The sequence below is a fragment of the Candidatus Phytoplasma oryzae genome (assembly GCF_003263355.1).
GTDB classification, from domain to species: Bacteria; Bacillota_I; Bacilli_A; order Acholeplasmatales; family Acholeplasmataceae; genus Phytoplasma; species Phytoplasma oryzae_B.
This window is the reverse complement of the sequence record NZ_JHUK01000003.1, coordinates 1-57,671: the sequence shown is the minus strand read 5'-3', so window position 1 is coordinate 57,671 and position 57,671 is coordinate 1. Positions and strand designations below refer to the sequence as shown.

Sequence of the window (57,671 nt, the reverse complement as noted above, 5' to 3'; positions counted from 1 at the left end):
ATGCTTATAAAAATAATATTGAAAAAGTAGAACAAAATATTCCTTTAAAAATTAATACAGCTGGCGTTTTACCAATAATTTTAGCTAATAGTGTTATTAATGTTATATATGTTATTAGTTCTTTTTTAAAAACAGATAGTTTTTTTCGAAAAATAGAAAATATTTTTTTTCAATCACGTTTTAATTATTTAGGATTAGGTTTTTTTATTTATCTTTTATTAATTATGTTTTTTTCTTTTTTTTCTGTTTTTATAACTGTTAATCCTAATGATATTGCTGAAAATTTATCTAGAAAAAATGCTTTTTTAGAAAATACTAAACCAGGAAAAGAAACTGTTGAAAAATTAACTAAAGAATTATTAAGAGTTGTTTTTATTGGAACTTTTTTCTTAACAATGTTAGCAGCTTTGCCAGATTTGATGGGTCATTTATTCGATATACAAAAATATATTAAATTAAGTGGTACAAGTTTTATTATTATTGTAGGTGTTTCTATAGAATATGTTGAAAATATAATGACTAAAACAGATATTAAAACTTTGTATAATGAATTATTTTAATATTAAGAAGGATTATTTATGATTATTTCTATTAAAAAAAAAGAAGAAATAGATTTAATGAGACAAGCAGGTAAAATTTTATCTTATATCAGGAAAGATTTACTAGTATATTTAAAACCTAATATTTCTACTTTCGAACTAGATATAGCTGCTTATAATTTGATGAAAAAATATGGTGTTATTTCAGCTTTTAAAGGATATAATAATTTTAATGGTTATACTTGTATTTCTGTTAATGAAGTTGTAGTACATGGAGTTCCTTCGAAAAAAAAAATTTTAAAATTGGGTGATATTATAACAATCGATATAGGTATTAAATTTAAAGGTTATTATGTTGATTCAGCTTGGACTTATTATTTAGGCGAAATAAATAATGAAAAAAAAGAATTGATAAAACATACTTGTAAAGCTTTATTTAAAGGTATTGAAAAAGTTAAACCAGGGAATCGTGTTTCTGATATTTCTATTGCTATTTCTAAAATTGGTAAATTATATAATTATGGTATTATAGAAATTTTTACAGGTCATGGTATAGGTACTAATTTGCATGAACCTCCTAATATTTTTAATTTTGATTTTACTCAAAAAAAAGATATTTGTGAAAAAGATTATTTTTTAGAAGAAGGGATGACCTTTTGTATTGAACCTATGTTTACTTTAGGTAGCAAAGATATTAAGATTATGTCTGATGCTTGGTCTGCTGCAACCGTAGATTCTAGTTTAAGTGCTCATTTTGAGCATACAGTTTTAGTTTCTAAAGATGGATATGAAATTTTAACATGATTAAAAAAAATATGAAAAAAATAAAGAAAATAAAAAATAAAATAAAAAATAAAGAAAATAAAAAAGCGAAAAAAGAAAATTATTATGATGCTATAGTATTATCTTTATTACCGAATACTAAATTTAAATTAATGTTGCTTTCTAATCAAAAAATTGTTATTGGTTATTTGGCTGGTAAATTATATAAAAATAATATTCGTATTTTAAAAGGGGATAAAGTTCAAATAGATCATAAAATTCGTATTATGTATCGTTATAAGGTTGATCAAACATGAATATTTATAAAATAAAAGGAGAATATAGAAAATGAAAGTAAGAGCTTCTGTGAAAAAACGTAGTGTTAATGATATTATTGTTCGTAGAAAAAAAAGAATTTATGTAATAAACAAACAAAAACGTCGTTATAATCAAAGACAAGGATAAAAAAATTTGAAAGGATAAATAATTTAGAAAAATGGCAAGAATAGCAGGAATCGATATTCCACGTGATAAACGAATTATTATTTCTTTAACTTATATTTATGGTATCGGTATTAAAACTTCTAAAAAAATTTTAGAAGATTTAAACATTAATGAGAATATTAAAGTACAAGAATTAACAAAGGAACAAATTACACAAATTAGGTCTGAAGTTAATAAATTAAATGTTGAAGGTTCTTTAAGAAGAGCAGTGACTATGAATATTAAAAGATTAATGGAGATAGGATGCGACAGAGGTATACATCATAGAAAAGGTTTACCAGTAAGAGGACAAAAAACAAGAAATAATGCTAAAACAGCTAAAAAAAATCGTAAAAGTATTTCTTTAATTCCTAAAAATCAAAAAAAAATAAAAAATATAAAATAAAAGGATTTTAATGATATGAGTCTTAAAAAAACAAAAACAAAACGTAATAAAAAGAATAAAAAAAATGTTCCTTATGGTATTGCCCATATTCACTCAACCTTTAATAATACTATTTTAAATATTACAGATTTAGAAGGTAATACAATTGCTTGCGTTAGTGCTGGTCATGTAGGTTTTAAAGGTAGTAAAAAATCTACTTCTTTTGCTGCTCAACAAGTTTCTAAAAAAGCAGCAGATTTAGCTAAAGAACAAGGTATGAAAAAGATTGAAGTTTTTATTAAAGGCGCTGGATCAGGAAGAGAAACCGCAATACGTTCTTTACAAGAATCTGGTTTAGAAATTACAGCTATTAAAGATGTGACTCCAATTCCGCATAATGGTTGTAGACCTCCCAAAAGACCTCGTAGTTAAAAATATACTATAAAAGGAGAAAGTAAAATTATAATGGTTAAATTAAAATTTATAAAACCTTTTATGATACATGAAGAAGAAAATTATGATTTATTTAATCAAAGGTTTGTAATTCAACGTTTAGAAAAAGGTTACGGGATAACAATTGGTAATTCTTTGAGAAGAGTTTTATTGTCTTCTTTACCAGGAGCATCTATTGTGAATGTTTATATTCAAGGGGTAGAACATGAATTTAGTGTTATTCAAGGTGTTTATGAAGATGTTATGTCTATTATTTTAAATTTAAAAAAAGTTGTTATTTTCGTTAATTCTCCGGAAGATGATTTTGAAACAAAAATGGAAATTGATGCTATTGGAGAACAAGTTATAACAGCAGCTAATTTTTCTCCTGTGGAAGGAGTTGAAATTATTAATAAAGATCAAGTTATTGCTCATTTATCATCTAGTAATGTTCATTTTAAAATGGAAATTACTGTAAGACGAGGTATTGGGTATGTTAGTTCAGAAGAAAATAAAATTTATAGCAAAAATAAATTTGGAGTTATTTCTATGGATTCTTTATATACACCTGTTTTAAGAGTTGCTTATAATGTAGAACAAAAATTAAACAATAAAGAAGAATTAATTTTAGAAATAGAAACTAATAAATCTATTACTTCTAAAGAAGCTTTAGCTACTGCTGCTAAAATTTTAGTAGATTATTTTTATTCTTTAGCTGAATTATCTGAGAAAGCTAAACAAATAGATTTTATTTATGAACCAGAAATAAAAAGTTATAATCATGCTTTGGATTTAAGAATTGATCAATTAGAAGTTTCAGTAAGATTATTTAATAGTTTAAAAAAATCAGGAATAACTACTGTTGAAGAATTAACAAGACGAAGTGAAAAATTTATTACTAAATTACATAGTTTAGGAAAAAAATCTTTAGAAGAATTAAAGAATAAAATGAAAGAATTTGGACTTTGTTTTAAACCAGATAATAAAGATGATGATAATGATTAATAATCTAAAATATAAAAAAATATTTATTTTGATTATAATATAGAAGAATATGATATATTTTATAAATAAAAGGAAAGGTAATAAATATTAAAAATGTATAGCAGATTAAGAAGAAATACTTCACAAAAAAAATCTTTAATGAAAAGTTTAGTATCTAGTTTAATAATTTATGAACGTATTTATACTACTGAATCAAAAGCTAAAGAATTGAAAAAAATATTTGATAAAGTGATTAATTTAAGTAAAAAAACGAATTTTAATACTAAAAGAAAAGTTTTACTTCTTTTTTTTAATCAAAAAATTAATGAAAAACAAACTATTTTACAAAAGTTATTTCAAGATCTGTCTAAAAGATATCCTAACAGAAATAGTGGATATACAAGGATTATTAAAAGTGAATATCGTAGAGGTGATTCTGCACCTATGGCTTTTATTTCTTTAGTATAATGATATTTTATCAAATTAAAAATAAATAAAATTTTTTATTTGATTAGGTTGATTATATTAAATATTAATATAATATGTTTTATAAAAAATAATTAGGTTATTAAAGACAAATGATAATTGTTAAAAATTTAAATTTTAGTTTCAATAAAATAAAAGTTTTGAAAAATTTGAATTTTCAAATTTCTGATAATAAATGGGTTTCTATAATTGGTCATAATGGTTCTGGTAAATCGACTTTAGCTCAAATTTTAATGGGTTTATTTCCATCTTCTTTTGAAGGTAAAATTTGGATTAATAATTTAGAGTTAAATGAAAATACAATTGTTGATTTACGTTCTTTAATGGGTATTATTTTTCAAAATCCTGATCATCAATTTATTGGATTTGATGTGAAAAGTGATATAGCTTTTGGTTTAGAAAATAAAAAAATCTCAAGAGAAAAAATTCATCAAATAATTTATAAATATGCTTCTATGTTAGGTATTTTAGATTTATTAGATAAAAAACCACAAGAACTATCTGGTGGTCAAAAACAAAAAGTTGCTATAGCTTCAGTTTTAGCTTTGGAACCTAAAATAGTTATTTTTGATGAACCTACCTCTTTTTTAGATCCTGAAGGGGTTAAAGAAATTAATAGTATTATTCATACACTTCATAAAAAAAATAAAATTATAATTACTATTACACATGATTTTTCTTTAGCGCTAAAAAGTGATGAGATAATAATATTAAATAATGGTTCTTTATGGAGACATGATCAATCTCGTAATTTTTTAAAAGATACTGTATTTTTAAAAAAATTTTTTTTTAATTTACCTTTATCGCTACAATTATATAGTGAATTTTGTAAAGAAAAATATATGAAAAAAATGAATCCTAATTATTTAATGAAACTAAAGGATAAACTATGGGAATACAGTTTACAAACGTAAGTTTTTCTTATAATAAAAAAGAAAAAAAATATGTTTTAAAAAATATTAATTTAAAAATAAATCCAAAGAATGAATTTATTGCTTTACTTGGTAAAGTAGGATCAGGCAAATCTACTTTAGTTCAATTAATGAATAATTTATTATTACCATCAAAAGGATATATAGATTTATTTGGTAAAAGAATAAATTATAAAACATCTAATAAGGAATTATTTTTATTAAAAAGAAAAATAGGTTTAGTTTTTCAATTTCCTGAATATCAACTATTCGAAACTACTGTTTTAAAAGATGTAATGTTCGCTCCTAAAAATTTTAATAAAAGTAATTTAGAATCTGAAAAAATTGCTATTGAATCTTTAATTAAAGTAGGAATTTCGAAAGAATTTTTTAATATTTCTCCTTTTAAATTATCCGGAGGTCAACAAAGAAAAGTAGCTATTGCTGGTGTTTTATCTATGGAGCCTTCTATTTTGATTTTAGATGAACCAACAAGAGGTTTAGATTCTAAATCACAAATAGAAATTATGAATATTTTAAAAAAACAAAATAAAAATGAAAAAAAAACTATTATCTTTATTACTCATAATATAGATTTAGTAGCTAAATATGCTAGTAAGGTTTTACTTTTAGATAAAGGAGAAATTATTTTTTATGGTAAAAAGGATTATTTTTTTATGCCCAAAATTATGAATCAATGTAATTTTTCATCAGAACCACAATCATTTAAAATTTTAAATTTTTTAAATAAAAAAATAGGAATTAAATTTGAATTAAAATATGATTTTAAACAATTATTAAATTATTTGATAGAAAATGAAAAAGGAAAAAAATAAAATATAATCATGATATTAATAAAAAAAAAATCTTTTTTATTTTCTATCAATCCTGCTTTAAAGATTATTTTAACTATTCTTTTATTTAAAATTATTTTTACTTTGAATTTTGATTTTTTATTTCAAGAAAAAAAAAAAATAAGTCTTTTATTATCTTTTTTACCTTTTTTTTTCGTTACTATAACTTTATTTTTATTGTTATTTTCTATTAATTTTTCTTTTATGGAGTTAATAAAAAAGTTTCTTCATCTAAAATTTTTTATTTTTTTTAGTTTTTTAATTTATTTTTCTTTTGATCAACCTTCAGAAAAATATTTTAAAATTTATTGTTTTAAACATACTTTTTTTTGGTTTTTTATTATTTTTTTATTATTTTGGTTTTTTTTTAAAAAAAAAATAAATAAAAATATTTATTGGTTAATCAATATGATTATTTTATTTATGATTCCTTTTATTCTTTTTATTAATGATATATATGTATATAATATACAAATTCTATTTTTTAAAACTAAAGATTTATTAAAAATAATTATAGTTTTTTTTCGTATTTTATTAATATTGATTCTAAATATTTTAATAAGTGAAACTACTTCTTTTATGGAAATTAATGATGGTTTAGAAATTATTTTCAAACCTTTGAAAAAAATTGGAATTCCTGTTGAAATTTTTACAATTATGTTATCATTAATTTTCATGTCTATTCCTTTTTTATTAAATGAAGTTCATAGAATTATTAAAGCACAAATATCTAGAGGTTTGAATTTTTATACTAATAATATTTTTAAAAAAATTTATTTTTTATTAGCTTTAATAATCCCTATTTTTATTTTAGTTTTTCAAAAATCTTTTGTTTTAGCTAATGCTATGGAAACGAGAGGTTTTATTTTAGGTAATTCACGTACTAAACTTTCTTTTTATAAAATGAGTATAAATGACTATTTGATATTATTTATTGTTTTATTTTTTTTTGTATATAGTTTTTTTTACTAGTTTTTTATTTTTTTAACAAAAATACATAAAAAAAGAGGTTTAATATAAATTGAATTATGACTACTTATAAATTAATTTTAAGTTACGATGGAACTGATTATTATGGTTATCAAAAACAACCTTTTTTAAAAACTATTCAATCTATGTTAGAAAAATCTTTATTTAAAATAACTAAAAAAAAAATTAATACATTTGCTTCTAGTAGAACAGACAAAGGGGTACATGCTTTAGGTCAAGTTGTACATTTTAAAACCAACTTTTTTATTTTTCCTAATATTTTTAAAAAAATTTTAAATATTGCTTTACCAAAAGATATAAGGGTTATAGATATAGAAAAAGTTCATAATTCTTTTCATGCTCGTTATAGCGCAAAATCTAAAATTTATAAATATGTTTTTTCTAAAACATCTTTAAATTCTTTTAATTGTCGTTTTCAAGTTTATTTTAAAAATTTAAATTTTATTTTGATCAATCAAGCTTTAACTTTATTAGAAGGTGAACAAAATTTTTTTTTGTTTACTAGTAACAAAAATAAAAATAAAAGTTCTATTCGGCATATTTTTAAAGTTTTTTCAAAAGAAACGGAATTAAAATATTGTTTATTTTTTCACGGAAAAAGTTTTTTAAAACAAATGATTTTGTTTTTAGTTGGTTTTTTGATTAAAATTGGTCAAAAACAAAAGAGTTTTTTAGATTTACAAAATATGTTTAATTTAAAAACTAAAAAAAAATTACCTTTTGTGGCACCACCTTGTGGTCTTTATTTAAAAAAAGTTTTTTATTAAATATACAAAAAAAAGGATAGTATTAAATATGTTTATTTCTTTTGAAGGATGCGAAGGAGCAGGCAAAACTACTTTAGCAAATTATTTATTTCATAAAATAAGTCAAAATTTTTCTGTTATTTTAACAAAAGAACCTGGAGGAAATGAAAATAATTCTAATAAATTTAATATTTTAATTAAAGAAATGTTATTGACATTTCAAGATAAGATAGATAATTATACAGAAGCTTTATTATTTGCAGCTGATAGAATAGAACATTTAAAAAAAATTATAATTCCAGCATTAAAAAAAAAAAAAATTGTAATTTGTGATCGTTATATAGATTCTTCTTTAGCTTATCAAGGATATGCTAGACAATTAGGAGAAAAATTTATTCATAATATTAATTTTTTTGCTTTTAAATATTTACCTGATATCACTTTTTATTTAGATTTAGAACCTAAAATAGGTTTAAAAAGATTAAAAAAAGAAAGAAAAAGTAAAATAGAGTATTTTGATTTAAAAAATATTAATTTTCATAAAAAAGTAAGATATGGTTATTTGAAATTATGTCAAAAGTATTCAAAAAGAATTCATAAAGTTGATGCTAATCGCTCTTTACCAGAAATAGAAAAAATAATTGAATCAAAAATAAATAGTTTTTTAAAAAAATAATTATGAATAATAAAAGACAATATTTATTAGAAAAATTTAAAACAATTATTAAAAATAAAAGGTTAATTCATCTTTATTTATTCGAAACTGTTAACAATAATGAAAATACTCTTTCTTTTATATTTGATTTAGCGTATGAATTTCTAAAAAATGATTGTTTTATACCTAATTTAAAATATTTAATTAAAAAATTTTCTTATCCTAATTTTTACTATTTATCATCTAGTAAAGATTTATTGATTAAAAAAGAGCAAATTTTAGAAATGAAAAGATATTTTTACCAAACTTCTTTATTACAAACTAAAAAAGTTTACGTTATTAATCAAATTGAAAATATTTCTTATGAAGCTGCTAATAGTTTATTGTATTTTTTAGAAAATCCTATTAATAATGATACTTTAGGGATTTTAATAACTAATAATCATAATTCAGTATTGTCAACTATAGTTTCAAGATCACAATTATTTTATTTAGATTTTTTTTTAATCACTGAAAATCGAAAAGACAAAACTTTTTTATTAAATAATAATTTAAAAGATAAATTAGATAATATTTTAAATTTTTTATTAGATGATAGATTTCTAAAAAATGATAATAAAGAAACAGAAAATAATTATTATATTACTTTTAAAAAATTTTTTTTGGTTTTTGTGAATAATCTTCAAAAAAATTTTTCTTTTATTCATTTTTTTTTAGATAATAAATCATTATTAGATGAAAAAAAATTTATTAATGATTTTTTATTTGTGATAACAAGATTTTTTTTAGATTTATACTTTTTTAAAAGAAAAATGAATTTTATTTTTCCCTTGAATTTATTAAATACACCTTTTTTTAATAAATTATCTCTTGAAGATGTTAATATTTTTTTAAATATTTTTCTTACAATAGAACAGAAAAGTTATGTTTTAGATTCTGAGTTATGTTTTATGTTTTTGTTTATTGAAATAGAAAAAATTCAAAAAAATTTTTTATTTGAAGAAAGAAATAAAAATTATTAAATATGACTATAATTATTCAAAAAACTTTTATGCAAAAAAAACAAACTTTATTTTTAGTTTCAACTCCTATCGGTAATATGTCTGATTTAAGTTTTAGAGCTTTAGCAACATTAAAAGAAGTTGATTATATTTTAGCCGAAGATACCAGAAAAGCACAAAAAATTTTAAAATATTATAATTTCAAAAATAAATTAATTTCTTTACATAAATATAACGAAAAAAAACGTTTACAAAAAATTTTATTTTTATTAAGATCTGGAAAAAATTTAGCTTTAATTAGTAATGCTGGCACTCCTATAATCAGTGATCCAGGTCTTTTTTTAGTTCAAGAAATTAAAAAAAGTGGTTTTTATGTAACTACTATTCCTGGACCTTCAGCTTTTTTATCTGCTTTTAGTATTTCTTCTTTTAAAACACCTTTTATATTTTTCGGATTTGTGCCTAAAAATAAAAAATTACAAGAAGATTTGTTTTTAAATTATTGTTTATTCGAAGGAACACTTATTTTTTATGAATCAGCTTTAAGAATTTATAAAACTTTATTACAAATTAAGAAATATTTTTATTATAGTAATATTTCTTTATCACGTGAATTAACTAAAAAATTCGAGACTATTATTAATGGTGATATTGAAACTATTTTAAAAGAAAAATTATCTTTAAAAGGTGAATATGTTTTATTAATTGAGAATAATAAAGAAATATATCCTTATTATAAAAACTTAAGCTTAGATGATCATATTATGTTTTTTTTAAAAAGAGGTTTTGATGAAAAAGAAGCTTTTCAAAAAGTAGCTAAAGAAAGAAAAATAAAAAAAAAAGATATTTATAATGAATACAAAGTTATAAAAAATATTTTTAAAAAGGAGAATTGAAATCAAAAATATGTTGATAAAAAAAAAGAAGTTTTATATTTCAACTTCTATTGTTTATTCTTCTTCTATACCTCATATTGGTAATATTTATGAGATGATTTTAGCTGATGTTATAACACGTTTCAAAAGATTAAAAGGTTATGATGTTTATTTTCAAACAGGAACAGATGAACATGGACAAAAAATAGAACAAAAAGCCAAAAAAGAAGGTTTTAGTAGTCAAAAATATGTTAATAATGTGAGTGATAAAATTAAAAAAATTTATGATTTAATGAACATTAAGTATGATTATTTTATTAGAACTACTCATGCACTTCATAAAAAAAATGTACAATATATTTTAGAAAAATTAATTGAAAAAAAAGATGTTTATTTAGGTAAATATGAAGGATGGTACTCTGTTTCAGAAGAAAGTTTTGTATCTGAAAAAGATTTAATTAATGGAAAAACAATAAATGGAGAAAAACCTATTTGGTCTTCTGAAGAAGTTTATTTTTTAAAATTACATCGTTATCAAAAAAAATTATTAAATTATTTACAAAGTGAAAAAAATTTAATTCTCCCTAAACAAAGAAAAAAAGAAATTTTCAATTTATTAGAAGAACCATTATCTGATTTATCCATTACACGTACTTCTTTTAAATGGGGTATACCTTTAACATTAGATAGTAAACATATAGTTTATGTTTGGATTGATGCTTTAAGTAATTATATTACTGGTTTTAATTGCCTTATGCAAGATAATTGCATTTTTACCAAAAATAAAAAGTTTAATTATTATTGGCCTTGCGATCTTCATGTTATAGGGAAAGATATTAGTCGTTTTCATCTTATTTATTGGCCTATTTTATTAATGGCTTTAGAATTACCTTTACCTAAACAATTTTTAATTCATCCTTGGATTTTATTTAATAATAAAAAAATGTCTAAATCTACTAATAATGTTCTTTATGTTGAAGATTTATTAAAATTTTTTCCAGTTGATGCTATTAGATATTTTGTGTTATCAGAAATTCCATATGTTTCGGATGGTATTATTACTTTTAATCTTTTATTTGAAAAATATAATACAGATTTAGTTAATACTTTAGGTAATTTATTAAATCGTACTTTAGGTATGATAGAAAAATATAAAAATAATCAATTAAAAAAAGTAGTTATGACAAATTTTTCACAAAATAATGAAATTAATTTATCTAAAGTTTCATTAGAAACTGTTAGATTAGTTTTTGGCTATATGAAGTTATATAAAATATCTGATGCTTTAAAACAAATTATTAAACTAGCTCGTTTATGTAATAAATATATTGATATTATAAAACCTTGGGATTTGTTTAAAAATTATCTTGATCACGATAAAATAGATTTGTGTCTCTATAATTTAGTCGAAACAATACGTTTTATAGGTATTTTGTTAAAACCTTTTTTACCTAATACTTCTTATAATATTTTAGATCAAATTAAAGCAGAACAAACTACTTTTGAAAGTTTAAAAGAATTTGGTATTACTCAAAATAAAAAATTATTTTTAGGAAATATACTTTTTAAACGTTTAGAAAAAAATAAAATTTAATTTTTTTTGATTTTATTTAATAAAAATTTAACAATTTCTACTATAATTAATGGTAATATAGATAACAAAAATATAATTATAATATCTATTCTCGATAAGTTAGATAATTGAAAATATTTTTGAAAAATAGGTATAAAACAAATCAATATTTGCAAACTAATACTTATTCCGAAAAAAAGTCTTAAGTATAAATTAGGTTTTAAAATAAAAATAGATTTATTTAAATTTCTTAAATTAAATGAATGTATTAATTGTGATAAAGATAATACCATAAAAGCAAAAGTTTGCCCATATTGATGACTATTATTATGATTTTTATAACCAATAAAAGCAGATACAAAGGTAATAAAACCTATTAATATTCCTTCTAATAAAATTTTTAAAACTAGTTTTTTATTTAATAATGAATTTTTAATTTTACGTGGTTTTTCTTTTATTAAATTATAATCTTTAGGTTCTAACCCTAAAGCAATTGCTACTAAAGAATCGGTAATTAAATTAATCCAAAGTATTTGAAGAGAATTTAATATATCAAAATTTGATAAAAAAATCAAATGACCAACGCAAGTATTGAATAAAATTACAAAAATTTCTCCTATATTACAACTTAGTAAAAATAATATACTTTTTTTTATGTTATTAAAAATATTTCTACCTTCTAAAATAGCTTTTTTCAAAGTTTCAAAATTATCATCTGTTAAAATAATATCTGCAGCTTGTTTTGTAATTTCTGTTCCTGTTATACCCATTGCAATACCTACATTGGCGATTTTTATACTAGGAGCATCATTAATTCCATCACCTATCATAGCAACTGTGCAACCTATTTTTTGGTAAGTTTGAATTATTTTAAACTTATGTTCTGGACTAACTCTAGCAAAAACTTTAATATTTGGTAATTTTTTAATAAACTCTTCTGTAGATAAATTTTCTAATATCTCTCCTGTAATAGCTAAATCATTTTTATTTTGTATAATTCCTGTTTTTGATGCTATATTTTTAGCTGTATTTAAATGATCTCCAGTAATCATAACAGGTTTTATAAAAGCTTTTTTGCAATCTTGAATAGTAATTTGTATTTTTTCTCTAATCGGGTCTTCAATAGCAACAGCTCCTAAAAAGATAATTTTTTTTTTTAAGAAAGATAGTATTTCATTTATTGAAATATTATTTTTTAAAAAATTTTTTAAAAAATCTGTTTTTTTTAATGGAGCATATGAAATAGTTAAAACTTTATAACCTTCTTCTGATAATAAACTTAATTTATTATCTATTATGTTTTGATAAAAGTTATTTTTTTCGAAAATATTATTTTTACTTTCAATATAATTTGATAATTTTAATAAAATTTCACATGCACCTTTAATAATTATAAAGAAATTATTATTTTTTTGATAAATAGCCATCATTAGTTTGTTTTGATTATCAAATGGAAATTCTTTTATTTTTATATTATTTTTTTTAATCATATTAATATCAAAATTATAATCATTAGCTAAATTTAAAAAAGATTGATCTACTGGATCTGATAAAATATTTTTATTTTGATTTCCTATATTAAAATCATTATTGCATAATATACCATAATTAATTAATTTAATGATATCTTCATTTTTTGTTTTATTAAAAGTTTGATATTCACTTAATTCTATATTTTTATTATATAAATATAGTTTTTTAATTTTCATTTGGTTTTTTGTTAAAGTACCTGTTTTATCAGTGCAAATAACATTAATAGCTCCTAATGTTTCTAAAGATTTTAAATTTTTTATAATAGTTTTTTTTTTAGCTATTCTTCTAATTCCTAAAGTTAGTATAATAGTAACGATTGCTGGTAATCCTTCAGGTATAACTGCTACAGCCAAAATAATGGAAGATAATAAAAATTTTTTAATTATAAAAAAATTAATTTTCTGATGATAGAAAAATTTATATTTTAATATATTTAAGATAAAATTAATACTTATAAGAATTAAAATAATAAAACTTAATATTTTTGTTAAATCATTAATATTTTTTTCTAATGGAGTTTTAATTTTTTTAGTTTTAGAAACTAATTTAGTAATTTGACCTATTTGTGTATTTAATCCTGTTTGGATAACTACTGTTTTAGCATATCCATGAATAATATTTGTATTCATAAATAATGCATTATTAATATCGAATAAATATGGTTTTAATTTTATATTTTTTATATTTATATTATTATTTTTTTCTACTATTAAATTTTCACCTGTTAAAATTGATTCGTTTATTTTTAAATTATTACTATTAATTATTCTCAAATCAGCTGGTACAATATCTCCTTGTTCTACTATTACAATATCTCCAGGAACTAATTTTTCTCTTAAAATTAATTTAAGTTCATTATTTCTTAAAACTTTAGTATAAGATTGAGTTTTTTTTTTAATTATTTTTAATGATTTTTCTTTTTTTTTTTCATAAAAAAAACCTAAAAATGCGTTACTGAAAATAATAATCAAAATTAAAATACTTTCGATTATTTCTTCTTTTTTGTTATTTAATAAACCAATAAATAATGTCGAAAAAGAAGCTATTAATAAAATATAAACAAAAAAACTATTAAATTGTTTTAAAAAAATTTTTAATGATGATATTTTATTATTTTTGATAATTTTATTTAAGCCATATTTTGATAATTTTTTTTTAACTTTTTTTTCAGTTAAACCAGTTTTTAAATTGGTTTTTATCTTTTTTTCTAAGACATCAATTTCTAATTGATAAAGGGAAATATTCATAATATTTTAAATCTCGTTGAAATTATTTTTCTTTCTAAAATATTTTTTTAATAAAAAAAGAAGTTTTATTTTGTTTTATCAAAATAACTTCTTTTTTTGGTAAAATAAACTTTTTTATTTTTGTTCTGTTGTTAATAATTGATTATCTATTTTAGTAATTTTAATTTTAGTTATTACAAGTTCATTATGTGCTAATCCATCAAATTGCCAATTTTTATAAACTATTTTTATTTTTTCATTACTTTCGGGAATTCTTTTTAATTGACCTAACATAAAACCACTTAAAGTATCATAATCATTTATAGGTAAATCAGCTTTTAAATGTTCTTCTATTTCGTACAAATGAGCTGTTCCTTCTGCTATATATTCTTTTTCCGAAATTTTAGCAATATCTATTTTTTGTTTATTATCATATTCATCTTTAATATCTCCTAAAATTTCTTCAATGACATCTTCTATAGTTACAATACCAGAAGTACCACCATATTCATCAATAACAATAGCTATATGATTTTGATTTAATTGCATTTCTTTAAATAATTCGCTTATGTTTTTAAATTCTAATACGTAATAAGCTTTTCTTATTAAATCTTTAATATTGAATTTTTTTTTAGAAATATTATCCTCTTTAAAAATATTTTTTTGATTTTTTATTCTTGATATTAAAATATCTTTTTCATTTCCGTTATTAATTTTTTTTAATAAACTTTTAAAGATATCTTTAACATGTACAATTCCGATAATTTTATCAATATTTTCCTCATAAACAGGAAATCTAGTATATTTTTCTTTAGAGATAAAATTAATTAATTCTTCTTGAGTTATATCTGATTTAATAGCAACTATTTCTTTTCTATGACGCATAATTTCAGACACAACAGTTTCATCAAAATCAAAAATATTTTGAATCATATTATTTTCGCTTCTATCGATAATACCTTTACGATATGATGAATGAAGCAAAAATCTTAATTCTTCTTCAGCGAAAGAATCATTTTTTTTATTTTTATCAATTCTGAATAAAAATAAAAAAATATTACTAATTTTATTTAAAAGTCCAACAATTGGTTTAGTTAAAAAACTTATAAAATAAAAAAAATTAAATAATAAATAAACAGTTTTTAAAGGAGAAATTAAAGAAATTCTTTTGGGTAAAATTTCTCCAAAAATAATAGACAAAGAAATTACGATTAACTGAATTAAACATTTTTTCCAAAATAAGTTATTTGATTGTATAATAAAGTTATTTAAAATTGCTCCTTGTATAAATGTAATTATATGGATCATTATTTGTATAACGGATAAAAAATTAGTGGGTTTTTCTTTTATTTTTTTGATTTTTGATGCTTTAATAATACCTTTTTTAATTTCTAAATTAATTCTATTTTCACTTAAAGAAACTAAAGCAATTTCAATAGCAGAAAAAAAAGCGTTAAGTAAAATTAAAAAAATAGTACTTAATATAATGACGGCCGGATTCACTTTTACATAACCTCTTTTTCAAAAACAAAAAAAATAAGTGAATATAAATTTTTTTTAATATGATATAAAAAAACTGAAATATTATTATACCTCATATCTATATTATAAAATTATTTTATTCTTTCTTTTTATTTTTCATTGATAATTTAAACTGAAACTAACAATAGTTTAACATATAAAAAAAAAAAAGTCAAAATGATTTTATTTTTTTGTAATTAATTTAATACGATCTGGCAAACAAAATAGTTTTATTCGCTTTTTTATTAGTAATAGGACAAATTTTTGTAATTAATTTTTCAGAAAGAATAACTCTCGCTGTAGCTCCCGTTTCTTTTTTTATTATCTTTTCTGCTTCTTGTTCATAAACACTCATTTTAACATAACCTTTTTTGTCTTTTAAAAAATATTTAAATTCTTCGTATGTATTAGCTTTATATATTTTTTGATTTAAATGAATTAAAGCTTTTTGAAACATTTTATCATTAATTTTTTTTAATAAAATTGGAAGAGTTTTATTTATATTTTGGTCTTTAACAACTATTTTTTTAAAATTATGTCTTATAAAAATTGTCACTTCTTCTTTGTTTAATTCTTCAGAACCTATCTCTATTCTTAAAGGTATACCTTTCATTTCATAATAACTAAATTTCCAACCAATATTTTTTTTTTGTTCATCTAAATGTATTTTATATTTTCTTTTTAATTGATTAAAAATTTTTCTTGATTTTTCTAAAATATTTTGATTTTTTAAATTTAAAGGGATTATGACTATTTGAATAGGAGCAACAAAAGGTGGCATTACTAATCCTTCATCATCTCCGTGAATCATAATTAAAGCTCCTATTAATCTTGTGGAAATACCCCAAGAAGTTTGATAAACAAATTTGTTTTTTAATTCATTATCTTGAAACTTAATTTGAAAAGGTTTTGAGAATTGATGACCTAAAAAATGAGAAGTTGCGGCTTGTAAAGATTGTCCATCATACATTAAAGCTTCTAAAGAATAAGTAATTTCAGCTCCTTTAAATTTTTCTGTTTGTGTTTTTTTACCAGAAACAAAAGGTATTGCTAATATTTTTTTACCTAATTTTTTGTATAAATTTAATATATATTTAGTTTCTTTTAAAGCTTCTTTTTTAGAAGAATGTGCTGTATGACCTTCTTGCCATAAGAATTCTTTGCTTCTTAAAAAAGGTTTATGAGTTTTTTCCCATCTTACAACATTGCACCATTGAAAGAATAATTTAGGTAAATCACGATGAGAATTTATTTTTTTTGCATAATATTGAGAAAATAATACTTCTGAAGTAGGTCTTAAAATTAATTTTTCTTGTATTTTTTTTTCTCCAATTTGATTAATTATTAATGATTCTGGTGTAAAACCTTCTATATGTTCTTGTTCTTTTTGAAATAATTTTTCAGAAAAAAATATAGGAAAATAAACTTGTTGATGTTGACTTTTTTTTAAGTGTTTATTTAAAAAAAATTGAATATTTTCCCATATTGCATAACCATAAGGTAAATAAATAAAAAAACCTTTAATGTCTGAATATTCAATTAATTCAGATTTAATACAAATATCTGTATACCATTGGCTAAAATCTATATTACGTGATTTTATTTCTTTAACTAATTTTTGACGATCCATTATTGAAAAATCCTTTTTAATATATTTTTATTTTATTAAAAGTAATTTAGAAAAAATAAATTTTTGATCAATTCTTTCCCAAGAAAACAAGTTATCTATTCTTCCGAAATGTCCTTCTCTAGAAGTAATAGCAAAAATAGGTTTTTTTAAATTTAATTTTTTAATAATTCCTTGAGGACTTAAATCAAAATGATTTTTAATAGTTTCAATTATTAAAGATTCTTTTACTTTATTAGTTTGAAAAGTATTAATATATAAGCTAATAGGTTTTTCTATTCCTATAGCATATGTAAGTTGAATTTCACATTTATTACAAATACCAGATGCTACGATATTTTTAGCTAAGTATCTAGCCATATAAGCTCCGCTGCGATCTACTTTTGTACCATCTTTTCCGCTAAAACAACCTCCACCATGCCTAATTTCATTACCATAAGAATCTTGAATAATTTTTCTACCTGTTAATCCAGTATCTACTGAAGGTCCTCCAAGTGTAAAACTTCCTGAAGGATTAATATAAAATTTAGTTTTTTTATTAATAAGATTTGGTTTTATTTTTTTTTTAATAATTTTATTAATAATTTCTTCTTCTAAATATTTTTTTTTAATATTTTTTTTATGTTGACAAGAAATAACGATAATCGAGATAGAATTATGACGTTTAACCGTACAAGACGGATTTATTATCATAAGCCTCTCACACCACCGGACAAGCAAGTTTCCAAGCATCCGGCGGTTAAGTTAATTGTTGTTCGTATAGGTTTCTTAATTCATTATTATTTAAAAATTAGTTTCTGGGTTAGATCTAACAAAGAAACTTTTTTTGATACTCTATTTTATTAAATCAACAAATTAAAATTTCCTCTTTCGCCTTGTAAAGGGCTTTTCCCTTTGCCTTGGAAGGTCAGTCCACTAGCGTATTCCAACGTTAGCTTTCAATTTCCTTCGACTACTCTGATTCTGCTTTTTCCTTGCCTCTATTTAAGAAGTTTAGGAAGATGAAAGTTACTCTAATATTTACCTTATGACTTTTAGGTGAGATGACCAATTTAATTAATTTTTAATATTATTTATTAATTAAAATAAATTAAAAATATTTATTAAAATGGTAAGTTCTAAGTTTTTTAAATTGATAATTCTTTAATCCAGAAACTAAAGATTAAAGATTCTTAGATTTAAATAAATTTGAATAAGTGATATTTATTTTCTTTTTTTCTCTTAGCCTCGTTGCAGAGGTTATCCTTGAGTCGGTTTCAATTAGCGGAACCTCTTAGATGAAACTAATACATCCGTTTTCCGCTTTGATTAGTTGCTGTAATTATTTCTTCTTTCGTTGAAATAACCACTAATCGATTGCCACAGATTATCCACTGTGTATGGTTGGTTAAACCACTTCATATTAAAGCCTCTTTTCCGCCCGTTTCTATGTAAAGAGGGTTGTTTTTTTTGTCATAAACTAAAGTTATTTGTGTTTTTCCATCTGGTTTTAAAAATGGTATTTTTTGATTTTCTCTAGATTTTGTTAATTCATCAGCTAATTGTTTAGCTAAAACAAAATTTAAAGGCAAAAAAAAAGGTGTTTCATTTGTAGCAAAACCAAACATTGAACCTTGATCACCTGCTCCTTTTTTTTCAACAGCTTCGCTAATTTCATAAGATTGTTTTTGTATTAAATTAATAATAGTTACATCATTAAAATAAAAATTATCTTTTTTTTCAGTATATCCTATTTCTTTAATTGTTTTTTTTACTAAATTATTGATTTCTGAATTAGTTAATTCGTAAAAAGTATTTATTTCACCTAGAAGAATTACTTTTTTTTTTGTTACTACTGTTTCTATTGCAATTTTAGCTTTATTAATCGAGATAGAATTATGACGTTTAACCGTATAAGATGACGGATTTATTACCATAAGCCCCCCACACCACCGGACAAGCAAGTTTCCAAGCATCCGGCGGTTGCATAAACTAAAATTAATTAAACATAAAAAATAATTTTATTAATTCTCACAGAAAGTTTTTTATTATATCTTCTAGTAAAGTGACTGTTAAACTAAAAAACCTTTTTTTTGCTTTCATAATTCTTTTCTCATCATTGAAAAGATCAGATATTTGTATTTACTAAATGATAAAAAAATATCTTTTCACCTTTTCTATGTGAAAAAAACGTTTATACTTCCTCTTTCGCCTTGTAAAGGGTTTTCCCCTTTGCCTTGGAAGGTCAATCCACTAGCGTATTCCAACGTTAGCTTTCAATTTCCTTCGACTACTCTGATTCTGCTTTTTCCTTGCCTCTATTTAAGAGGTTTAGGAAGATGAAAGTTACTTTAAATATCTCCCTTGATGATTTTTAGGTGGGATGACCAAAATAAACAACTTATATAAAATATTTTTCTTATATAAGATGGTTTTAGATACCATTTCTTTTGGTAGGTTCTAGGTTAATGCTAATGTAATAATTTTATAAATTAAAAGAATATGATTTATAAACGCCCTAGAATAACAGTAAATGTAGTTAACTGTTAGTTTTTGCTAACTCCTTTTTTTCCCTTAGCCTTATTACAGAGGTTATCCATTTATCATCTTCAATTCGCAAAAGCTCTTTAACTAAACTACTTAGTCTGTCTTTCACTTTGATAATCTGCTTTAATTATTTCTTCTTTCGTGGAAATAACCGATTATCGATTGTCACGTATTATCACAACGTGTGTAATTGGTGAGATTACTCGATATTTAAGCCTCTTTTTCGCCCTCTTTTTTTAAATAAGCGTCTAATAAAACGTCTGAAATTTGATCTGCTATTTTATCAGGATGCCCTTTAGTTACAGCTTCAGTACTAAATTTTTTCATTTAACATTTTCCTTAAACATTTTTATTTTTAATTAAAAAAAAAAGACTTTCAAAAAGCCTTTTGTTTAATTTATTGATTGTTATAAATTTATTTTAATTTTTTTGTATTTTTATCTATAATTTGATCTTTTTCATCATCTATAACAATAATATCCATAGCTTGTACTTTTTTTACACCGTTTTGTTCAGAAAATCGAATAACAAATTCAACTTCTTCGTCGTTTACTAATTTTTTAATATTTGAATTAGCATAAATTCTGGATTTATCCTCATTATTAAAAAAAGAATTATTTCGATCAGACATATTATGTTCTTCTTGTTTTTGATCCTTTTTACTTTCCTTTAATATAGAAGAAAAATGACAAAAAATATCATTGCTTCCTGTTTCTTGTTCTGTTCGTTTCCATTGTTCTATAGCTTCAGGTTCGCTATCTTTATTTGCTATAATGTCATTTGGTAATTTTACATATTTTTTTTCTTCTGTTAATTTTACAACATTTGATATAAAACCAAATCCTTTTTCCGGCGCAAACCATTTGACAATACCACGAAATTTAGTCATTTATTTATATAAAACTCCTTTTTCTGTTAATTAGTTTTGAACAACCTCTTTAATTATATAACATTTTTTTATAAAATCAACAACATTATAATTGAGATTATGATAACATTTATTTTTTAAATGATGAAAAAAATATTTTTTATTATTTTATTGATTAATATTATTTCATTAATTAGTATAATTGATTGTATCAATTTTTAACTAAAAAATACCAATTTTTAATTATATTTGAAATTTATAGATTTTTTTAAAATTTCTTCATTTTATATATTGAATATATTTTTTTATCTTGTAAACTACGTAATGTAAGATACTTTTTTAATATAAAGTTATTAAATATAGTATTTTAAGAAAATCTTATAAAAATTTTATATTTTGGATTTTTTATAATTTTAACTTTTTGTAATAATTTGTATTTTTTATATAAAAGAATAAAAAATTTTAATTTATATTATTTATTTATTATAATTAATTATAATTCATAGGTTTATACTAAAATGTTATATTAATAATTATTTTTTAATAAACTTATGAATATTAAATTCAAAAAAATTTATTTACTAATTATTATTTAGTTTATATATATTTATAAATTTAATATATCTGATATGTTGATTATTTTCGTTAGAAATTAAATTTATAAATAATAGAAGTTAATTGAAAGGAAAAAATATTATATTTAATGAATAAAACAAAAATTATTTGTACTTTAGGACCATCTGGGCGAAAAAGAGGCTTAAATATCGAGTAATCTCACCAATTACACACGTTGTGATAATACGTGACAATCGATAATCGGTTATTTCCACGAAAGAAGAAATAATTAAAGCAGATTATCAAAGTGAAAGACAGACTAAGTAGTTTAGTTGAAGAGCTTTTGCGAATTGAAGATGATAAATGGATAACCTCTGTAATGAGGCTAAGGGAAAAAAAGGAGTTAGCAAAAACTAACAGTTAACTACATTTACTGTTATTCTAGGGCGTTTATAAATTTAAGATGGGATTTAGGGCGGAAAAGAGGCTTTAATATGAAGTGGCTTAACCAACCATACACAGTGGATAATCTGTGGCAATCGATTAGTGGTTATTTCAACGAAAGAAGAAATAATTACAGCAACTAATCAAAGCGGAAAACGGATGTATTAGTTTCATCTAAGAGGTTCTGCCAATTGAAACAGACTCAAGGATAACCTCTGTAACGAGGCTAAGAGAAAAAAATAGTAAGATATGTTTTATTAATGAAAAAAAATATATTATATATGTATTTATCTAAGTGTTTATAATTTTTATAAATCTGAGTTATAATATTATCAATTTAAAAAACTTAGAACTTACCATTTTAATAAATATTTTTAATTTATTTTAATTAATAAATAATATTAAAAATTAATTAAATTGGTCATCTCACCTAAAAGTCATAAGGTAAATATTAGAGTAACTTTCATCTTCCTAAACTTCTTAAATAGAGGCAAGGAAAAAGCAGAATCAGAGTAGTCGAAAGGAAATTGAAAGCTAACGTTGGAATACGCTAGTGGACTGACCTTCCAAGGCAAAGGGAAAAGCCCTTTACAAGGCGAAAGAGGAAATTTTAATTTGTTGATTTAATAAAATAGAGTATCAAAAAAAGTTTCTTTGTTAGATCTAACCCAGAAACTAATTTTTAAATAATAATGAATTAAGAAACCTATACGAACAACAATTAACTTAACCGCCGGATGCTTGGAAACTTGCTTGTCCGGTGGTGTGAGAGGCTTATGATAATAAATCCGTCTTGTACGGTTAAACGTCATAATTCTATCTCGATTAAAATTATCACATTAACATTAACCTAGAACCGACCAAAAGAAATGGTATCTAAAACCATCTTATATAAGGAAAATATTTTATATAAGTTGTTTATTTTGGTCATCCCACCTAAAAATCATCAAGGGAGATATTTAAAGTAACTTTCATCTTCCTAAACCTCTTAAGTAGAGGCAAGGAAAAAGCAGAATCAGAGTAGTCGAAGGAAATTAAAAGCTAACATTGAAATATGTTAGTGGACTGACCTTCCAAGGCAAAGGGGAAAGCCCTTTACAAGGCGAAAGAGGAAGTGTAAACGTTTTTTCCACATAGAAAAGGTGAAAAGATATTTTTTTATTATCTAGTAAATACGAATATCTGATCTTTTCAATGATGAGAAAAGAATTATGAAAGCAAAAAAAGAAGGTTTTTTAGTTTAACAGTCGTTTTACTAGAAAGTATAATAAAAAACTTTCTGCGACAGTTAATTAAATCATTTTTTATGTTTAATTAATTTTAGTTTATACAACCGCCGGATGCTTGGAAACTTGCTTGTCCGGTGGTGTGGGAGGCTTATGATAATAAATCCGTCTTGTACGGTTAAACGTCATAATTCTATCCCGATTCAGATAATAAAGAAGTTTTAAGAAGAATGGTAAATTCAGGTTTAAATATTGCTAGATTTAATTTTTCGCATGCTGATTATGAAAAAAGTAAGTTTTTAATTGAAACTATAAAATCTTTAAATGAAGAATTAAAAAGCCATGTTTCTCTTTTATTAGATACTAAAGGTCCAGAAATAAGAACTCATGATTTTGATGGAGAAGTTATTATTCAAAAGGATTCATTAGTTACTATTTCTTCTAAAGAACAATTAGGTAATAATCGTATTTTTTCTGTTACTTATCCTAATTTTTATGAAGAAGTTAATATAGGAGATTTAATTTATGTTGATGATGGTTTTTTAACATTAGAAATTGTTCAGAAAAAGAATGATAGTAGAGAGTTAATAACAAAAGCAAAAAATACTCATAAAGTAAAATCACGTAGAGGTATTAATGTACCTAATGTAGATTTGAATATAGATTTTATTTCGACAAAAGATTTTCAGGATATTAATTTTGCTATTCAACAAAGTTATGATTATATAGCTGCTTCTTTTACGAGAAATGCTCAAGATATTTTAGATATTAGAAAAATTTTACAAAATAATAAAAAAGATAGTATAAAAATTATTGCTAAAATAGAAAACCAATCAGGAATCAATAACATAGGGGCGGAAAAGAGGCTTTAATATGAAGTGGTTTAACCAACCATACACAGTGGATAATCTGTGGCAATCGATTAGTGGTTACTTCAACGAAAGAAGAAATAATTACAGCAACTAATCAAAGCGGAAAACGGATGTATTAGTTTCATCTAAGAGGTTCTGCCAATTGAAACAGACTCAAGGATAACCTCTGTAACGAGGCTAAGAGAAAAAAATAGGGTAATTTTGAAACTGGAAAAAAAAATTATATTTATTTTATTCCATCTAAGTAGTTAAAATTTTAACTATGTTGATTTTAATATTATTCGTTAAAAAAACTTAGACCTTACCATTTTAATAAATATTTTTAATTTATTTTAATTAATAAATAATATTAAAAATTAATTAAATTGGGTCATCTCACCTAAAAGTCATAAGGTAAATATTAGAGTAACTTTCATCTTCCTAAACCTTTGGAGTAAAGGCAAGGAAAAAGCAGAATCATAGTAGTCGAAGGAAATTGAAAGCTAATGTTGGAATATGTTAGTGGACTGACCTTCCGAGGCAAAAGGGAAAACCTTTTACAAGGCGAAAGAGGAAATTTTAATTGTTGATTTAATAAAATAGAGTATCAAAAAAAGTTTCTTTGTTAGATCTAACCCAGAAACTAATTATTAATATAATAATGAATTCAAAAACCTATATGAACAACAATTAACTTAACCGCCGGATGCTTGGAAACTTGCTTGTCCGGTGGTGTGGGAGGCTTATGATAATAAATCCGTCTTTGTACGGTTAAACAACATAATTCTATCCCGATATCAAATTATAGAAGTATCTGATGCTATTATGGTAGCTAGAGGAGATTTAGGTATTGAAGTTGAAGATATATTAGTTCCTTCATATCAAAATTTGTTAATTAATAAATGTTTGTCTAAAGGAAAATCGGTTATAGTTGCTACTCAAATGTTAGAATCTATGCAAAAAAATTGTAGACCAACTAAAGCAGAAATTTCAGATGTTTATAATGCTGTTCAAGAAGGAACTAGTGCTACTATGTTATCAGGAGAATCTGCTTCAGGACAATATCCTGTTGAATCTATAAAATATATGTATAACATTAATAAACAATCTGAAAAAACAGTAAATTATTATCATTTATCTTGTATTTATAAACCTCAAAATATTAGAGAAAATTTTTTATGTAATGTTGTTCAAATGGCTTTAAATTTATCTATTAAAGGTATAATAGTAGAAAATTCGGAAGATGCTTATAATATTTCTAAATTTCATTCTTCGGTAATGATTTTTGTTTTTGTTAAAAGTTTAGCAGAAGCTACAATGTTTTCTTTAAATTTTGGTATTATACCTATTTTAACGAAAGATGAATTACTATCTAAAATAAGTTTTATATTTAAAAATAATATAAAAAATCGTTTTATTTTTATTCAAAAAGATAAAATTGAAATTAAAAATTTGTAAAATTATTTTTAAATATTTGTTTTTTTTATTTGTTTTCTAAATTTTTAATTTTGTAATTTACATAAATTTTATTTTTAAAAAAAAAGAAAAGGATAGTGAGTATTTTAAATAATATGATTGATAAAAAAAATTTTTTTGAAAAAATAAAAAAAATTCAAAATAATAAAATATTTGGTTTTTCTTTATTAATATTTTTTCTTTTTATTGGTATAATTGCTTTAAATATATTTTATATAAATGAAAATCCACAATTAATTAAAAGATTATGGCATCCTTTGATAACTCCAATTTTTATTATGATGATATTAGGTATTACTTTGAATTTTATTGGAAATAATATTCCTTTATTGAACAAATTCGGTCTTGGTTTTCTATTATGTATATTAGTACCATCTTTTTTAGTTCATAAAGGAATTATAAATAAAGATATATTACATAATTTTGATAAGCTTTTTTTTAATAAACCTTCTGTTAAAAGTGTCAAAGATGGAATAGGAATTAATTTTTCACAATTTTTTATTACTATTGTTATATCAGGTAGTATTTTAAGTATTGATAAAGAATTGTTGAAAAGGTCTATTTTTAAATTTATTCCTTTAACTTTAATTTCTATTTTTCTTTCCATATTAATAACAAGTTTTTTTGGTTATTTATTAAATTATCAATGTCCAGCAATATTTATGGATAAATCTAAAGGTTCTTTTTGGGATTCTATTTTTTTTGTTTTGGTTCCTTTAACAAATGGTGGAACTAATTTAGGAATTAATGGTTTTGCTAATGGTATTTATTGTAATGTTTTTCAAAAAGAATCTGCTGACATAAGAACAGCTATATTAGCTCCTTTAATTTTAGCAAGAGTTTTAAGTATTTTTGTAGCTGGAATACTTTATGTTTTATTTGATAAAACGAAATTTAGCGGCCAAGGACAATTAGAAATAAATCAAAAACCCCAATCTTTTAAAAAATCTTTTAAAAAAGAAGATGTTGACAAAAAAAATATTTTAGATTACCAAAATATTGGTATGGGTTTATTGATAATTTTTGCTTTGTATTCGATAGGAAATATGTTAAATGTTTTTATATCAGAAAATACTTTTATTGAATTAGATGCAATGGTTTATGTTATATTAATGTTATTAGTTATTAAAATTTTTAGTTTACTATCTGAAAAAAATCAGAATTATGTATCTCAAGCTGGTAAATTTATGATGATTAATTTTACTGCTCCTGTTTTAGCTGGTTTAGGTTTAACAACTGATTTTAGTGAATTAATAAAATGTATTACTGATAAAAATATTTTATTTATGGTAGTTCTTTCAATAACTTTAGTAGTTTCAATAACTTTTGTATTAGCTAGTTATTTCGGTTTTTATTCTCTAGAATCTGCTTTAACTGCTGGTATTTGTTCTCATAGTATAGGTGGAACAGGTAATATTGGTGTTATGGCTATTAGTAATAGATTAGATTTATTACCTTTCGCAATGATTGCTACTAGAGTAGTAGGTCCTATTATATTTTCTATAGCTGCTGTTACTTTCAGCTTAATTTATAGATAAAAATATATTGTATATTAAGTAAATTTATATTAAATAGGTAGTGAAAATTTATTTTTATTTTGTGTTATTATATTTTTGCTAACCTATTTTATAAATTTTTTTAGATAAGTAATTTTTTTAAATAAATAAATTCATTTATTAAGTTTATTTATTTATTTTTGATATTTTTAATTTTTTCATAAAATATTTTATTAAATGTCCTTATAGTTTAATGGTGCGGAAAAGAGGCTTTAATATGAAGTGGTTTAACCAACCATACACAGCAGATAATCTGTGGCAATCGATTAGTGGTTACTTCAACGAAAGAAGAAATAATTACAGCAACTAATCAAAGCGGAAAACGGATGTATCATTTTCATCTAAGAGGTTCTGCCAATTGAAACAGACTCAAGGATAACTTCTACAACGAAGCTAAGAGAAAAAATGGAGTAATCTATAAACCGATAGTAAAATATACTTTTCTATTGATCTAAGTTGGTTATAAATTTATATCATTAAGATTTGTAATATTATCAATTTACAAAAAACTTAGAACCTACCAAACTAAAAATTGGTTATCTCACCTAAAAGTCATAAGGTAAATATTAGAGTAACTTTCATCTTCCTAAACCTTTTAAGTAGAGGCAAGGAAAAAGCAGAATCATAGTAGTCGAAGGTAATTAAAAGCTAACGTTGGAATACGCTAGTGGACTGACCTTCCAAGGGAAAGGGAAAAGCCCTTTACAAGGCGAAAGAGGAAATTTTAATTGTTGATTTAATAAAATAGAGTATAAAAAAATTTTTTTTGTTAGATCTCTGACTCAGAAACGAATTATTAAATAATAGTGAATTAAGAAACCTATACGAACAACAATTAACTTAACCGCCGGATGCTTGGAAACTTGCTTGTCCGGTGGTGTGGGGGGCTTATGGTAATAAATTCGTCATTTTATACGGTTAAACGTCATAATTCTATCCTGATATAAAACATATCAATGGTAATGATAAGATACAAGTTTGATTCTTGTTAAGGGCACCAATATGAAATTTTTATAATTTATTTTTAATAAAATGTTATAGAATATTTATATAAATTAAATAAAATTTAAATTTTAAATTTTTTTATTTTTATCGTGGATGTCGTATAATGGTTATTATGTGTGCTTGCCAAGCATAAGATGGGGGTTCGATTCCCCTCATCCGCTCCAAGATAATAATTAATAACAGTTTAAATTATATTTTTAAATTTATGATTTTTTATTAAAAGATTTTTTATTAAAAAAATGGTTTTTTATTTTCATAATATTAATTATTATTATAAGAAGAAAAAAATTAATCTTATGAAAATAATATTTATAATCATTATAAAATAGTTTTTTATTGATTTATATTAATAAAAAACTATTTTTTATATAAATAAATAATCTTTTTGTCAAAAAAAATTATTTATTTATTTGATAACAATATTTTAATAATTTATTTCTTTTTTTATTTTTGGTTAATAAACCTCTTTTAGAATGAAAATCAGAAGGATTTTTTTTTAAATGTTTATTTAATTCTTCTATTTCATTAGAGAGCAAAGCTATTTGTACTTTACAACAACCTGTATTATTTTTTTTTTCTGAATTTTCTTGAATAATTTTTTTTTTTTGTTCTTGTGTTAAAGCCATAAATCTTTTATTTTAATCTCCTTTAATTTTTTTGTGTTTTATTTATATAAATTTTTATTTATTCTAATAATTTTAATTGAAATAATTAAAAATAATTATCTTATTTTAAAACTTTATAAATTTTTCTACATCTAGAATAAAAACAGTTGCTCCTCCGATAGATACTTCAGAAGGAAGCGAACAATAAGGAATAAATTCATTAAGAATATGATTTGGGATTAATTGTGTTTTTGTTTTTGAATACTTTTTAATTATAGATAATGTTTTTTCTATCTTATTTTCAGCTAATCCAATCATAAAAGTAGCGTTATTTTCTTTTAAAAAACCTCCTTTAGTTGCAAGTCTAGTATTAAAAATACTTTCTTTGTTTAAATTATTTTGTACTTTGTTTGCATCTTCATTAGATACAATAGCAAAAATTAATTTTATTTTATTATTCATAATATTCATATTATATATTATTTCATTCCATATATTTATTAAAATATTTTTATTTAACATTTAGATAGTGATTTATAAAATTTTATAGTTTTATTTTTTTTTTGGTAAAAATTATCATTATATATATAAATATTTTTTTAATTAAAAAAATAAATTATCTCAATTATATTATAAAATAATTATTTTATAAAAAAAATAATTTTCTAAAATAAAATTTTTTTAAAAAGTAACCAACAAAAATAAAAATTAATTATATTAATTATTATAATAAATATTTTTTAAAAAAACTTGAAAGTAAAAATATATAAGATATTCTAATATTCTATCAAAATGTTTGTTTTCTTAATAAAAAAATTGTAAATATTTACAATTTTTTTTATTATAAAAATAATGCTAATTTTAAATCAACTGAGTATATTTTATTATATGTTATAATTACTGTTAGAGAGTTTTTTTAAGTTATTTTTGATAAAATAATTCGAAAATATTATTGATTAGTTTAAATTTATTTTTATTATTAAATAATTATATTATTATTTGTGATATCTATTTTTATTAAAATTGGTAACAAATTAATGTTTTTTTAGAAAGGTTCAATAATGAAATTTAATTTATTAAAAAAAATATTTCTTTTTTTAAAAAAATTTTTTAATTCTTCTAATAATTATTTAAAAAAAATAAAAAAAACAGCAGATAAAATAGAACAATTAAGTGAGGAATATAAAAATCTTAAAGATGAACATTTTCCACAAAAAACTGAAAAATTAAAAAAACTTTTACAAGAAGGGCGAAGTTTAGATTCTTTATTGATTGAATCTTTTGCTTTAGCTAAAGAAGCTTCTAGAAGAGTAACAGGTCTTAATCCTTATTATGTTCAAATTTTAGGAGCTATTGTTCTTCATCAAGGTCAAATTGCCGAAATGAAAACTGGAGAAGGTAAAACTTTAACTTCTGTTATGCCTGCTTATTTAAATTCTTTAAGTGGCAAAGGAGTTCATATCGTAACTGTAAATGAATATTTAGCTCAAAGAGAAGCTCAAGGTTCTATAGGGGAAATTTTTCGTTTTTTAGGTGTTACAGTAGGTTTGAATATTAAAAATAAAAGTATTGAAGAAAAGCAAAAAGCTTATTCATGTGATATTTTATATACAACAAATAGTGAAATTGGGTTTGATTTTTTAAGAGATAACATTGAAACTAATGAAAATAATTTATTAATGAAAAAAGAATATAATTATGCTATTATCGATGAAGTTGATTCTGTCTTAATAGATGAGGCTAGAACACCTTTAATTATTTCTGATTATGCTAAAAAAGGTCAAAAATTTTATATGGATGCTAATCGTTTTGCTAAAATTTTAAAAACTCATCATTATATTATCGATTTAGAAACAAATACTATTGAATTAACAGAAGAAGGTATTAAAAAAGGAGAATCTTTTTTTAGGATTTCAAATTTTTATAATAGTAATAATATTGTGTTATTGCATTGTATTAAAAATGCTTTAAAAGCGCATTATATTATGAGTAAAAATAAAGATTATTTAGTTTCTAAAAACAACATTTTAATTATTGATGAATTTACAGGCAGAATATTAGAAGGTAGACAATTTAGTGATGGATTACATCAAGCTTTAGAAGCTAAAGAAGGCTGTATTATCAAAGAAGAAACTGAAATTGCTGCTACTATTACTTATCAAAATTTTTTCAGAATTTATAAAAAAATATCAGGCATGACAGGTACTGCTAAAACTGAAGAAAAAGAATTTAAAGATATATATAAAATGAAAGTAATTGAAATTCCAACTAATAAATTAATGATTAGAAGGGATGAAGCAGATTTTGTTTTTGCAACTATAACAGAAAAATGGACAGCTTTGATACAAGATGTAGAACAAAGACATGAAAAAGGTCAACCAATTTTGATTGGTACTACTAACGTTGAAGTTTCCGAGCAAATATCTAAAATTTTAAAAAAAAAAAGAATACGTCATGAAATATTAAATGCTAAAAATCATTTTAAAGAAGCTGAAATTATTTTTAAAGCTGGTGAAAAAGGTGCGATTACTATAGCTACTAATATGGCAGGTCGCGGAACAGATATACGTTTAGGGCAAGGTGTGAAAGAATTAGGGGGATTAGCTGTTTTAGGAACAGAAAGGCATGAATCTAGAAGAATTGATAATCAGTTAAGAGGTAGAGCTGGTAGACAAGGAGATCCTGGTTTTTCTCGTTTTTTTGTTTCTGGTGAAGATGATTTAGTCAAGAGATTTGGAGGAAATAAAATTCAAAAACTAATTATTTTCTTAAATAAATCTAAAGAAGATAAAAAAAATATTTCTTCTAAAATTTTTACTAATTTTTTTACTAATTTGCAAAAAAAAATTGAATCTTCTAATTTTGAACAAAGAAAGTTTGTTTTGCAATTCGATTCTGTTTTAGGTTTACAAAGGGAAATTATTTATAAACAAAGAAGAAATGTTTTAACATCTTCTAATATTGAATCATTGGCCTTGATTTTAATAAATAAGACTCTTGATGGACAAATTGAAAATTTTTTAAATTCTACAATAAATAAACAAAAAGAACAATATTTAAAAAAAATTATAGATTATTTAGAGAATTTATTTTTTACAAAACAAACTTTTATTTTAGAAGATTTTGAAAAAATTAAAAATTTTTCTTATAGTCTTTTTAAAGAAAAAATAAAAGAAATAGTTAGAGATAAAGTAAAATATATTTTTGATAAAAGAAAAGAAAAATTAACTTTGGATAAGCAAAATTATTATTTTGGTATTTTAAAAAATATTATTTTGCATAATATTGATAATCATTTTAAGAATCATATTTATGATATGAGTATTTTGCGTAAAAGTATTAATTTTGTGAGTTATGGACAACAAAATTCTTTGGTTATTTACCAAAATGAAGGTCAAATTCTTTTTAATAAAATGATTGAAAATATTGCTTTAGACATTACAAGTATTATTTTAAAATCTTATTTACTGAATAATCAGTTACACGAATCCTTTATAGAAGAAAATCATCAAACACTATTTAAATTTTCTCGATTAGATAAACAAAAACAAAATAGTAAAAAATATAAGAAAGTTAGTTATAAAAAGAAACCTTGGGATTAAGTTTTTTATAAAGGAGAAATAAATTAAAATAAATGGAAAGGTATGAAATAAATAAAATTTTAGAAAATTTAAAAGTTATTTTATCTAATTTAGAAATTAAAATAAATTTAAAACAAAAAAAAAAAAAAATAGATGAGTTGAATAGATTAATGTTGAAACCTTTTTTTTGGCAACAAAATAATAAAGATGTTATTCAATTAACTCAGCAATTTTCTAAATTACAAAATCAATGCAAAAAATTTATTAATTTTAAAACAAAATATGATGAATTAGAATCTTTATTTAATATTATAGAAGAAAATAATGAAGATTTTTTTTATTTTTTGGAAGAATTAAAATTGTTTCAAAAAGAAATAAAAAAATTAGAAATTGAATTAATTTTAAATCAACCTTATGATGAAAATAATGCTATTTTAATTTTACATCCAGGCGCCGGAGGTACTGAATCTCAAGATTGGTGTGAAATGTTATTTCGTATGTATCAAAAATATTCGCAAAAAAAAAATTTTAAAGTTAAAATTCTTTATTATCAACCAGGAGAAGAAGCCGGTTTAAAAAGTGTTAGTTTATTAATTCAAGGTTTATATGCTTTTGGTTATTTAAAAGCCGAAAGAGGAATACATAGATTAGTTAGAATTTCTCCTTTTGATTCTAATTCTAGAAGACACACTTCTTTTGTATCTTGTGAAGTTTTACCTGAAATTAATGATGAAATTAAAATTAATATTAAAGATGAAGAATTACGTATTGATGTTTTTAGAAGTAGTGGTGCTGGTGGTCAACATGTTAATACTACTGATTCAGCTGTACGTATAACTCATTTACCTACAAATATAGTAGTAAGTTGTCAAAATGAAAGAAGTCAAATTAAAAATAGAGAAAAAGCTTTGCAAATTTTGAAAACTAGATTATTACAATTAGCTTTGGAAAAGCAAAAAGAAAATGAAAAATTATTAAAGAAAGGACAAAAAGACATTAGTTGGGGTTCTCAAATAAGAAGTTATGTTTTTCATCCTTATCAAATAGTTAAAGATCATCGTACTAATTTTGAAGTTTCTCAAGTTAATTTAATGATGGATGGAAGTTTCTTAGATGATTTTATAAATGCCTTTTTAATTAAAAATAATAATGTTTGAAATAATTAAGAAAATTAAAAAAATATTAGTTATAAAGTCTTTAGTGTTATTTAAATGATTTTTAGTAAAAATAAAGAAATTAAAAAATGGTTTTTTCTTATTATAAATGATATTATTCTAGCTTTATCTATTTATTTTTTTACTTTAGGTATTAAATTAAATACAGGTGGTATGGATGGTTTATCTATTTGTACAGTTCAATTTATGAAATTATTTAATTTTCAAATATTTAATTATTTACGAGAAGATTTTATTATTTCTTTTTTTATTAGTTGTTATACTTTTTTATCTTTAATTATTGGATATAAATTTTTCGGAAAAGACTTTTTATTAAAAACGGTATTTTTATGTTTAATTCTAAATATTACAATACCTTTTTTAAGTTATTTTTTAGGAGAATCTAAAAATAATATATTATCAACTAATATTCTAAATAAAAATTTTTTTATTAAAATGATATTTTATTCTTTTCTAAGTGGTGTTTTTATAGGTTTAAGTTTAAGTAATATTATGAAAATAGGTTATACTACCGGTGGTATGGATATTTTTCAAAAAATTTTAAAAGAAAAATATAAGCTTAATTTTATTATTATTTTTTTTATTACAGATGGTTGTATCATTTTTTTATCTTCTTTTTTAGAAAGCATAATTCAGGCAGAAAATAACATGCATTTTCATTATTTAATAATTTTGAAAAATTTAATTATAAGAATAATTTGTTCTTTTTTATCTCTTTTTCTTATTGGTTATATTATGGAAAAAAATTTTTCATCTTTTTTCAATAAAAAAAAGAATAATTTTTTACATTTCAAAAATTAAAAAAATTTATATATCCTAAAAAAGTAACATAATAGATCTATATTTAGAAAGGCGATTAAAAAAAATTTATGTATAAAAAAGGATCTATCAAAGTGGAATTATCGAGTCCAATATTATATATCGGTAATCCTTTTAAAAATGCTCAGAGTATTATTTCAATACTAAATAAAAGTAATGCCAGTTTTGTTTTATTTTCAGAATTATGTTTAAGTAGTTATAGTGCGGGAGATTTGTTTTTTGATAATAATTTTTTACAAAAAAATTTAAAAGCTTTAAGTTTTATTTTAGAAAATACTTCTTTCGGAGGTGTTTATTTTATTGGAATGCCTTTTTGTTTTGAAGAATTAGTATATAATGTTGCTGTTGTTGTGCAAAATAAAAAAATTTTAGGAATTGTACCAAAACATACTATTCCTAATTATAAAGAGTTTAATGAAAAAAGATGGTTTCAATCTGGAAAATTTATACAAAGTAAATTAGTAAAATTATTGGAACAAAAAGTTCCTTTTGGGAATATTTTATTTATAAATAAAGATTTTAATGTTGTTTTTGGTGTTGAAATATGTCAAGATTTATGGACAATTGAATCACCAAGTGATTTATTAGTTTTAAATGGTGCTCATTTAATTTTTAATTTATCTGCTTCAACAGAACATATTGGAAAATCTCAATTAAGAAAAATGGCTGTTTTAGATCATTCTAGAAAACATATAGGAGGATATTTTTATACAAGCAGCGGAATTACTGAATCAGCAATGGATACTATTTTTTCTAATCATAAAATTGCGGCTGTTTTAGGGGAAGTAATTGGTGAAAAAGATTTATTTAATCAGGATATTAGTTTGGTAGTAGATGTTTCAATAGATGTTATTAAATATCAAAGAATAATAGATACTACATATGGTGATCAAAAAATAGGAAAAGAGATTATTTTTTTAAAATCTTATTTTGAACTAAAAGAAGTAGAAGTTTATAATTTTGAAAAAGATTTTGAATCAAAACCTTTCATTGTAAAAGAGAATTTAGAAGAAAATTTGAAAATATCTCGTTCTATTCAACTTTTATCTTTAAAAAATCAATTATCTAAAATAGATAATCTTAAAGTTTTTTTATATATGAAAGAAGAATTGCATGAGTTTTTAACTTTATTGAATATTATTAAAAGTTTTAAAGATAATAATAAAGATTTTCAAGATTTAAATGTGATTTTAGATCCTAATATTTTTGTAAATAAAGAGTTATTTGCTGTTTTAAAAGATTTTTTGAATAATAATAAAGTTAATATTATTATTAATGATATTTTTTTAAAAAAAGAAAATGAAATTAATAAAATTTTAGTTTTGGAAAGCTATAATTTATCTGATATTGCAATAGGTAATATACAATATAATTTAAAAAATTATGATTTTTTATATAACGTGAATATTGGTATATCTAATACTTTTATGATTGAATTAATTTTATTTCATTTTCGTCATAATTTTTTAGAAATAAATAATATTCTTAAAAAAATATATTTAAAAAAAATAAATAATTTTTTAACTAAAGAATTAATTATAAAGGATTTTATTTTATACCATTATTTAAAACATAACTTCGGTGAGGAAAAAATAGCTTTTTTAATAAAAAAAGTTTTTTCATTGACTGAACAAGAAAGTGAAAAAATAGTTAAACAATATATGAAATTTTTTTTTCAATCTCAATCAAAAAGACAAAAAATGGCTGCTGGACCAAAAATTTTTGAATATAGTTTATCGTATAGAACAGAATTAAAAATACCTCTTCATTTATTTGAATAAAATAATTAATAAAAAAAGGTGTAAAAACATGAAGAAAAAAGTAATTATTGGATTGTCTGGAGGAGTAGACAGTAGCGTAGCTGCTTTTCTTTTAAAGCAAAAAGGTTTTGAAGTAGAAGGAATTTTTATGAGAAATTGGGAAAGTAGTCTTAATAATGATATCGAAGGTAATAATTTTATCGATAATAATATTTGTCCTCAAGAAAGAGATTTTCAAGATGCATTAAAAATTGCCAAACAACTTGGTATTAAATGTTCTAGAGTTGATTTTATCGAAGAATATTGGCAGAAAGTATTTAGTATTTTTTTAAAACAAATAAGAAAAAATTTAACTCCTAATCCAGATGTTTTGTGTAATAATCAAATAAAATTTTTAACTTTTCTAAATTATGCTAAAAAGTTTAAACCTCATTATATAGCTATGGGTCATTATGCTCAGATTATTTATAAAAATCACCAACCTATTTTAACTAAGTCTGTAGATCAAAATAAAGATCAAACTTATTTTTTATCTCAATTAAAAAAAAAACAGCTTAAAAAAATTATTTTTCCTTTAGGGAAATTAACTAAATCAGAAGTAAGAGAAATAGCTAGAAGAGAAAAATTAGCGAATGCTGATAAAAAAGATTCTACAGGTATTTGTTTCATTGGAGAAAGAAAATTTTTTAATTTTTTAAATAATTATCTACCTACCCAAAAAGGACCTATTAAAGATATAAATGGTAATTTTTTAAAAGAGCATGATGGTGTTTTTAAATATACTATAGGACAAAGAAAAAATTTAAATTTAAAAGTTAGTAAGCAAAATTCAGGTCCTTGGTTTGTAGTTGGTAAAGATTTAAAAAACAATACTCTTTATGTAGATCAAAATTTTAATAGTTCTTTTTTATATAGCGATTCCGCTTTAATAGTAGATGTTATTTGGAGACGTTATGATGGAATTATTATGAGTAGAAATGTTAGAAATAAATTAAAAGCAAAATTTCGATATCGTCAGTTAGATCAAAATGTGGAAATTGCATGGATTAATAAAACAACTTTAAAGGTTTTTTATAAACAAAAAATTAAATCAGTAACACCTGGTCAAATTTGTGCTTTTTATCAAAAAGATTTTTGTTTAGGAGCAGGTATGATATTAGAAGTTTATTTAAGAAATAAAAAATTATTATATACTTAAATAAAAAAATATTATTTTTTGAAAATTTGGAAATATTTTTTGCTTAAAAAAAAGTTTAATAGTTTTATTTATTGAATATATATTGATTTCAAAGTTATAATTTATATATAAAGTTTTTTTATAAATATTAAAAAAAATTATTGTATATTGTTTTTTATTTCAGTTGTATAAGGATTTGGGAAAAATATGAGAAAAATAAAAGGAACACATGATTTAATATTTAATGAAATAAAAAAATGGCAAATAGTAGAAAAAAAATTAAAAAATATTGTTAATATATATAATTTTCAGGAAATACGTACTCCTATTATTGAATATGAAGAAATTTTTAATATTTCTTCGCCCAATTCTGAAATGGTTTCTAAAGAAATTTTTCACTTTTTAGATAAAAAAGGTAGAAAAATAGTTTTAAGACCAGAAGGAACAGCATCTGTTGTAAGAAGTTATATAGAAAATAAACTAAAACAAAAAAATGAATTATATAAATTTTATTATTATGGGCCATTTTTTCGTTATGAAAGGCCGCAAAAAGGACGTTATCGTCAATTTACTCAATTCGGAATTGAAATTATTGGAGTTACAAATTTTTTATCAGAAATAGAAATTATTTTTTTTATTCAAGAGATAATTAATTTTTTTAATTTAAATGATCAAGCTTTGATAAAAATTAATAATTTAGGAGATAAAATTTCTAGACAAAATTTTTTAAAAGTATTTAGTGACTATATTCAAAAAAATCAAGAAAAATTATGTTTTTTATGTTCTGAAAGACAAAAAAAAAATATTTTAAGAATTTTTGATTGTAAAAAATGTTCTAAAAAAAAATTTTTAGAAGAAGCTCCTATTATTTTAGATTATTTAAGTAATAATGCAAAAATAAATTTTGAAAAAATTATAACTATTTTGAAACAATTTAAAATTAATTTTATAATTGATCCTAAATTAGTAAGAGGTTTAGATTATTATACGGATTTAGTTTTCGAAGTTGATGTTTTATTAAAAAATAGTAAAAAAACTTTGTCTTTAGGTGGAGGAGGTAATTATAATGAAATTATGGAAAATTTTAGTTATAAAAACATGCGTAATATAGGTTTTGCTTTCGGAATGGAACGTTTAATATTGTTATTAGAAGAAAATAATTTTTTTAAAAATTTAACTTTAAATTCTTTAGATGTTTTTTTATTTGTTTTAGATGAAAAATTATTTTTTCAAACATTTATTTTATTAAAGGAAATAAGAGAAAAAAAAATTAGCGCAGAAATGAATTATGAGATTAATAATTTTTCTAAAAAATTAAAAAAAATTTTATTAAAAAATCCTAAATATATTATTTTTATAGGACAAAAAGAAATGGATAATCAAACTTTAACTATTAAAAATACTTTGACTAAAGAAACTTATGTTTTAAATTTTTGTGAAGGAATTAATTTTTTAAAAAAGGAATTATTTAAAAAATGAAAACTAAATATAATTATTCAAATAATGAAATAACTTTAAAAGAAAAAGGAAAAAAAGTTTTTCTTAAGGGTTGGATAGCTAAAAAAAGAGATTTAAAGAATCATTTTTTTTTAATTTTAAGAGATATTACAGGTATTATCCAATTAATTATAAAAAAAGATCATCCTCAATATAATGATATTTATTTGATAAAAAAAGAAACTGTAGTAGAAGTAAAAGGTATTGTTGTTGAAAGATTAAGTAAAAATATTGATTTAAAAAATGGTGATATAGAAATTTTGGTAAATAATATAAAAATTTTATCTGAATCAAAAGAATTACCTTTAAATGTTTTTGATAATGAAAAAGAATCTTTAGAACAACATAGGTTAAAATATCGTTATTTAGATTTAAGAAGAGAAGAAAAAAAAAAATATTTAATTCAAAGACATAAAATTACTCAAAATATTAGAAAAACTCTTTTAAAAAATAATTTTTTTGAATTAGAAACTCCTATTTTATCTAAATCTACTCCGGAAGGCGCTAGAGACTATTTAGTCCCTTCTCGTATTTTTTTAAATCATTTTTATGCTTTACCTCAATCACCTCAAATTTTTAAACAATTATATATGATGGCTGGATTTGAAAGATATTTTCAAATTGCTCGTTGTTTTAGAGATGAAGATTTAAGATCTGATAGACAACCTGAATTTACTCAAATAGATATTGAAACTTCTTTTTTTGATAAAAAAGAAATTATGATCTTAGTAGAAGAAATTATGGTAAACTTATTTAAGCATATTTTTAACAAAAAACTTAAAACTCCTATAACTCGAATAAGTTATAACGATGCTATGAATTTATATGGCACAGATAAGCCAGATATAAGATTTAAATTATTATTAGAAGATTTTGATTTTTTGTTAAAAGAAGAATTTTTATATGATGAAAATAAAAAAAAAAAAATAATTAAAGGTATTAAATTAGATTTAAAAAAATCTTTAGAGATTTTAACTTTAAAAAAAATTATTGAATATAAAAATTTGATAAAAGAAAAATATAAATTAGATTTACAAATTTTTTCTAAAAAAAAGTTTTTTTTATCTAATAATTTATTTAAGTTTCTTTCTAAAAAAATTTTTTTAAAAGAAAAAGAATTTTATTTTATTATAATATATAATTTTAATTATGATAAATTTTTATTTAATAATGTTTTAAAAGCTTTAGGATTTTTAAGAAATATCTTAGCTCAAGATTTTAAGTTAATTCAGTCAGAAAAAGATTCATTGTTATGGGTTGTTGATTTTCCTCTTTTTGAATTTAACCAAGAAGAAAATAGGTATTATATGGTTCATCATCCTTTTACAGCACCTTCTGATGTTAATTTATTAATTAATAAGCCTATTGATACGAAAGCTGAATCTTATGATTTGGTATGGAATGGTTATGAAATTGGAGGAGGATCTTTGAGAAATTATCGAACTAAAGTACAAGAACAAATTTTTAATATATTAGGTTTTTCTTCGGAAGAAATTCAAAAAAAATTTGGTTTTTTAATGGAAGCTTTACAATACGGAACGCCTCCGCATGGAGGTATTGCTTTAGGGTTAGATCGTTTAGTGATGCTTTTTACAAAAACTAATAATATTAGAGATGTCATTGCTTTTCCTAAAAACCAGAATGCTCAAGATTTAATGTTAGATACTCCTAGTCCTGTTGATGATGAACAACTATCTATTTTAAATTTAAAATTTGATAAAAAATAAGGTTTTTCTAAAATGTTATTATCTCTTAATTTAGACAAACGAAAAGAATATGTTATTTCTGTAAGTGGTGGAGTTGATTCTATGGTTTTACTAGATGTTTTATATCATAAAAAATATAAATTAATAGTGGTTCATTTTAATCATTTAGTTAGACCTAATTCTTTTCAAGACAAAAACATAATTCAAGAATATTGTCGAAATAAAAATATAATTTTTCATTATTTTGAGTTAAACATTAGAGGAAAAAATTTTCATCATCAAGCTCGGATTTTAAGATTAGAAAAATTAAAAAAAATAGCTTCAAAGTATAAAACTAAATATTTAATAACAGCTCATCATTTAGACGATTTATCAGAAACTATTTTTTTAAAAATTTTAAGAGGAAGTTCTTTGTTGGGTTATAGTGGAATGAAAAATTTTTGTTTTTATAACGATTTTATTTTATTAAAACCTTTTTTATACATAAAAAAAAAAAAAATAATAGAATATGCTGAAAAAAATAAAATTTATTTTTTAGAAGATTATACAAATAAACAAAATATTTATTTAAGAAATCAATTAAGAAATCAAATTATCCCTTTTTTCAAACAAAAATATAATTTTTTAAAAAATATTAAAAAATTTCATTTTCAAATAGATGAAGTTTCTAATTTTATCAGAAACCAAACATTTTTGTTTTTAAAAGAACAAAATATAGAAAATATTTTGTCTTTAAAAAAATTTTATCATTTAGATATAGTGGTTCAGAAGGATATTATTATTTATTTATTAGAACAAAAAAAAATAAATAAAAATTTTTTTTTAATTAATAGTATAATTAAAGGTCTTAATAATATTAAAAAGGCTTTTATAATTTGGAAATTAGATCAAAAAAATATATTGGTTAAACAGTATGATCATTTTTGTATAAAAAATCAAAATTTAGAAAAATATGAAAATCAAATATTAAAAGAAAAAAAACCTTTACTTCATTGTTCCAAAAAAAAAATGCTTATATCTTTTTGTTCTATTATACAAAAAATATATTATGATGAAAATAATTTTTTTCCTCCTTTTTTTTTAAGAAAAAGAAAATCAGGTGATATTTTAAAATTCAGTTTTGGTACTCAAAAATTAAAAAATTTTTTTATTAATAAAAAAGTAATTTTACCACAAAGAGATAATATTTGGCTTGTATTGGATCAAAAAAAAAATATTATTTGGATACCAAAATTTTATGTTAATCATATGTTAGGTAATGAATATTTTTGTTATTTAGGTTTAGAATAACTAATATTTATTATAATTATAGAAAAAATTTTATAGAACAAAGAGGAATAAAAATTAATTAAGGGGTTTATGAATATATTTAGTAAAATTCAATTATTATTACAATTTAGAGTTTTTCTAGTTTTTTTTTCAGGATTTTTTTTTGGTTTCATTTTTTCATTTTTATTATATATATTTTTATTTATAAAAAAAATTAATAAAGATCAAAACAATAATCTAATTCCAAAAAATAATTTAAAAAGCCAAGAAATGATGAATTTGATTAAAGATACGCAAAATAATTTTGTAAAAGATATAGAAAAAAAAAATGATGAATACATATTTTTTTTATTAAAAAATTCTAAAGAGTTAATTTTAAAAATATCTTCTAGTTTTTATCCTAAATCTAACTTTCCTTATTTAGAATTTACTATTGAAGAAAGTTTATCTTTGATTCAATATATACATAAAAGGATTGATGAATTATTTCAAAAAAAAATTATTTTTATGTTTAGAAAAATAACATTAAGAAGAATTTTTCTTTTAAGGCAACGTATGATTAATAAAAAAAACATTGATAAATTAAAAAAAACTAATAAATTATGGAATATGTTTTCAAATGTAATAAATGTTATAAATCCTTTTTATTGGTTAAAAAAAGTTTTTTTGAATAATTTATATAATGTTTTGATTAATCATATAGGTTGCGCTATTATTTCAATTTTAGGGGAAGAAGTTTATAAAATTTATAGTAAAACTTTATTTCAATCTGAAAAAAACATTATAGATAATTTTTTAGAAGATTTGCAAAAAGAACTAGATAAAAAGGAATAAATAAAAAAATTAGGTTTAAATAAAATTATGTTTTCTATTATACAATGGTTTCCTGGTCATATGAAAAAGACTTTAGCAGAAATAAAGATTCATCTTAAATTAGTAGATATTATTTTAATTATTTTAGATGCTCGTATACCTATTTCTAGTATGAATTTAGATCTTTTAAAAATTTTAAATAATAAACCAGTATTAATTTTATTGAATAAAATGTCTTTAACTGATTTAAATAAAAATCATCTTTTTGAAAATTTTTTTAATAATAGGGACATTGAAACCTTGTTGATAGATTCTAAATATAAAATTAATATACAAAAAGTTTTTATTAAAATAAAAAGATTATTGAGTCAGAAAAAATATAAATACCCAACAAAAACATTGAAAATGATGGTAGTGGGCGTTCCGAATGTAGGTAAATCTACTTTTATTAATTGTTTAGCGAAAAGAAAAGCTACTATAGTGGCTAATAAACCTAGTGTAACTAAAAAATTACAATGGATAAATTTACCTAATAATATAAAATTATTAGATACTCCGGGTATTTTATATCCAAAAATAAATTATTTACAAATAGCTTATTCTCTTGGTCTTTGTGGTTGCCTTAAAGAAGAAATATTACCTAAAGAAGAATTAGTGAAATATTTTTTATTTTATCTCAAAAAATATTATTGTGAGAAATTAAAAAAGAATTTTTTTTTAAATGAAATCGAAATTAAAGAAAAAGATTTATTAAAAACTATAATAAAAAAAAGATATAATGAAAAAATATTTTTTAAAAATAATTATTATGATTTTATATATCAAAACAATGTTATTGACAAAATTTTTGCTGAAATAAGAAGTTTAAAAATAAGTCAAGTAAATTTAGATTTAGATTTAATTTCTTTATTTAAAATTTAATAAAAACATATTGAAAAAAATATTATGAAAGGAAGTTTATTTTTTGATGAAATCTCAAGTTATTATAGTTGAATCACCATCAAAAGTTAAAACACTTAATAGTTTTTTTGAAAATAAAGTTTTAATTATTTCATCTAAAGGACATATTAGAGATTTATCATATAAAGGAAAGGGCAATTTAGGAATAGATATCGAAAATAATTTTAATCCTGATTATTTAATTATTCCTAGACAAAAAAAAACAGTTCAACAGATTATTAAAATGACAAAAGGAAAACAGATTTTTTTAGCAACAGATCCGGATAGAGAAGGAGAAGCTATAGCCTGGCATTTATCTCAGATACTAAAATTAAAAAAAACAGATAAAAATAGAATTATTTTTAATGAAATTAATAGAGAAGTAGTTTTAAAAGCTTTTAAAAATCCTGTCTCTATTCAACAAAATTTAGTTGATTCACAAGAAGCTAGAAGAATATTGGATAGAATTATTGGTTTTAAATTATCAAATTTAATTAGAAAAAAATCTGCTAAATCTGCAGGAAGAGTTCAGTCTGTTGCTTTAAAGCTTATTGTAGAAATAGAAGAACAAAGAAAAATATTTATACCCCAAAAATACTTTTTAGTTAAAGCTATTTTTAGTGAATTTCAAGCTATTTTAAAAATAGATAAAGAACAAAAAATTAAAGATGAAGAAAAAGTTAATCAAATTATTGCTGAAATAAAAAATAGAAAATTTCTATTAACTAAAATTAATAAAAAAAAAATTGTAAATAAAACTCCTAAACCTTTCATCACTGCTACATTACAACAAGAAGTTTTTAAAGTTTTTTCTATGAGTGCTAAAAATACTATGTTGCATGCTCAAAAACTTTATGAAGGGATCAAAATAAAAGATAAAATCATAGGTTTGATTACTTATATGAGGACTGATTCAACACGAATATCTTCTGTTTTTGCTAAAGAAATTAAAAAGTTTATTATTGAAAAATATGGTGAAAAGTATTTATTAAAATCTGAACAAAAAGAGTTTCAAAACAAAAATATTCAAGATGCTCATGAAGCTATTAGGCCTACAGATATTAAAAGAACTCCTGAAATTTTAAAAAAATATTTAAATAAATATGAATTCTTTTTATATGAAATTATTTATAAACGTGCTTTAGCTAGTTTTATGTCTAATTCTATTTTCGAAAAAACAGAATTTTTTTTAATTATAAAAAAATATATTTTTGTAGCCGAAAATAATCAAATGATTTTTGATGGTTTTAATAAAATATTAAAAATATATTCTAAAAATGTTGATTTATCTTTTTTAAAAATAAATGAAGAATATTTACCCGCAAAAATCAACAAAATATCAAAAGAAACTTCACCTCCTTCTTATTTTACTGAAGCTTCTTTAATTAAAAAATTGGAATATTTAAAAATTGGAAGACCTTCAACTTACGCATATATTATTGAAACTTTAAAAAAAAGATTTTATGTTATTATAGAAAATAAAAAGATAATTTGTACTGAATTAGGAATATTAATTAAAAAAACTTTAGAAAAATTTTTTCCTTCTATTATTAACGTAAAATATACATCTCAAATAGAAAAAAAATTAGATGATATCTATTTTGGTAGAATAAATAAATTAGACTTTTTAAAAGAATTTTATGATAATTTTATTTTTTTATGGTCTATAGCGAATAAAGAAATAAAACAAAAAAATATTATGACTGAAGAGAAATGTTCTTTATGTAATGGTTTTTTAGTCAAAAGACAAGGACGATATGGTTCATTTTTAGGCTGTAATTCTTTTCCTAAATGTCATAATATAATTTCTTTGAAAAAGAAACAAAAAAATATTATGGTTAAGGAGAAATGTTCTTTATGTAATGATTTTTTAGTCAAAAGAAAAGGCCGATATGGTTTATTTTTAGGCTGTAATTCTTTTCCTAAATGTCATAATATGATTCCTTTAAGTTTAAAAGATAAAGAAAAAAAGAGGTAGTTTTTTTATGTTTAATTTATTTAAAAAAATATTTAAAAAATTTAAAAAAAAAGATAAGTTAAAATATTTAGGTGATTATTCTCTTGAATATGATTTTTCACAATGGAAAGAAAAAGTTCTTAAAAATCCTTTTATTGATTTAACATTATTAAATGATTTAGAGGTTTTTTTCATTAAATTCGATATTAGTATAGAAACTTCTGCTTATTTAATTTCAGAAATAAAAAATCAAATTCAACATCAACAAATTAAAAACTCTATTTCACTATTACCCTTGATTAAGAAAACTATTTTATCTTTTTATCAAAAAGTAGATATGAATAATGAAGTTAAACAAACAGAATTTAATGAAAAAAAAACTAAGTTATATTTATTTATTGGAGTAAATGGATCTGGAAAAACTACTACTATAGGTAAATTTGCATTTCTATTAAAAAAAGAAGAAAAAAATATTTTATTAGTTGCCGGAGATACTTTTAGAGATGGAGCTATTGAACAACTTCAAATATGGGGTAAAAAAACCAAAAGCGAAGTTTTCTTGAATCATAATGTTAAGACATCTAAATTATTTTTTGATTCTTTGAAGTACGCAGAAACCAAAAAATTTGATTTTATTTTATGTGATACTTCAGGAAGATTACAGAATAATATTAATTTAATGAATGAATTAGGTAAAATTAAAAAAATTTTAGATAATAATGTTTTTATCAAATTTAATTATAAAACTTTTTTAGTTATAGATTCTATGACTGGCCAAAATGCTTTAAATCAGGTAGAGATATTTAATAAAACTATGCCTATAGATGGTGTTGTTTTAACTAAATTTGATAATATATCTAAAGCAGGTATAGTTTTAAATATTAAATATTTATATGGTTTAGAAACAAAATATATTGGTATTGGTGAAAAAATAAATGATTTAGTTGATTTTAATATAGAAGATTATGTTGATTATTTATTAAAATAAGTTAGTAATAATTTTGAATTAATGTTAATATTTAGTTATTTTAATAAAATTAAAATATTTTTCAAAAAAAGGAGAAATACATTATAAATATGAGTTTTTTAAATGAATCTTTGCAAAAAATAATTAGCAAAATAAAAGGGAAAAAATATATTAAAGCAGATGATATTGAATTAATTATGAAAGATATTAATTTAGCTTTTATAAAATCAGATATTAATTATGAAGTAGTTGTGAAATTTAATGAATTAATTAAACAAAAAGCTTTAGGAGAAAAAGTTTTAAAAGGGTTAAATCAACAACAACAAATTATAAAAATTATTAAAGATACTTTAATTGATATTTTAGGTTCTAAAGAAAAATTTTTAAATTTAAATAATAATAATAATTTAAATATTATTCTTTTGATAGGATTACAAGGAAGTGGTAAAACTACTACTGCTGGTAAATTATCTCTTTTTATTCAAAATAAGTTAAATAAAAAAGTTTTATTAATTGCAACTGATATTTATAGATTTGGAGCTATTGATCAATTAATTCAAATAGGTAAAAAAATTAATATTCCTGTTTTTTTTCAAAGAAATGAAAAAATATCTAAAATTATCGATAATGGCTTAGATTATGCACAAAAAAATAAATTTGATACAGTAGTGATAGATACTTCTGGACGTTTAACTATTGATGAAAAAATGATTCAAGAATTACAAAATATTAAAAAACAAACAAATCCTTCAGAAATTTTAATTGTTTCAGATGCTATTTTAGGACAAGAATCTGCTAATGTAGTTAATAGTTTCCATAAACAAATATTAGCGACAGGTGTTATTTTAACAAAAATGGATGCTGATATTAAAGGCGGGGCAGCTTTATCTATTAGATATATAACTAAATTACCTATTAAATTTCTTTCTTCTTCTGAAAAGTATGATGATGATAATTTTGAAATTTTTTATCCAGAACGTATTGCATCTAGAATTTTAGGAATGGGTGATATTTTAACTTTGATAGAAAATGTTGAAAATAAAATTAATTCTGAAGAAGAGAAAAAAATTATAGAAAAAATTTTAAAAACAGAATATAATTATAATGATTTTAAAAAACAATTAAAGATATTAAAAAAAATTGGTTCTTTTAAAAAAATATTAAATTTTATTCCAGGAATAAATAATACTCAAATAAAACAAATGCCTTTGTTAGAAAATAATATTTTAAATAAATTTGATTCTATAATAGATAGTATGACTCCTAAAGAAAGAATTTTGCCTTATTTGATAGAATCGAACAATAGAAGAAGAAAAAGAATAGCTATTGGTTCAGGAAATAAAATTCAAGATGTGGATAATTTAATTTTGTTTATTAAAAAGCAAAAACAAATATCTAATCAAATGAATCAAATTAAAGATTTTGATAATAAATCTTTAGAAGATTTAATAAAATCTTCAGATTTTTTAGAAAAATTTTTAAATAAAAAATAATAAAGAAAAAAATATTTTTATTTTTTTATTTTATATAGGAATAAATTAAAATATGAAAAATTTAGTTTTAGTAGATGGCAATTCTTTGTTATTTAGAGCTTATTATGCTACTGTTTATAAAAAACAAATATTAAAAAATAAAGAAGGTGTATATATTAATGCTTTATTAGTTTTTATCAACATGTTTAAAAAGATTTTAGAAAAAACAAAAGATAATATTTGTGTTGTGTTTGATTCTAAAGAGAAAACGCAAAAACATGTTCTTTATAATGAATATAAAAAAAAACGTTTGCCTACTCCAAATCAATTAATTTCACAAATTGAACTAATTAAAAAATATTTAAAATTATCAGGTATTAAATATCATTCTCAAAGTGGATATGAAGCAGATGATATTATCGGAACATTAGCTAAAAAAGCTAGTAAAGATAAAATATCTGTTTTAATTTTTTCTAGCGATAGAGATTTTTTGCAATTAATAGATAATAATATTACCATTTGTTTAATTAAAAAAGGATTAAAAAATGTAATTTATTATAATGAAGATATTTTATGGAATGAGTTAAATCTTAAGTCTTATCAAATAATAGATTTTAAAAGTATAGTAGGAGATCATTCTGATAATATTCCAGGAATACCTAGAATAGGACCTAAAACAGCTATAAAACTATTAAATAAATTTGATAATTTAGAAAATATTTTTAATAATTTACAAAATATTGATAATAAAATAAGGGAAAAACTTATTTCTTTTAAAGAAAGGGTTTTTTTTAATCGTTTGTTAGTGACTATAGATATTCTAGTTCCTTTATGTTTTGATTATACTCAAACTAATTTTGAAAAAATAGATGATTTTTTATTAAAAAATTTTTTACAAAAATATAAATTTTTTAAAAAATAAAAATTTGGTATCAAATAAAGTTCATGTTAGAATATTAAAGCATTATATTTATTGATTTAGATTTTATTTAAAATCAAGATAAAATATAATAATTATGTTTATTTTTTTAATTTATTTTATGAACAAAATATTTTACGTTAAAGGAGCAAGAAAATTCAATTTTGGATTAAAAATTTATTATGAAAATTATGTCAGTTAATGCAGGCAGTTCATCTCTTAAATTTGGGCGGAAAAGAGACTTAAATATCTAGTAATCTTACCAATTACACACGTTGTGATAATACGTGACAATCGATAATCGGTTATTTCCACGAAAGAAGAAATAATTAAAGCAGATTATCAAAGTGAAAGACAGACTAAGTAGTTTAGTTAAAGAGCTTTTGCGAATTGAAGATGATAAATGGATAACCTTTGTAAGAGGCTAAGGGAAAAAAAGGCGTTAGCAAAAACTAACAGTTAACTACATTTACTTTGTTATTCTAGGGCGTTTATAAATTTTAAAATTTAATTTATAAAATTATCACATTAGCATTAACCTAGAACCTACCAAAAGAAATGGTATCTAAAACCATCTTATATAAGAAAAATATTTTATATAAGTTGTTTATTTTGGTCATCCCACCTAAAAATCATCAAGGGAGATATTTAAAGTAACTTTCATCTTCCTAAACCTCTTAAGTAGAGGCAAGGAAAAAGCAGAATCATAGTAGTCGAAGGAAATTGAAAGCTAACGTTGGAATACGCTAGTGGACTGACCTTCCAAGGCAAAGGGAAAAGCCCTTTACAAGGCGAAAGAGGAAGTGTAAACGTTTTTTCCACATAGAAAAGGTGAAAAGATATTTTTTTATCATCTAGTAAATACGAATATCTGATCTTTTCAATGATGAGAAAAGAATTATGAAAGCAAAAAGAAGGTTTTTTAGTTTAACAGTCATTTTACTAGAAGGTATAATAAAAAATTTTCTGTGACAGTGAATCAAATCATTTTTTATGTTTAATTCATTTTAGTTTATACAACCGCCGGATGCTTGGAAACTTGCTTGTCCGGTGGTGTGGGGGGCTTATGATAATAAATCCGTCATCTATATACGGTTAAACGTCATAATTCTATCCCGATAAATATATTAAGTATTAAATTATTTAAAAAAATTTTACCTGAAGTTTTACAAGTAGGTGTTTTTGATACTACTTTTCATCAAACAATGGAAGAACAAAATTTTTTATATGCTACTCCTTATAAATGGTATGAATTATATAAAATAAGAAAATATGGCGCACATGGTATTTCTTATAGGTATATTACTGAAAGAGTGGAAAAAATTTTTAAAAATAAAAATTTAAAATTAATTGTTTGTCATGCTGGAAATGGAGTTTCTTTAGCTGCTATTAAAGATGGTAAATCAATAGATACTTCTATGGGTTTAACACCTTTAGAAGGAGTACCTATGGGGACTAGAAGCGGCAATGTTGATCCTACTATAGTTAATTTTATATCAGAAAAAGAAAATAAAACTTCTAAAGAAGTCATTGAGGAATTAAATAAAAAATCTGGTTATTTAGGTATATCAGGTATTTCAAATGATGCAAGAGATTTAGAAAAAAAGATTTTTCAAAATCATAAAAGATCTATTTTAGCATTTAATATTCAAATCAAAAGAATAGTTGATTATATCGCTAGTTTTTATGTTTTATTAGAAGGTGCGGATATTTTAATATTTACTGCAGGTATAGGAGAAAATTCTTCTTTTTTTCGAAAAGAAATTGTTAAACGTTTATCAGTATTAAATATATTTTTAGATCATAAATCAAACGAAAATAATAATACAAGTGAAGAAAAAATAATTTCTGATATAAATTCTAAAACTAAAGTTATGATAATTCCTACAAATGAAGAAGTAATAATTGCAAAAGATGTCTTTTTATTGAAAAAAAATCAAAATATTTAAGATATTATATTTTTTTAATAATTTATTAAATTTAACATATTTAGAGAAAAAATTTGACTAAAATAATTTTAAATAAACTTCATCATGTGATAAATATTATTTTTTTCTAAATAGGAGGAATACTCAAGTGGTCGAAGAGGCATGTTTGGAAAATATGTAGATCTTTAAAAAAGATGCAAGGGTTCGAATCCCTTTTCTTCCGCCATTTTTTAAAAAAATTATTTTAAAAAAAATAAGAAAGTGATAATATAACATGAAGAAATATTTAGATTTATGTCAATTTATAATTAAAAAAGGAGTTTTTCGACAAAATAGAACAAATATTATTACAAAGAGTATTTTTGGTTATCAAATGCATTTCAATTTGAACAATGGTTTTCCTTTATTGACTACTAAAAAAATACATTTAAATTCTATTATTCATGAATTATTATGGTTTATTAAAGGAGATACTAATATTCGTTATTTAGTCCAAAATAATGTTAAAATTTGGAATGAATGGCCATATCAAAAATATATTAAAACAAAATATTTTAAAGGTGAAACTTTAATAGAATTTGTGAATAAAATAAAAGAAAATCCAGAATTTGCAAATAAACATGGTAATTTAGGCCCTATTTATGGAAAGCAATGGCGTGATTTTTCCGGAATTGATCAATTAAGAGAAGTTATTGATGAAATTAAAAAAAATCCTTTTTCTAGAAGATTATTGATTTCAGCTTGGAATGTTCCATTAATAAAACAAATGATTTTGCCGCCTTGTCATGTATTAATGCAATTTTATGTAAATAAAAATCAACTTTCATTACAACTTTTTCAAAGAAGTGCAGATGTTTTTTTAGGATTACCTTTTAATATTGCTTCTTATTCTTTATTACTTATGATGATAGCGCAAATTACTGATTTAAAACCTAATATATTTATTCATACATCAGGAGATGCTCATATTTATTCTAATCATTTAGATCAAATTAAAATCCAAATCCAAAGGAAACCTAAAAAATTACCTAAAATTATTTTAAACCCGAATATTAAAAAAATAGATAATTTTCGAATTTGTGATTTTGTTTTAAAAAATTATAATCCACATAATTTTTTAAAAGGTGAAATAGCAATATGATTTCTTTAATAGTTGCTTTTGATTCTAATTCGTTAATTGGGCATGAAAATATATTACCATGGCATTATCCTGAAGATATTCTTTTTTTTAAAAAAAAAACTTTTAACAAAGATGTTTTAATGGGTTCAAAAACTTATTTTTCTTTAAAAAAATATTATAAAAATAAAAAATTACCTTTTAGAAAAATATATGTTGCTAGTTTTAAAACAAATATTGATTTTTTACATAATAAAGATGAAGAAATTTTTTTAATTAAAAATTTAAATTTTTTTTTGAAAAAAATATTTAAAAATCAAAAAGATATTATAATTATCGGAGGAAGTCAAATTTATGAACAATCTTTGTCATTTGTGGGAATAATGTTTATAACTCATATTTTAAGAAGATACAAAGGTAATAAATTTTTTCCTATTGTTAATTACAATGATTTTATTATAATTAAAAAAAAAATATCCAATGAATTAATTTTCGTTACTTATAAAAGGAAGTAAAAATATGTTTTTTATCATTTTTTTTATTATATTATTTTTATTTTTTTTATTTTTCGGATTAAACAATTTTTGTTCTTATTTTGCCTCTTTTTTGACATATAAAGTTATATTATTTTTTTTAAAAGTTATTTTAAGTATTATTTTTTCATGGATTTTTATTTTTTTTATTTTTTTATTTTGTGTTTTTATAATGAAAAAATTAGAACCAAATCATCCTTTTAAAAAGAAAGTTTTATCTAGTATTTCAGAATTAATAATTAAATTTTTTCGAATTCAAATTAAAGTTTATAATAAACATTATATTCCAGATAAAGGCCAATTAGTTATTTATTCTAATCATAAATCTTTTTTTGATCCTTTTATTTTAGCTTATTTTTTTCCTAGAACTATTACTTTTTCTCCTAAAAATAGTCTTTACAATGGTTTTTTAGGTATTTTTTTAGGTTTTTGTTTTAATTCATTAGATTGTATGCAAATAGTTAGAGGAGATAATAGAGAAACATTTATTAATATCATGAAAACTATAGATAAAATTAAGAAAAATTTTTTAAGTATAGTTATTTTTCACGAAGGAGGTAGAAAAAATAAGAAAAATGATAAAATTATTGATTCTTTAGAAGGTTCTTTTAAAATAGCTTTAAAAAGTGAATCTGCTATCCTTCCTGTTTCTATTAAGGGTTCATCAGATATGATAGGCAAATGTTGGTTTAGAAAAAAAAAAATAGAAGTTTTTGTTCATCCATGTATTGATTTTGAAGATTATAAAGAACAAAAAACACAGAAAATAAACGAAAGAGTCAATAAAATTATTAATTCAGTTTTATAAAGAAATTATTATTTTTATTTTTAAAATTTTGTTAAAAGTTGGTTTATTATATGAAAAATAATTTTTTTAGATCTTTATTCCCTATTTTTAAAACAAATCCCAAAATAGCTTACTTTGATTCGGCAGCAACTTCTTTAAAACCGAAAATAGTTATAGATTCTATAAATGATTTTTATAATTTTAATGGTATGAGTTTTAAAAATGTAGGTGTTTTATCTCAGGAAGTTTATAATTTGTTAATAGAAACTAGAAAAAAAACTGCTTTTTTTATTAATTCTTATCCTGAAGAAGTTATTTTTACAAAAGGAACTACAGAATCTTTAAATATGATATCAAATATTTTAGGAAATAAAATAGGACCGAAAGATGAAATAATAACTTCTCAATTAGAACATAATTCTTCAATATTCCCTTGGATGAGAATTGCTAAGGAAAAAGGAGCTAAATTAGTTTTTATTCCTTTAGATAAAAATAATAAAATAACTTTTTCAAATTTTAAAAAAGTTATTTCTGATAAAACTAAAATTGTAGTTTTGCATCATATTTCTAATGTTTTAGGTTACGAAACTCCTATAAAATTAATTACTCAATTAGCTCATACTAAAAAAGCTTTAGTTATTTTAGATGCTGCACAATCAATGAGTTATAAAAAAATAAATGTTAAAAACATTAATGTTGATTTTATGGCTTTTTCCGCACATAAAATGTATGGCCCTTTCGGAGTAGGAGTTCTTTTTGGTAAAAAAAAATTTTTAAATAAAATTGAACCTTTTTTTGTAGGAAGTATGAATGTTGAAAAAATATTTAAAAAAAAATTTTTTTTTAAAAAATATCCTTTTAAATTTGAAACTGGAACTCCTAATATTAGTGGTATTATAGCTTTTAAAAAAAGTTTAGATTTTATAGAGAAAATAGGTTTTGAAAAAATTCAAAATCATAATAAATTTTTAGTATCAAAAATTACAGAAAATTTAAAAAAAATAAAAAATATTGACATTTTAAATCCTAATGCTGAAAATAATATTATTCTTTGCAATTACAGAAATATTCATGTTCATGATTTAGAAACTTTTTTAGCAAAAAATAATGTTTATATAAGAACAGGACAATATTGCGCTGATTTAGCCTTAAAAATAATTAATAGTAAAAATACAATCAGAATTTCTATTGGTATTCATAATAATGAAGAAGATATTGAAATTTTAATTAAAAGTTTAAAAGAAGCAAATAGATTTTTTATAAAATATCCTATTAGAATTGGAAATAAGATTTGGTCAAATTAGTATTGACAAAATTTTTTTATTTTTTTAAAAAATAAATAATAAAAACTAAAATTAATGAAAAAAACAAAAATAATAGATTACTTAAAATTTTTTAACATTATTTTTTGATAAAATGAATTTTATCTAAAGAAAATTTATCTTCAAAAAATAATTGTGGTTTTACAAAAGAAAAGGTTGTGAAAAATAAACGTATAGAAATATAATATTTATTAATTTCACTTACAGGTTTAGGAATTATTTATAAATTCATTAAAACGTTAAAAAGATTTTCTGCATTTTAATATATGAACTTAAGGCACTATTTGGACAAAAAAATTAATATGATGTATATAATTCGTTTTAGTTAATATTTTTTATTTCTTTTTTGTTTAAAATTACTATATTATCTTCTTTTTGGGCTATTAATTCATTTAAAAATATTGAAGTGATAATTATTTTTTTTGTTTTTCAATTTTATTTTGAGATCCTATTCCTACAAAATCATGAAAAAAACCAAAATTAAGTGACGCTTTAATTTTTATTATTTTATATTTTTTTTAATTCTTCTAAAGAATTAATGTTTAATTTACTATTTAAAGTTAATGTTAGATCTTTTAAAATATTAAAATAATATTCTCTTGAATAAGTTAAGTAGTAGATAAATAAAAACTTTTTTGTTTTATCCGGCTTGTATAATTTTAATTCTATTTTATCATTTAACCTAAAAGAAGAAGAGGCTATATCTTTTTTCTTTATTCATTATTAATATTATTAATAAGTTATTTTGTGAAAAAACAAAAATAAAAAATAAGACAAATAATAAGTAATTTATTTATTTAGTTCTTTTAATAAGAACAGAAAGATTTCAAAAAACTTCTTTATTTATTTATTTTTTCAAAATTTAAAATTTAACTAAAAATTTATTTTTCTTAAAGAAAGATATATTAAAATATTATAAATTCAAATTATAAAAATATTAGTTTCAAAAAAACAAATTGAATGCTATTAATTTAAATATTAATTATGAATTTTAAAAAAAATTTTTTGAAATATTAAAAACAAAACAAAAATCTTTTATTTTAGATTTAAACAAATTAAAAAGATAATTTTTCAAATTTTAAAACTTATTCATTATATTTAGATAAAAAAATTTTTAAAAAAATATATTTGTATCTATATTGTTATTATAATACGATATAATAAAATTGTATCTTTAAAAAATATCAGTTGAATATATTTTAAGTTAAATTTTTTTATTATTGAGATATAATGTATTTTAATCATATACTTATTCTAGTTAGATTGTTATTATAATATTTTTAAGATAAGGAAGATATGTTAGTTTCTTTTAAAAAGAAAGTTATTATTTTTTTATTTTATTATTTTAAATTATTTTTTTGATAGATAATATTTTTTTATTTAATATTTATTTTTTTATTATACTTGTTTGCTTGTTTTTACTGACTTAGAATAATTTTTACTTTATGTTTTTTTGAAGATTTATTTTTTTTAAATATTATTTGAATATTTATAATTTAAATATCTTTTATTTGTTTTTTAATTTAAGAAATAATTTTTTTAAAAAATCAAAAATATTGTAGAATAAAAATATTTTAGGCTATTTTATATTTATTTATTTTAAATTTTAGAAAATAAAATAATAATAAAAAAGGAGAATGTTTCATTGATGGATCAAAATAATAAACAAAAAAATGTTAAAGAATTAAACTCAAATAAAATTAATAAAAAAAATATTAAAAAAATTGTTTTGAAATATATCCATTTTCTTTTAGGAATAATTTTGAGTTTTTATGTTATTATTTCTTTTGTGGATTTATTACAATATGATTTATTAAAAAACTTTATTTCTGAGAAAGATTATGTTTTTCTTGTCAAAAAAGAAATGAAAATGTTATTAAAAATTAGTTTTATCTATTCTATTACATGTATTTTATATAGTTTGATGGTTTTTGCTATTTTTCCATCATCCCAAATTAATTTGTGGAAAATTAAACAACATATTAATTATGGAAAAAAGGAAAAATATTTTATAATCATTAATTCAATGATAACTTATTTTATGTTTCTTACTTTGTTATTTTTTATTAAATATTATATTAACTTTTTTTTAAATTTGTTTCATAAAGAAGAAATAAAAATAAATAAATTATTTTTTTTCATAATTTTTGTTTTTGTAATTATTTTTAATTATTTGATTGATTTACTTACATATAAAAGTTATTGTAAATTTAAAAAAAATAATGAATAATCATTATTTTTTTTTAAATTTAATTAATAATTTTTTCGTCTATATTTTTTCATAATTTTAATATTTTTTTAATTTTTTATTTTATTATATTCAAATATAAAAAATTTTTTATAAAATAAAGAATTTAAAAATTTTAAAGTAATAAAAATATCAAAAATATTTAACAGAAATGAGTTTATATTAAAAAAATAAAAAATAAAATAAATTTTTTCGATTTAATTATGAATTTTTATTTTTTTTAACTAAATTAATATACATTTTATGTAAATATTTAATTTTTCAAATTATAAGATAAAAAATTACATTATTATATTGTTATATTTGAAATTAATTATTCTTAAAATTAAATGGATAAAAAAGATAAATTATAAAAGTTTAAAATATTTAGAAAAAAAGAAAATAAAAAATTGGAGTTTCTTTTTATTTTAGCAATAATGAAATATTTTTTTGTTAATTTTAAATTTAATTAAATTTATTTATTAAAAAATAATCAAAAAGTCCTTAATAATTTTAAAAGTCTTTGTATTAATTCTTTTATTAATAAAAAAATTAAAAATTTTCTAAAAAAAAATATATAATTTTTTATGATAAGTATTTTTTTTAGAAAAAAATATCTTGTCAAAAAAAATATTTTTTTCAAATTTAATTTAAATTTTTTATTTAAATTTATATAATTTTATTTAAATTTAACAAAATTAAAATTAGAAAGAAATAAAAAAATGACATTAAAAGAAAAAATAGACGTTTTGTTAACTGATATTAACAAAATAAAAGATGACACAACAAAATTAAGAGATTCTATTATTCAACTTGAAACTTTCATGAAATAAAAAAATAGAAATAATAAAAATTTTCGACGATCGCAACGTCGATTTTTTTATTTAAAAATAATAAGTATTATTTTTAATAATTATAATAAATAAAAGCACAATTAAAATTATACAGAAAAAAATAATAAAATCATAAGGTTTTTTAAAAAAATTTATATATAAATTATTAAATTTTAAA

General features: G+C 21.0%; 46 protein-coding genes, 2 tRNA genes and 2 pseudogenes (1 of these 50 running past the window's edge). 41 read left to right on the top strand and 9 right to left on the bottom strand.

Annotation, left to right across the window (positions count from 1 at the left end):
• The 16 genes from secY to DH96_RS01255 all read left to right on the top strand — a co-directional run.
• Nucleotides 1–560 carry the final stretch of a preprotein translocase subunit SecY gene (gene secY / locus DH96_RS01330; protein WP_111961299.1) on the top strand. It extends 703 nt beyond the left edge of the window, so 560 of the gene's 1,263 nt are visible here — the last part of the coding sequence; the start codon falls outside the window, past its left edge; its stop codon occupies nt 558–560.
• Between the two features lie 21 nt (nt 561–581).
• Complete coding sequence (gene map, locus DH96_RS01325; RefSeq protein WP_111961335.1) at nt 582–1,343, top strand: type I methionyl aminopeptidase; 762 nt, start codon at nt 582–584, stop codon at nt 1,341–1,343.
• A complete protein-coding gene (gene infA, locus DH96_RS01320; RefSeq protein WP_320410434.1) occupies nt 1,340–1,618 on the top strand; it encodes a translation initiation factor IF-1 in 279 nt (92 codons plus the stop codon). Before map ends, infA begins: the two co-directional genes overlap by 4 nt.
• A gap of 31 nt (nt 1,619–1,649) precedes the next feature.
• Complete coding sequence (gene rpmJ / locus DH96_RS01315) at nt 1,650–1,766, top strand: 50S ribosomal protein L36 (protein WP_111961298.1); 117 nt, start codon at nt 1,650–1,652, stop codon at nt 1,764–1,766.
• 31 nt (nt 1,767–1,797) lie between these two features.
• Nucleotides 1,798–2,190, top strand: a complete 393-nt coding sequence (gene rpsM / locus DH96_RS01310; RefSeq protein WP_111961297.1) for a 30S ribosomal protein S13 — start codon at nt 1,798–1,800, stop codon at nt 2,188–2,190.
• A 15-nt stretch (nt 2,191–2,205) separates the two neighbouring features.
• Nucleotides 2,206–2,601: a 30S ribosomal protein S11 gene (gene rpsK, locus DH96_RS01305; protein ID WP_111961296.1), complete on the top strand. Its 396-nt coding sequence runs from the start codon at nt 2,206–2,208 to the stop codon at nt 2,599–2,601.
• A gap of 33 nt (nt 2,602–2,634) precedes the next feature.
• Nucleotides 2,635–3,606, top strand: coding sequence for a DNA-directed RNA polymerase subunit alpha (locus DH96_RS01300; RefSeq protein WP_111961295.1), 972 nt, complete (start codon nt 2,635–2,637; stop codon nt 3,604–3,606).
• 93 nt (nt 3,607–3,699) lie between these two features.
• Nucleotides 3,700–4,053 (top strand): 50S ribosomal protein L17, encoded by a 354-nt coding sequence (rplQ, locus tag DH96_RS01295; protein ID WP_066540531.1) that lies wholly within the window; start codon nt 3,700–3,702, stop codon nt 4,051–4,053.
• 110 nt (nt 4,054–4,163) lie between these two features.
• A complete protein-coding gene (locus DH96_RS01290) occupies nt 4,164–4,985 on the top strand; it encodes an ATP-binding cassette domain-containing protein (RefSeq protein WP_066540534.1) in 822 nt (273 codons plus the stop codon).
• Nucleotides 4,961–5,818, top strand: coding sequence for an ATP-binding cassette domain-containing protein (locus DH96_RS01285; protein WP_066540537.1), 858 nt, complete (start codon nt 4,961–4,963; stop codon nt 5,816–5,818). Before DH96_RS01290 ends, DH96_RS01285 begins: the two co-directional genes overlap by 25 nt.
• A gap of 9 nt (nt 5,819–5,827) precedes the next feature.
• A complete protein-coding gene (locus DH96_RS01280) occupies nt 5,828–6,808 on the top strand; it encodes an energy-coupling factor transporter transmembrane component T family protein (protein WP_066540539.1) in 981 nt (326 codons plus the stop codon).
• Between the two features lie 56 nt (nt 6,809–6,864).
• Nucleotides 6,865–7,593, top strand: coding sequence for a tRNA pseudouridine(38-40) synthase TruA (gene truA / locus DH96_RS01275; protein WP_066540541.1), 729 nt, complete (start codon nt 6,865–6,867; stop codon nt 7,591–7,593).
• 28 nt (nt 7,594–7,621) lie between these two features.
• On the top strand, nt 7,622–8,248 hold the full coding sequence (gene tmk, locus DH96_RS01270; protein ID WP_066540543.1) for a dTMP kinase: 627 nt from the start codon (nt 7,622–7,624) through the stop codon (nt 8,246–8,248).
• A gap of 2 nt (nt 8,249–8,250) precedes the next feature.
• Complete coding sequence (locus DH96_RS01265) at nt 8,251–9,249, top strand: hypothetical protein (RefSeq protein ID WP_066540545.1); 999 nt, start codon at nt 8,251–8,253, stop codon at nt 9,247–9,249.
• Between the two features lie 2 nt (nt 9,250–9,251).
• Nucleotides 9,252–10,124 carry a 16S rRNA (cytidine(1402)-2'-O)-methyltransferase gene (gene rsmI / locus DH96_RS01260; protein WP_066540548.1) on the top strand — a complete coding sequence of 291 codons (873 nt, stop codon included), beginning with the start codon at nt 9,252–9,254 and terminating at the stop codon, nt 10,122–10,124.
• A 10-nt stretch (nt 10,125–10,134) separates the two neighbouring features.
• The gene (locus tag DH96_RS01255; RefSeq protein WP_066540554.1) at nt 10,135–11,697 is read left to right on the top strand and encodes a methionine--tRNA ligase; all 1,563 of its coding nucleotides are present in this window, start codon (nt 10,135–10,137) and stop codon (nt 11,695–11,697) included.
• Here DH96_RS01255 and DH96_RS01250 read toward each other — a convergent pair.
• From DH96_RS01250 to DH96_RS01220, 7 genes and pseudogenes are all read right to left on the bottom strand, one after another.
• Complete coding sequence (locus DH96_RS01250) at nt 11,694–14,456, bottom strand: cation-translocating P-type ATPase (RefSeq protein WP_066540557.1); 2,763 nt, start codon at nt 14,454–14,456, stop codon at nt 11,694–11,696. The genes DH96_RS01255 and DH96_RS01250 overlap by 4 nt on opposite strands.
• A 114-nt stretch (nt 14,457–14,570) precedes the next feature.
• Nucleotides 14,571–15,938, bottom strand: a complete 1,368-nt coding sequence (locus DH96_RS01245) for a hemolysin family protein (protein WP_066540560.1) — start codon at nt 15,936–15,938, stop codon at nt 14,571–14,573.
• A gap of 220 nt (nt 15,939–16,158) precedes the next feature.
• The gene (proS, locus tag DH96_RS01240) at nt 16,159–17,586 is read right to left on the bottom strand and encodes a proline--tRNA ligase (protein ID WP_111961294.1); all 1,428 of its coding nucleotides are present in this window, start codon (nt 17,584–17,586) and stop codon (nt 16,159–16,161) included.
• Nucleotides 17,587–17,613: 27 nt separating this feature from the next.
• Nucleotides 17,614–18,315: a methionine adenosyltransferase domain-containing protein gene (locus DH96_RS01235; protein WP_111961293.1), complete on the bottom strand. Its 702-nt coding sequence runs from the start codon at nt 18,313–18,315 to the stop codon at nt 17,614–17,616.
• A 665-nt stretch (nt 18,316–18,980) separates the two neighbouring features.
• Complete coding sequence (locus DH96_RS01230) at nt 18,981–19,538, bottom strand: S-adenosylmethionine synthetase N-terminal domain-containing protein (protein WP_111961292.1); 558 nt, start codon at nt 19,536–19,538, stop codon at nt 18,981–18,983.
• A gap of 793 nt (nt 19,539–20,331) precedes the next feature.
• Nucleotides 20,332–20,436: pseudogene (locus DH96_RS01225) on the bottom strand (S-adenosylmethionine synthetase N-terminal domain-containing protein); the annotation flags it as partial.
• An 88-nt stretch (nt 20,437–20,524) separates the two neighbouring features.
• On the bottom strand, nt 20,525–20,998 hold the full coding sequence (locus DH96_RS01220) for a cold-shock protein (RefSeq protein ID WP_111961290.1): 474 nt from the start codon (nt 20,996–20,998) through the stop codon (nt 20,525–20,527).
• A 2,434-nt stretch (nt 20,999–23,432) separates the two neighbouring features.
• Here DH96_RS01220 and DH96_RS01215 point away from each other — a divergent pair.
• The 4 genes from DH96_RS01215 (at nt 23,433) to DH96_RS01200 (ending at nt 28,254) form a co-directional block, all read left to right on the top strand.
• Entirely contained in the window at nt 23,433–24,074 is a 642-nt protein-coding gene (locus DH96_RS01215; RefSeq protein WP_111961289.1) for a pyruvate kinase, read from the top strand.
• A 708-nt stretch (nt 24,075–24,782) separates the two neighbouring features.
• Nucleotides 24,783–25,511 (top strand): pyruvate kinase, encoded by a 729-nt coding sequence (locus DH96_RS01210; RefSeq protein ID WP_245927101.1) that lies wholly within the window; start codon nt 24,783–24,785, stop codon nt 25,509–25,511.
• A 113-nt stretch (nt 25,512–25,624) separates the two neighbouring features.
• Nucleotides 25,625–27,067, top strand: coding sequence for a 2-hydroxycarboxylate transporter family protein (locus DH96_RS01205; protein ID WP_245927100.1), 1,443 nt, complete (start codon nt 25,625–25,627; stop codon nt 27,065–27,067).
• Nucleotides 27,068–28,179: 1,112 nt separating this feature from the next.
• Nucleotides 28,180–28,254: transfer RNA gene (locus DH96_RS01200), tRNA-Gly, on the top strand.
• Between the two features lie 234 nt (nt 28,255–28,488).
• Here the strand turns inward: DH96_RS01200 and rpsO are convergent.
• Nucleotides 28,489–28,716 carry a 30S ribosomal protein S15 gene (rpsO, locus tag DH96_RS01195; protein WP_066540378.1) on the bottom strand — a complete coding sequence of 76 codons (228 nt, stop codon included), beginning with the start codon at nt 28,714–28,716 and terminating at the stop codon, nt 28,489–28,491.
• A 105-nt stretch (nt 28,717–28,821) separates the two neighbouring features.
• The gene (locus tag DH96_RS01190) at nt 28,822–29,145 is read right to left on the bottom strand and encodes a cyclic-di-AMP receptor (RefSeq protein ID WP_066540429.1); all 324 of its coding nucleotides are present in this window, start codon (nt 29,143–29,145) and stop codon (nt 28,822–28,824) included.
• Between the two features lie 635 nt (nt 29,146–29,780).
• Here DH96_RS01190 and secA point away from each other — a divergent pair.
• The 21 genes and pseudogenes from secA to DH96_RS01085 all read left to right on the top strand — a co-directional run bounded on the left by secA (nt 29,781) and on the right by DH96_RS01085 (nt 56,663).
• Entirely contained in the window at nt 29,781–32,297 is a 2,517-nt protein-coding gene (gene secA / locus DH96_RS01185) for a preprotein translocase subunit SecA (RefSeq protein ID WP_102135025.1), read from the top strand.
• 32 nt (nt 32,298–32,329) lie between these two features.
• Nucleotides 32,330–33,433, top strand: coding sequence for a peptide chain release factor 2 (gene prfB, locus DH96_RS01180; protein WP_066540382.1), 1,104 nt, complete (start codon nt 32,330–32,332; stop codon nt 33,431–33,433).
• Between the two features lie 54 nt (nt 33,434–33,487).
• The gene (locus DH96_RS01175) at nt 33,488–34,252 is read left to right on the top strand and encodes a YitT family protein (protein ID WP_066540384.1); all 765 of its coding nucleotides are present in this window, start codon (nt 33,488–33,490) and stop codon (nt 34,250–34,252) included.
• A gap of 68 nt (nt 34,253–34,320) precedes the next feature.
• Nucleotides 34,321–36,051 (top strand): nitrilase-related carbon-nitrogen hydrolase, encoded by a 1,731-nt coding sequence (locus DH96_RS01170; RefSeq protein WP_066540387.1) that lies wholly within the window; start codon nt 34,321–34,323, stop codon nt 36,049–36,051.
• Between the two features lie 28 nt (nt 36,052–36,079).
• Complete coding sequence (gene mnmA / locus DH96_RS01165; RefSeq protein ID WP_066540390.1) at nt 36,080–37,228, top strand: tRNA 2-thiouridine(34) synthase MnmA; 1,149 nt, start codon at nt 36,080–36,082, stop codon at nt 37,226–37,228.
• A 186-nt stretch (nt 37,229–37,414) separates the two neighbouring features.
• Nucleotides 37,415–38,686, top strand: coding sequence for a histidine--tRNA ligase (gene hisS / locus DH96_RS01160; RefSeq protein WP_066540397.1), 1,272 nt, complete (start codon nt 37,415–37,417; stop codon nt 38,684–38,686).
• Nucleotides 38,683–40,431 carry an aspartate--tRNA ligase gene (gene aspS / locus DH96_RS01155; RefSeq protein WP_066540399.1) on the top strand — a complete coding sequence of 583 codons (1,749 nt, stop codon included), beginning with the start codon at nt 38,683–38,685 and terminating at the stop codon, nt 40,429–40,431. The genes hisS and aspS overlap by 4 nt, the downstream gene beginning before the upstream one ends.
• Nucleotides 40,432–40,443: 12 nt before the next feature.
• Nucleotides 40,444–41,700 (top strand): tRNA lysidine(34) synthetase TilS, encoded by a 1,257-nt coding sequence (gene tilS / locus DH96_RS01150; protein WP_111961287.1) that lies wholly within the window; start codon nt 40,444–40,446, stop codon nt 41,698–41,700.
• Nucleotides 41,701–41,769: 69 nt separating this feature from the next.
• Nucleotides 41,770–42,513, top strand: coding sequence for a hypothetical protein (locus DH96_RS01145; RefSeq protein ID WP_066540403.1), 744 nt, complete (start codon nt 41,770–41,772; stop codon nt 42,511–42,513).
• A 27-nt stretch (nt 42,514–42,540) separates the two neighbouring features.
• Nucleotides 42,541–43,413: a ribosome biogenesis GTPase YlqF gene (gene ylqF / locus DH96_RS01140; RefSeq protein ID WP_066540406.1), complete on the top strand. Its 873-nt coding sequence runs from the start codon at nt 42,541–42,543 to the stop codon at nt 43,411–43,413.
• 46 nt (nt 43,414–43,459) lie between these two features.
• On the top strand, nt 43,460–45,409 hold the full coding sequence (gene topA, locus DH96_RS01135; protein ID WP_066540409.1) for a type I DNA topoisomerase: 1,950 nt from the start codon (nt 43,460–43,462) through the stop codon (nt 45,407–45,409).
• 7 nt (nt 45,410–45,416) lie between these two features.
• Nucleotides 45,417–46,376, top strand: a complete 960-nt coding sequence (gene ftsY, locus DH96_RS01130) for a signal recognition particle-docking protein FtsY (RefSeq protein ID WP_066540418.1) — start codon at nt 45,417–45,419, stop codon at nt 46,374–46,376.
• A gap of 89 nt (nt 46,377–46,465) precedes the next feature.
• Nucleotides 46,466–47,848, top strand: coding sequence for a signal recognition particle receptor subunit alpha (locus tag DH96_RS01125; RefSeq protein WP_066540420.1), 1,383 nt, complete (start codon nt 46,466–46,468; stop codon nt 47,846–47,848).
• A gap of 52 nt (nt 47,849–47,900) precedes the next feature.
• Nucleotides 47,901–48,749, top strand: coding sequence for a 5'-3' exonuclease (locus DH96_RS01120; RefSeq protein WP_066540422.1), 849 nt, complete (start codon nt 47,901–47,903; stop codon nt 48,747–48,749).
• A 1,100-nt stretch (nt 48,750–49,849) separates the two neighbouring features.
• A pseudogene (locus DH96_RS01115) lies at nt 49,850–50,695 on the top strand (acetate/propionate family kinase); the annotation flags it as partial.
• Nucleotides 50,696–50,808: 113 nt separating this feature from the next.
• Nucleotides 50,809–50,900: transfer RNA gene (locus DH96_RS01110), tRNA-Ser, on the top strand.
• Between the two features lie 48 nt (nt 50,901–50,948).
• A complete protein-coding gene (locus DH96_RS01105) occupies nt 50,949–51,815 on the top strand; it encodes a thymidylate synthase (RefSeq protein WP_066540501.1) in 867 nt (288 codons plus the stop codon).
• Complete coding sequence (locus tag DH96_RS01100) at nt 51,812–52,306, top strand: dihydrofolate reductase (RefSeq protein ID WP_066540503.1); 495 nt, start codon at nt 51,812–51,814, stop codon at nt 52,304–52,306. The genes DH96_RS01105 and DH96_RS01100 overlap by 4 nt, the downstream gene beginning before the upstream one ends.
• A gap of 190 nt (nt 52,307–52,496) precedes the next feature.
• Nucleotides 52,497–53,132: a lysophospholipid acyltransferase family protein gene (locus DH96_RS01095; RefSeq protein ID WP_160330319.1), complete on the top strand. Its 636-nt coding sequence runs from the start codon at nt 52,497–52,499 to the stop codon at nt 53,130–53,132.
• Between the two features lie 50 nt (nt 53,133–53,182).
• Nucleotides 53,183–54,415, top strand: a complete 1,233-nt coding sequence (locus DH96_RS01090; protein ID WP_066540507.1) for an aminotransferase class V-fold PLP-dependent enzyme — start codon at nt 53,183–53,185, stop codon at nt 54,413–54,415.
• Between the two features lie 1,666 nt (nt 54,416–56,081).
• Entirely contained in the window at nt 56,082–56,663 is a 582-nt protein-coding gene (locus DH96_RS01085; protein WP_066540647.1) for a hypothetical protein, read from the top strand.
• Nucleotides 56,664–57,671: the final 1,008 nt, after the last annotated feature.

Bases quoted from the DNA above. Each gene is read 5' to 3' on its own strand.
- DH96_RS01285 (WP_066540537.1), top strand. From the start codon at position 4,961: ATGGGAATACAGTTTACAAACGTAAGTTTTTCTTATAATAAAAAAGAA.
- DH96_RS01120 (WP_066540422.1), top strand. From the start codon at position 47,901: ATGAAAAATTTAGTTTTAGTAGATGGCAATTCTTTGTTATTTAGAGCT.
- DH96_RS01145 (WP_066540403.1), top strand. From the start codon at position 41,770: ATGAATATATTTAGTAAAATTCAATTATTATTACAATTTAGAGTTTTT.
- proS (WP_111961294.1), bottom strand. From the start codon at position 17,586: ATGGATCGTCAAAAATTAGTTAAAGAAATAAAATCACGTAATATAGAT.
- DH96_RS01100 (WP_066540503.1), top strand. From the start codon at position 51,812: ATGATTTCTTTAATAGTTGCTTTTGATTCTAATTCGTTAATTGGGCAT.
- DH96_RS01300 (WP_111961295.1), top strand. From the start codon at position 2,635: ATGGTTAAATTAAAATTTATAAAACCTTTTATGATACATGAAGAAGAA.
- DH96_RS01280 (WP_066540539.1), top strand. From the start codon at position 5,828: ATGATATTAATAAAAAAAAAATCTTTTTTATTTTCTATCAATCCTGCT.
- truA (WP_066540541.1), top strand. From the start codon at position 6,865: ATGACTACTTATAAATTAATTTTAAGTTACGATGGAACTGATTATTAT.
- rpsO (WP_066540378.1), bottom strand. From the start codon at position 28,716: ATGGCTTTAACACAAGAACAAAAAAAAAAAATTATTCAAGAAAATTCA.
- prfB (WP_066540382.1), top strand. From the start codon at position 32,330: ATGGAAAGGTATGAAATAAATAAAATTTTAGAAAATTTAAAAGTTATT.
- DH96_RS01230 (WP_111961292.1), bottom strand. From the start codon at position 19,538: ATGCTTGGAAACTTGCTTGTCCGGTGGTGTGGGGGGCTTATGGTAATA.
- rplQ (WP_066540531.1), top strand. From the start codon at position 3,700: ATGTATAGCAGATTAAGAAGAAATACTTCACAAAAAAAATCTTTAATG.
- hisS (WP_066540397.1), top strand. From the start codon at position 37,415: ATGAGAAAAATAAAAGGAACACATGATTTAATATTTAATGAAATAAAA.
- rpsK (WP_111961296.1), top strand. From the start codon at position 2,206: ATGAGTCTTAAAAAAACAAAAACAAAACGTAATAAAAAGAATAAAAAA.
- DH96_RS01255 (WP_066540554.1), top strand. From the start codon at position 10,135: ATGTTGATAAAAAAAAAGAAGTTTTATATTTCAACTTCTATTGTTTAT.
- DH96_RS01205 (WP_245927100.1), top strand. From the start codon at position 25,625: ATGATTGATAAAAAAAATTTTTTTGAAAAAATAAAAAAAATTCAAAAT.
- topA (WP_066540409.1), top strand. From the start codon at position 43,460: ATGAAATCTCAAGTTATTATAGTTGAATCACCATCAAAAGTTAAAACA.
- DH96_RS01215 (WP_111961289.1), top strand. From the start codon at position 23,433: ATGGTAAATTCAGGTTTAAATATTGCTAGATTTAATTTTTCGCATGCT.
- DH96_RS01175 (WP_066540384.1), top strand. From the start codon at position 33,488: ATGATTTTTAGTAAAAATAAAGAAATTAAAAAATGGTTTTTTCTTATT.
- DH96_RS01125 (WP_066540420.1), top strand. From the start codon at position 46,466: ATGAGTTTTTTAAATGAATCTTTGCAAAAAATAATTAGCAAAATAAAA.
- rpsM (WP_111961297.1), top strand. From the start codon at position 1,798: ATGGCAAGAATAGCAGGAATCGATATTCCACGTGATAAACGAATTATT.
- rsmI (WP_066540548.1), top strand. From the start codon at position 9,252: ATGACTATAATTATTCAAAAAACTTTTATGCAAAAAAAACAAACTTTA.
- DH96_RS01250 (WP_066540557.1), bottom strand. From the start codon at position 14,456: ATGAATATTTCCCTTTATCAATTAGAAATTGATGTCTTAGAAAAAAAG.
- ylqF (WP_066540406.1), top strand. From the start codon at position 42,541: ATGTTTTCTATTATACAATGGTTTCCTGGTCATATGAAAAAGACTTTA.
- DH96_RS01170 (WP_066540387.1), top strand. From the start codon at position 34,321: ATGTATAAAAAAGGATCTATCAAAGTGGAATTATCGAGTCCAATATTA.
- infA (WP_320410434.1), top strand. From the start codon at position 1,340: ATGATTAAAAAAAATATGAAAAAAATAAAGAAAATAAAAAATAAAATA.
- DH96_RS01290 (WP_066540534.1), top strand. From the start codon at position 4,164: ATGATAATTGTTAAAAATTTAAATTTTAGTTTCAATAAAATAAAAGTT.
- mnmA (WP_066540390.1), top strand. From the start codon at position 36,080: ATGAAGAAAAAAGTAATTATTGGATTGTCTGGAGGAGTAGACAGTAGC.
- DH96_RS01105 (WP_066540501.1), top strand. From the start codon at position 50,949: ATGAAGAAATATTTAGATTTATGTCAATTTATAATTAAAAAAGGAGTT.
- DH96_RS01235 (WP_111961293.1), bottom strand. From the start codon at position 18,315: ATGCTTGGAAACTTGCTTGTCCGGTGGTGTGAGAGGCTTATGATAATA.
- tilS (WP_111961287.1), top strand. From the start codon at position 40,444: ATGTTATTATCTCTTAATTTAGACAAACGAAAAGAATATGTTATTTCT.
- DH96_RS01220 (WP_111961290.1), bottom strand. From the start codon at position 20,998: ATGACTAAATTTCGTGGTATTGTCAAATGGTTTGCGCCGGAAAAAGGA.
- tmk (WP_066540543.1), top strand. From the start codon at position 7,622: ATGTTTATTTCTTTTGAAGGATGCGAAGGAGCAGGCAAAACTACTTTA.
- rpmJ (WP_111961298.1), top strand. From the start codon at position 1,650: ATGAAAGTAAGAGCTTCTGTGAAAAAACGTAGTGTTAATGATATTATT.
- DH96_RS01090 (WP_066540507.1), top strand. From the start codon at position 53,183: ATGAAAAATAATTTTTTTAGATCTTTATTCCCTATTTTTAAAACAAAT.
- ftsY (WP_066540418.1), top strand. From the start codon at position 45,417: ATGTTTAATTTATTTAAAAAAATATTTAAAAAATTTAAAAAAAAAGAT.
- DH96_RS01095 (WP_160330319.1), top strand. From the start codon at position 52,497: ATGAAAAAATTAGAACCAAATCATCCTTTTAAAAAGAAAGTTTTATCT.
- aspS (WP_066540399.1), top strand. From the start codon at position 38,683: ATGAAAACTAAATATAATTATTCAAATAATGAAATAACTTTAAAAGAA.
- DH96_RS01265 (WP_066540545.1), top strand. From the start codon at position 8,251: ATGAATAATAAAAGACAATATTTATTAGAAAAATTTAAAACAATTATT.
- DH96_RS01085 (WP_066540647.1), top strand. From the start codon at position 56,082: ATGGATCAAAATAATAAACAAAAAAATGTTAAAGAATTAAACTCAAAT.